Annotated in this window: 53 protein-coding genes and 1 tRNA gene (2 of these 54 only partly in view); 21 read left to right on the top strand and 33 right to left on the bottom strand. The window is 66.4% G+C overall.

What is annotated here, in order from left to right; genetic code table 11:
• Together BM115_RS05805 and BM115_RS05800 are read right to left on the bottom strand one after the other, a co-directional pair.
• A protein-coding gene (locus tag BM115_RS05805; protein ID WP_092291568.1) for a sensor histidine kinase crosses the window boundary here: on the bottom strand, positions 1–788 show its 5' portion. 1225 nt of this gene lie to the left of the window's left edge; the window shows 788 of its 2013 coding nt (coding positions 1–788); it begins with the start codon at positions 786–788; the stop codon falls past the left edge of the window.
• Between the two features lie 49 nt (positions 789–837).
• Positions 838–2124 carry a dicarboxylate/amino acid:cation symporter gene (locus BM115_RS05800; protein ID WP_092291566.1) on the bottom strand — a complete coding sequence of 429 codons (1287 nt, stop codon included), beginning with the start codon at positions 2122–2124 and terminating at the stop codon, positions 838–840.
• A 420-nt stretch (positions 2125–2544) separates the two neighbouring features.
• Between BM115_RS05800 and BM115_RS05795 the strand changes: the two genes are divergently transcribed.
• The 7 genes from BM115_RS05795 to BM115_RS05765 all read left to right on the top strand — a co-directional run bounded on the left by BM115_RS05795 (position 2545) and on the right by BM115_RS05765 (position 8192).
• Positions 2545–2865: a (2Fe-2S) ferredoxin domain-containing protein gene (locus BM115_RS05795; RefSeq protein WP_092291564.1), complete on the top strand. Its 321-nt coding sequence runs from the start codon at positions 2545–2547 to the stop codon at positions 2863–2865.
• A 98-nt stretch (positions 2866–2963) separates the two neighbouring features.
• Complete coding sequence (locus tag BM115_RS05790) at positions 2964–3608, top strand: alpha/beta hydrolase (protein WP_092291562.1); 645 nt, start codon at positions 2964–2966, stop codon at positions 3606–3608.
• Positions 3609–3651: 43 nt separating this feature from the next.
• Complete coding sequence (locus BM115_RS05785) at positions 3652–4845, top strand: D-alanyl-D-alanine carboxypeptidase family protein (RefSeq protein ID WP_092291560.1); 1194 nt, start codon at positions 3652–3654, stop codon at positions 4843–4845.
• Positions 4846–4870: 25 nt separating this feature from the next.
• Positions 4871–5176 carry a YbeD family protein gene (locus BM115_RS05780; protein ID WP_092291557.1) on the top strand — a complete coding sequence of 102 codons (306 nt, stop codon included), beginning with the start codon at positions 4871–4873 and terminating at the stop codon, positions 5174–5176.
• 4 nt (positions 5177–5180) lie between these two features.
• Entirely contained in the window at positions 5181–6374 is a 1194-nt protein-coding gene (locus tag BM115_RS05775; RefSeq protein ID WP_092291555.1) for a class I SAM-dependent rRNA methyltransferase, read from the top strand.
• Positions 6375–6672: 298 nt separating this feature from the next.
• Positions 6673–7650 (top strand): NAD(P)H-dependent flavin oxidoreductase, encoded by a 978-nt coding sequence (locus tag BM115_RS05770; protein ID WP_092291553.1) that lies wholly within the window; start codon positions 6673–6675, stop codon positions 7648–7650.
• 38 nt (positions 7651–7688) lie between these two features.
• Positions 7689–8192 carry a YbaN family protein gene (locus tag BM115_RS05765; RefSeq protein WP_369823467.1) on the top strand — a complete coding sequence of 168 codons (504 nt, stop codon included), beginning with the start codon at positions 7689–7691 and terminating at the stop codon, positions 8190–8192.
• Here the strand turns inward: BM115_RS05765 and BM115_RS05760 are convergent.
• The 7 genes from BM115_RS05760 to BM115_RS05730 all read right to left on the bottom strand — a co-directional run bounded on the left by BM115_RS05760 (position 8183) and on the right by BM115_RS05730 (position 16671).
• Complete coding sequence (locus BM115_RS05760; RefSeq protein WP_092291551.1) at positions 8183–9433, bottom strand: phenylacetate--CoA ligase family protein; 1251 nt, start codon at positions 9431–9433, stop codon at positions 8183–8185. The genes BM115_RS05765 and BM115_RS05760 overlap by 10 nt on opposite strands.
• Positions 9434–9453: 20 nt before the next feature.
• Positions 9454–10269: an ABC transporter ATP-binding protein gene (locus BM115_RS05755; RefSeq protein WP_092291549.1), complete on the bottom strand. Its 816-nt coding sequence runs from the start codon at positions 10267–10269 to the stop codon at positions 9454–9456.
• A gap of 79 nt (positions 10270–10348) precedes the next feature.
• Positions 10349–11686, bottom strand: coding sequence for an ABC transporter substrate-binding protein (locus tag BM115_RS05750; RefSeq protein ID WP_092291547.1), 1338 nt, complete (start codon positions 11684–11686; stop codon positions 10349–10351).
• Positions 11687–11745: 59 nt separating this feature from the next.
• On the bottom strand, positions 11746–12822 hold the full coding sequence (locus tag BM115_RS05745) for a branched-chain amino acid ABC transporter permease (RefSeq protein ID WP_092291545.1): 1077 nt from the start codon (positions 12820–12822) through the stop codon (positions 11746–11748).
• A 20-nt stretch (positions 12823–12842) separates the two neighbouring features.
• Positions 12843–13757 carry a branched-chain amino acid ABC transporter permease gene (locus tag BM115_RS05740; RefSeq protein ID WP_092291543.1) on the bottom strand — a complete coding sequence of 305 codons (915 nt, stop codon included), beginning with the start codon at positions 13755–13757 and terminating at the stop codon, positions 12843–12845.
• A 15-nt stretch (positions 13758–13772) separates the two neighbouring features.
• Positions 13773–14693, bottom strand: a complete 921-nt coding sequence (locus tag BM115_RS05735) for an ABC transporter ATP-binding protein (protein ID WP_092291541.1) — start codon at positions 14691–14693, stop codon at positions 13773–13775.
• Positions 14694–14706: 13 nt separating this feature from the next.
• Positions 14707–16671 (bottom strand): AMP-binding protein, encoded by a 1965-nt coding sequence (locus tag BM115_RS05730; protein WP_092291539.1) that lies wholly within the window; start codon positions 16669–16671, stop codon positions 14707–14709.
• A 231-nt stretch (positions 16672–16902) separates the two neighbouring features.
• Between BM115_RS05730 and BM115_RS05725 the strand changes: the two genes are divergently transcribed.
• Positions 16903–17571 carry a Crp/Fnr family transcriptional regulator gene (locus tag BM115_RS05725; RefSeq protein ID WP_092292105.1) on the top strand — a complete coding sequence of 223 codons (669 nt, stop codon included), beginning with the start codon at positions 16903–16905 and terminating at the stop codon, positions 17569–17571.
• A gap of 63 nt (positions 17572–17634) precedes the next feature.
• On the opposite strand, the gene BM115_RS05720 is transcribed toward BM115_RS05725, so the two are convergent.
• Positions 17635–18489: a 3-hydroxybutyryl-CoA dehydrogenase gene (locus tag BM115_RS05720; protein WP_092291537.1), complete on the bottom strand. Its 855-nt coding sequence runs from the start codon at positions 18487–18489 to the stop codon at positions 17635–17637.
• A 51-nt stretch (positions 18490–18540) separates the two neighbouring features.
• Entirely contained in the window at positions 18541–18969 is a 429-nt protein-coding gene (locus BM115_RS05715; protein ID WP_092291535.1) for an HIT family protein, read from the bottom strand.
• Positions 18970–19196: 227 nt separating this feature from the next.
• On the opposite strand from BM115_RS05715, the gene BM115_RS05710 reads away from it, so the two are divergent.
• The 5 genes from BM115_RS05710 to BM115_RS05690 all read left to right on the top strand — a co-directional run bounded on the left by BM115_RS05710 (position 19197) and on the right by BM115_RS05690 (position 22701).
• Positions 19197–19649, top strand: coding sequence for a DUF3304 domain-containing protein (locus tag BM115_RS05710; protein WP_092291533.1), 453 nt, complete (start codon positions 19197–19199; stop codon positions 19647–19649).
• A 14-nt stretch (positions 19650–19663) separates the two neighbouring features.
• A complete protein-coding gene (locus BM115_RS05705) occupies positions 19664–20125 on the top strand; it encodes a DUF3304 domain-containing protein (protein ID WP_092291531.1) in 462 nt (153 codons plus the stop codon).
• A gap of 125 nt (positions 20126–20250) precedes the next feature.
• Complete coding sequence (locus tag BM115_RS05700; protein WP_222944701.1) at positions 20251–20601, top strand: DUF3304 domain-containing protein; 351 nt, start codon at positions 20251–20253, stop codon at positions 20599–20601.
• A 14-nt stretch (positions 20602–20615) separates the two neighbouring features.
• The gene (locus BM115_RS05695) at positions 20616–21077 is read left to right on the top strand and encodes a DUF3304 domain-containing protein (RefSeq protein ID WP_092291528.1); all 462 of its coding nucleotides are present in this window, start codon (positions 20616–20618) and stop codon (positions 21075–21077) included.
• A gap of 94 nt (positions 21078–21171) precedes the next feature.
• The gene (locus BM115_RS05690) at positions 21172–22701 is read left to right on the top strand and encodes a T6SS phospholipase effector Tle1-like catalytic domain-containing protein (protein ID WP_177219856.1); all 1530 of its coding nucleotides are present in this window, start codon (positions 21172–21174) and stop codon (positions 22699–22701) included.
• A gap of 27 nt (positions 22702–22728) precedes the next feature.
• Here BM115_RS05690 and icmF read toward each other — a convergent pair whose 3' ends face one another.
• Complete coding sequence (gene icmF / locus BM115_RS05685) at positions 22729–26043, bottom strand: fused isobutyryl-CoA mutase/GTPase IcmF (protein ID WP_092291524.1); 3315 nt, start codon at positions 26041–26043, stop codon at positions 22729–22731.
• Between the two features lie 234 nt (positions 26044–26277).
• The gene (locus tag BM115_RS05680) at positions 26278–26616 is read right to left on the bottom strand and encodes a DUF2917 domain-containing protein (RefSeq protein ID WP_092291522.1); all 339 of its coding nucleotides are present in this window, start codon (positions 26614–26616) and stop codon (positions 26278–26280) included.
• Between the two features lie 176 nt (positions 26617–26792).
• Here BM115_RS05680 and BM115_RS05675 point away from each other — a divergent pair, with 176 nt between their 5' ends.
• Positions 26793–28199 (top strand): aminotransferase-like domain-containing protein, encoded by a 1407-nt coding sequence (locus BM115_RS05675; RefSeq protein ID WP_092291520.1) that lies wholly within the window; start codon positions 26793–26795, stop codon positions 28197–28199.
• On the opposite strand, the gene BM115_RS05670 is transcribed toward BM115_RS05675, so the two are convergent.
• Positions 28196–29605: an amino acid permease gene (locus BM115_RS05670; protein WP_092291518.1), complete on the bottom strand. Its 1410-nt coding sequence runs from the start codon at positions 29603–29605 to the stop codon at positions 28196–28198. The genes BM115_RS05675 and BM115_RS05670 overlap by 4 nt on opposite strands.
• Positions 29606–29755: 150 nt before the next feature.
• On the opposite strand from BM115_RS05670, the gene BM115_RS05665 reads away from it, so the two are divergent.
• Positions 29756–30172 (top strand): WapI family immunity protein, encoded by a 417-nt coding sequence (locus BM115_RS05665; RefSeq protein WP_143093860.1) that lies wholly within the window; start codon positions 29756–29758, stop codon positions 30170–30172.
• A 91-nt stretch (positions 30173–30263) separates the two neighbouring features.
• Here the strand turns inward: BM115_RS05665 and BM115_RS05660 are convergent, their stop codons facing one another.
• Together BM115_RS05660 and BM115_RS05655 are read right to left on the bottom strand one after the other, a co-directional pair.
• The gene (locus BM115_RS05660; protein WP_092291514.1) at positions 30264–31790 is read right to left on the bottom strand and encodes a CoA-acylating methylmalonate-semialdehyde dehydrogenase; all 1527 of its coding nucleotides are present in this window, start codon (positions 31788–31790) and stop codon (positions 30264–30266) included.
• A gap of 43 nt (positions 31791–31833) precedes the next feature.
• Positions 31834–33165 carry an omega-aminotransferase AptA gene (locus BM115_RS05655; RefSeq protein WP_092291512.1) on the bottom strand — a complete coding sequence of 444 codons (1332 nt, stop codon included), beginning with the start codon at positions 33163–33165 and terminating at the stop codon, positions 31834–31836.
• Positions 33166–33464: 299 nt separating this feature from the next.
• Here BM115_RS05655 and BM115_RS05650 point away from each other — a divergent pair, with 299 nt between their 5' ends.
• The gene (locus tag BM115_RS05650; protein ID WP_092291510.1) at positions 33465–34898 is read left to right on the top strand and encodes an aminotransferase-like domain-containing protein; all 1434 of its coding nucleotides are present in this window, start codon (positions 33465–33467) and stop codon (positions 34896–34898) included.
• 11 nt (positions 34899–34909) lie between these two features.
• On the opposite strand, the gene BM115_RS05645 is transcribed toward BM115_RS05650, so the two are convergent.
• Both BM115_RS05645 and BM115_RS05640 read right to left on the bottom strand, forming a co-directional pair.
• A complete protein-coding gene (locus BM115_RS05645) occupies positions 34910–35497 on the bottom strand; it encodes an acyloxyacyl hydrolase (RefSeq protein WP_255370706.1) in 588 nt (195 codons plus the stop codon).
• Between the two features lie 445 nt (positions 35498–35942).
• A complete protein-coding gene (locus BM115_RS05640) occupies positions 35943–36821 on the bottom strand; it encodes an alpha/beta fold hydrolase (RefSeq protein ID WP_092291506.1) in 879 nt (292 codons plus the stop codon).
• Positions 36822–36992: 171 nt separating this feature from the next.
• Here BM115_RS05640 and BM115_RS05635 point away from each other — a divergent pair, with 171 nt between their 5' ends.
• Positions 36993–37910, top strand: coding sequence for a LysR family transcriptional regulator (locus BM115_RS05635; protein WP_092291504.1), 918 nt, complete (start codon positions 36993–36995; stop codon positions 37908–37910).
• Positions 37911–38016: 106 nt separating this feature from the next.
• Entirely contained in the window at positions 38017–39018 is a 1002-nt protein-coding gene (gene dmeF, locus BM115_RS05630) for a CDF family Co(II)/Ni(II) efflux transporter DmeF (RefSeq protein WP_092291502.1), read from the top strand.
• A 15-nt stretch (positions 39019–39033) separates the two neighbouring features.
• Here the strand turns inward: dmeF and BM115_RS05625 are convergent, their stop codons facing one another.
• The 9 genes from BM115_RS05625 to glmU form a co-directional block, all read right to left on the bottom strand.
• Complete coding sequence (locus BM115_RS05625) at positions 39034–40017, bottom strand: quinone oxidoreductase family protein (RefSeq protein WP_092291500.1); 984 nt, start codon at positions 40015–40017, stop codon at positions 39034–39036.
• 93 nt (positions 40018–40110) lie between these two features.
• On the bottom strand, positions 40111–40554 hold the full coding sequence (locus BM115_RS05620; RefSeq protein WP_092291498.1) for a GNAT family N-acetyltransferase: 444 nt from the start codon (positions 40552–40554) through the stop codon (positions 40111–40113).
• Between the two features lie 353 nt (positions 40555–40907).
• Positions 40908–40982 (bottom strand) — tRNA-Cys (locus tag BM115_RS05615).
• A gap of 103 nt (positions 40983–41085) precedes the next feature.
• Positions 41086–41574 carry a bacterioferritin gene (gene bfr / locus BM115_RS05610; protein ID WP_092291496.1) on the bottom strand — a complete coding sequence of 163 codons (489 nt, stop codon included), beginning with the start codon at positions 41572–41574 and terminating at the stop codon, positions 41086–41088.
• 252 nt (positions 41575–41826) lie between these two features.
• Positions 41827–42282: a PA2169 family four-helix-bundle protein gene (locus BM115_RS05605; RefSeq protein WP_092291494.1), complete on the bottom strand. Its 456-nt coding sequence runs from the start codon at positions 42280–42282 to the stop codon at positions 41827–41829.
• A gap of 177 nt (positions 42283–42459) precedes the next feature.
• Complete coding sequence (gene ribA / locus BM115_RS05600; RefSeq protein ID WP_092291492.1) at positions 42460–43056, bottom strand: GTP cyclohydrolase II; 597 nt, start codon at positions 43054–43056, stop codon at positions 42460–42462.
• A gap of 236 nt (positions 43057–43292) precedes the next feature.
• Positions 43293–45515: a catalase gene (locus BM115_RS27550; RefSeq protein ID WP_092291490.1), complete on the bottom strand. Its 2223-nt coding sequence runs from the start codon at positions 45513–45515 to the stop codon at positions 43293–43295.
• A gap of 251 nt (positions 45516–45766) precedes the next feature.
• Complete coding sequence (glmS, locus tag BM115_RS05590) at positions 45767–47605, bottom strand: glutamine--fructose-6-phosphate transaminase (isomerizing) (protein WP_092291488.1); 1839 nt, start codon at positions 47603–47605, stop codon at positions 45767–45769.
• A 107-nt stretch (positions 47606–47712) separates the two neighbouring features.
• The gene (glmU, locus tag BM115_RS05585) at positions 47713–49077 is read right to left on the bottom strand and encodes a bifunctional UDP-N-acetylglucosamine diphosphorylase/glucosamine-1-phosphate N-acetyltransferase GlmU (protein WP_092291486.1); all 1365 of its coding nucleotides are present in this window, start codon (positions 49075–49077) and stop codon (positions 47713–47715) included.
• A 254-nt stretch (positions 49078–49331) separates the two neighbouring features.
• Here glmU and BM115_RS05580 point away from each other — a divergent pair, with 254 nt between their 5' ends.
• Positions 49332–50144 (top strand): DUF6279 family lipoprotein, encoded by an 813-nt coding sequence (locus BM115_RS05580; protein WP_092291484.1) that lies wholly within the window; start codon positions 49332–49334, stop codon positions 50142–50144.
• Here the strand turns inward: BM115_RS05580 and ttcA are convergent.
• From ttcA to BM115_RS05565, 3 genes are all read right to left on the bottom strand, one after another.
• Positions 50137–51081, bottom strand: a complete 945-nt coding sequence (ttcA, locus tag BM115_RS05575) for a tRNA 2-thiocytidine(32) synthetase TtcA (RefSeq protein WP_092291482.1) — start codon at positions 51079–51081, stop codon at positions 50137–50139. The genes BM115_RS05580 and ttcA overlap by 8 nt on opposite strands.
• A gap of 70 nt (positions 51082–51151) precedes the next feature.
• Positions 51152–51544, bottom strand: a complete 393-nt coding sequence (locus BM115_RS05570) for a dihydroneopterin aldolase (protein ID WP_092291480.1) — start codon at positions 51542–51544, stop codon at positions 51152–51154.
• 64 nt (positions 51545–51608) lie between these two features.
• Positions 51609–52427, bottom strand: a complete 819-nt coding sequence (locus BM115_RS05565) for an SDR family oxidoreductase (RefSeq protein ID WP_092291478.1) — start codon at positions 52425–52427, stop codon at positions 51609–51611.
• Between the two features lie 16 nt (positions 52428–52443).
• Between BM115_RS05565 and BM115_RS05560 the strand changes: the two genes are divergently transcribed.
• Together BM115_RS05560 and BM115_RS05555 are read left to right on the top strand one after the other, a co-directional pair.
• Positions 52444–53622: a class I SAM-dependent methyltransferase gene (locus BM115_RS05560; protein ID WP_092291476.1), complete on the top strand. Its 1179-nt coding sequence runs from the start codon at positions 52444–52446 to the stop codon at positions 53620–53622.
• Positions 53623–53634: 12 nt separating this feature from the next.
• On the top strand, positions 53635–53829 hold the full coding sequence (locus BM115_RS05555; protein WP_092291474.1) for a DUF2905 domain-containing protein: 195 nt from the start codon (positions 53635–53637) through the stop codon (positions 53827–53829).
• A gap of 10 nt (positions 53830–53839) precedes the next feature.
• Here BM115_RS05555 and BM115_RS05550 read toward each other — a convergent pair whose 3' ends face one another.
• The 3 genes from BM115_RS05550 to BM115_RS05540 all read right to left on the bottom strand — a co-directional run.
• On the bottom strand, positions 53840–55090 hold the full coding sequence (locus BM115_RS05550; RefSeq protein ID WP_092291472.1) for a multifunctional CCA addition/repair protein: 1251 nt from the start codon (positions 55088–55090) through the stop codon (positions 53840–53842).
• Positions 55091–55097: 7 nt separating this feature from the next.
• Positions 55098–55787: a glutathione S-transferase family protein gene (locus BM115_RS05545; protein ID WP_092291470.1), complete on the bottom strand. Its 690-nt coding sequence runs from the start codon at positions 55785–55787 to the stop codon at positions 55098–55100.
• A gap of 144 nt (positions 55788–55931) precedes the next feature.
• Positions 55932–56203: the end of a complex I NDUFA9 subunit family protein gene (locus BM115_RS05540; RefSeq protein ID WP_092291468.1), read on the bottom strand. Its footprint extends 751 nt past the window's final position; 272 of the gene's 1023 nt are visible here — the last part of the coding sequence; its start codon lies beyond the right edge, outside the window; it ends in the stop codon at positions 55932–55934.

The following is a 56203-nucleotide window of genomic DNA, read 5'->3' as shown; positions in this document are numbered from 1 at the left end:
AGCGGCGTGACCGCCTGATCGTGGTACTGGCGGGTGTTGTGCAACTCGGCCTGGAGTTCGGGCGGCAGCGTGCGCAGCGTGCGGTACTGCCAGGCCGGCACGGATGAGAGGAAGATCACGCCATGGTCGTCGGCCACCATCAGCGGCTCCGCCCGGCCCGCGCCGGCGCGCTGGAACCACTCCAGGTTCAGCTTGACCACGGTCACGCCGATGACCTTGCCGCCCGACTCGATCGGCTGGGCGATGTAGTAGCCCGGTTCGTCGCTGGTGATGCCGATGGCGTAGAAGCGGCCCACCTCGCCCCGCGCCGCGCGCTGGAAGTACGGCCGGAAGCGGTAGTCGGTGCCGACGAAGCTGCCCGGCTCGCCGTGGTTGCTGGCAGCCAGCGCCATGCCATTGGCGGCAATCACATAGGTGGCGGAGGCGCGCGCGCGCCGGTTCACATCGACAAGATAGTCATTGACCGCGGCAATCCGTGCGGGGTCCTGGGGGGCGGCCAGCAGCCCGCGCACCGAGGGATGCAGGGAAACCAGCGCGGGGAGGAATTCGTAGCGGTCGAGGGTGGACTCGAGCGTGGCGGCGTAGCGCTCGGCGCGCATGGCCGTGGATTGCTGCAGCGCGGAGATCCCGCGCTGCACCGACAGCAGCCAGGTCAGCCCGCAGAGCAGCAGCAGGCCGGCCAGCAGGGCGCCGGCAAAGCCATACCAGCGCGGGCCGGGTCCGGGCGCATGCACGGAACCCGGCGCCGCAGGGTCATGTACGGCTAGAAAATCGTCGGAATGAGGCATCGGCGCGCACGAAGGGTCTCGCGCCGATGATACCCGTTGCCGGGACAGGTCAGCGGGCCGCGTCGGCCAGTCCGACGGTGTCATCTTCGCCACGCAGCACGCGGTTCAGGCGGGCACGATCCAGTTCCTTTTCCCAGGCGGACACCACCACGGTGGCCACGCCGTTGCCGATGATGTTGGTCAGCGCGCGGCATTCGCTCATGAAGCGGTCGATGCCGAGGATCAGCACCATGCCGGCCACCGGGATGGTCGGCACCACGGCCAGCGTCGCCGCCAGCGTGATGAAGCCCGAGCCGGTCACGCCGCTGGCGCCCTTGGACGTCACCATGGCCACGGCCAGGATCGTCAGCTGCTGGAGCAGCGTCAGCTCGATGCCCGTCGCCTGGGCGATGAAGACCACCGCCATCGTCATATAGATATTGGTGCCATCCAGGTTGAACGAGTAGCCCGTGGGCACCACCAGCCCCACCACCGACTTCGAGCAGCCCAGGCGCTCCATCTTCTCCATCAGGTGCGGCAGCGCGGCCTCGGAGGAGCTGGTGCCCAGCACGATCAGCAACTCTTCCTTGATATAGGCGACGAAGCGGATGATCGAGAAGCCCGTGAACTTGGCCACGGTACCCAGCACCACCAGCACGAACACGATGGCCGTGAAGTAGAACGTGCCGATCAGCTTCAGCAGCGGCACCAGCGAGCCCAGGCCGTACTTGCCGATGGTGAACGCCATGGCGCCGAACGCGCCGATCGGGGCCACCTTGGTGATCACGTGGACGATGTGGAAGAACACCTTCGAGACCTGGTCCACCATCTCATGCACGATCTTGGCGCGGTCGCCCAGCACGGCCAGGGCCGAGCCGAAGAACAGCGAGACCAGCAGGATCTGCAGGATGTCGCCATTGGCGAACGCGCTGAAGACCGTGTCCGGGATGATGTGCATGAAGAACTCGGTCGTGCTCTGGCCGTGGGCCTTGGACACGTATTGCGAGATCGACTTGGTGTCCAGCGTGGCCGGATCGATGTTGAAGCCCACGCCCGGCTTGAGCGCGTGCGAGGCCAGCAGGCCGATCAGCAGCGCGAAGGTCGAGACGATCTCGAAATACAGCAGCGCCTTGCCGCCCACGCGGCCTACCTTCTTCATGTCGCGCATGCCGGCGATGCCGGACACCACGGTACAGAAGATGATCGGGCCGATGATCATCTTGATCAGCTTGATGAAGGCGTCGCCCAGGGGCTTCATCTCCACGCCTGTGTCGGGCCAGAAATGGCCCAGCAGGATGCCCACGGCAATCGCGAACAGCACCTGCACGTACAGGATCTTGTAGAAGGGTTTCCTCATGATGTCGTCCTCGGTGTTTTTTGACCGGTGCCGGGCGCTCGGGGCGCCCGCTATGCACGCCTGGCGGATTGCGGCGCGTCTGAAGGTAACTATTTGCAACAGACGTGCCACCGAGGCACTTGTCCGCAAGCCATTGATTTGGAATGACTTTCGATTTTCCGGACGGCCGACGGGTCCGGCTTTCCGGAATTCCGGACCGGGCCGCTCCGGGTTTCCGGAAGCCGATGCGACGTGGGGATCGCCTTGCAAGGGCATATCGCATCACATTTAGCCAAATCGGCCGATGCAGCGGGGCCCGATCGCCCGCCCCATTCCGGAAATCCGGGCAGCCCCGCATGGCGGAACGCGGAGTCTGACGACGTATAATTCCGTGCTTCCCTAACGCCATCGACGCATCCGCCCCCGCGAGCGCGCCCGAGCATGAGCAGCTACTACCAACACCACGTCTTCTTTTGCCTGAACGAGCGCGACGACGGCAAAGCCTGCTGCACCGACCACAATGCCAAGGCGATGCAGGAATACGCGAAGAAGCGTTGCAAGCAGCTTGGCATTTCCGGCGCCGAAGGCCGCGTGCGGATCAACAAGGCCGGCTGCCTGAACCGGTGTGAACTCGGGCCCGTGCTGGTGGTCTACCCCGAGGCCGTCTGGTACACCTTCGTCGACGAGCAGGACATCGACGAGATTATCGACAGCCATCTGGTGAACGGCAAGCCGGTCGAACGCCTGATGCTCGACCGCTGATCCGCCTCCGCCGTGCCCGCCGGGTCCGCCCGGTTTTTTTGTTGCCCGGTTTTTTTGTTGCCCGTCTTCGTCCCGCTTTCACTCCTGCTCCTGCCACCATGAACGCGCATACCCAGGTCACCACGATTCCCGGCCCCGTCGGCGCCATCGATATCTCGATCGACCTGCCGCAGGGCATGCCCGTGCGCGGCCTGGCGCTGGTGGCGCACCCGCACCCGCTGTTCGCCGGCACCAAGGACAACAAGGTGGCGCAGACGCTGGCGCGCACCTTCGTCGCCCTCGGCTACGCCACGGTGCGGCCGAACTTCCGCGGCGTGGGCAACTCGGCGGGCGAGCATGACCAGGGCATCGGCGAGCAGGACGACCTGCTGGCCGTGGTGGACTGGATGCGCACCCAGACCGCGTGGTCCCCGGACGCCGCCACGCTGCCGCTGGCGCTGGGCGGGTTCTCGTTCGGCAGCTTCGTGCAGACGCACGTGGCGCGGCGGCTGGCCGAGGCCGGCACGCCGGCGCAGCGCCTGGTGCTGGTGGGAACCGCCACCAGCCGCTGGGACGTGGCGCCGGTGCCGGCCGACACCATCGTCATCCATGGCGAGCAGGACGAGACCGTGCCGCTGGCCAGCGTGCTGGACTGGGTCCGGCCGCAGGAACTCCCGATCATCGTCATTCCTGGCGCCGACCATTTTTTTCATCGCAAGCTGCATCTGATCAAGCAGCTTGTCGTCAACGCGTGGGACCGGTGATCCGTCCCGTCCGCGCAACCCTCATCCGTTGGAATTCGCACCTATGAACAGAGCCACGCCGCGCTTCGCGTCCGCCCTTGCCCCCGTCGCTATTGCCGTTACTGTCGCGCTCGCCGCCCCTGCCGCCGTGCTGGCGCAGGGCGTGCCGACCCCGCAGGTCGCCGCCAAGTCCTGGATGCTGTACGACGTGACGAGCGGCCAGGCGCTGGCCTCGCAGAACGCGGACCTGCGCATCGAGCCGGCCTCGCTGACCAAGATCATGACGGCCTACCTGGCCTTCCAGGCGGTCAAGGAAAAGCGCCTGACGATGGACCAGACCGTGGTGCCGACCAACGTCGTGCTGAAGGTGAAAAGCGACGAATCGCGCATGTTCATCGAGCCGAACAAGCCGGTCAGCGTGCAGGACCTGCTGATGGGCCTGATCGTCCAGTCCGGCAACGACGCCGCGCTGGCGCTGGCCGAGGCCGTGGGCGGTTCCGAGGAAGGCTTCGTGGCGATGATGAACCGCGAGGCCCAGCGCATGGGCCTCAAGGGCACGCACTTCACGAACACGGACGGCATTCCCGACCCGGAGCACTACACCACGGCGGTGGACCTGGCCACGATGACCACGCGCCTGATCAAGGACTTCCCCGAGTACTACGGCATGTACTCGCAAAAGGAGTTCACCTATAACAAGATCAAGCAGCCGAACCGCAACCGCCTGCTGTACATCGACCCCACCGTGGACGGCGTGAAGACGGGCCACACCAAGTCGGCCGGTTACTGCCTGATCTCGTCGGCGCAGCGCCCGCTCGCCAACGTGCCGAACGGCAACCGCCGCCTGGTGTCGATCGTGATCGGCACCACCAGCGAGCAGGTGCGCACGCAGGAAAGCCTGAAGATCCTGAACTACGGCTTCCAGTTCTTCGACACCCTGCGCCTGTACGACAAGGGCCAGGTCCTGGCCACGCCCGAGATCTACAAGGGCGCCGCCGGCACGGTCAAGATCGGCGTGTCCAACGAGACCTTCGTCACGGTGCCCAAGGGCACGGGCAGCCGCCTGAAGCCGGTGCTGGAGCGCCAGGAACTGCTGCTGGCCCCGATCGCGGTCGGCCAGCAGGTCGGCACGGTCAAGCTGATGGACGGCACCACGAAGGTGGGCGAGTTCCCGGTGGTGGCGCTCGAGGACGTGCCCGAGGCCGGCTTCTTCGGCCGCCTGTGGGACACCATCCGCCTCTGGTTCAAGCGCAAGTAATCCGCACACACGCGAGAGCACGAACATGACGACCGATTCGAACGATGGTCAGCAGCCCGGCAGCATTCCGCCGCAGGCCTCGCTGATCGAGTACCCGAGCGACTTCCCCATCAAGGTCATGGGCGCGATGCAGGACGGCTTTGCCGAGGCGATCGTGACCCTGGTGCAGGACTTCGACCCGAACTTCCACGCCGGCAAGATGGAGATGCGTCCATCGCGCAACGGCAATTATCTGGGCCTGACCGTGACGGTCTGGGTGACCAGCCGCGAGCAGCTGGACGATTTATACCGCGCGCTGACGTCGCATCCGATGGTGAAGGTGGTGCTGTAAGCGCATGAACGCCATCACGCTAAAACCGGGCAAGGAAAAATCCCTGCTCCGCCGCCACCCCTGGGTGTACGCCACCGGCATCGCCTCCACCGAAGGCCGCTGCGAGACCGGCACCACGGTGGTCATCCGCGCCGCGGACGGCCGTTTCCTGGCACGCGGCGCCTACAGCCCCGAGTCGCAGATCCGCGCACGGGTGTGGACGTTCGACGAGAACGAGCCGGTCGACCACGCGCTGTTCAAGCGCCGCGTGGCCGCCGCGGTGGCCCATCGGCGCCAGTGGGTGCGCGATACCGACGCGGTACGGCTGATCTTCGGCGAGGCGGACCGCCTGCCCGGGCTGGTTGTCGACTATTACGGCAGCGGCGACAAGGGCCAGCTGGTCTGCCAGTTCAATTCGGCCGGCGTGGAGCAGTGGAAGGAGGCGCTGGTGCAGGCGCTGGTCAAGGAGACCGGCTGCCCGAATGTCTACGAGCGCTCCGACGCCGCCGTGCGCCAGCGCGAGGGCCTGCCGCTGGTGACCGGCGTGCTGGCTGGCGCCGAGCCGGACCCGGAGCTGTCCGTGACCGAACACGGCGTGCGCTACTACGTGGACGTGCGCAACGGCCACAAGACGGGCTTCTACGTCGACCAGCGCGACAACCGCAAGCTCGTCGGCGATCTGGCCGAAGGGCGCGAGGTGCTGAACTGCTTCTGCTACACGGGCGGCTTCTCGCTGGCCGCGCTGCGGGGCGGCGCCACGGCGGTGACGTCGATCGACTCGTCGGGCGAGGCGCTCAAGATCGCCGCGAACAACGTCACGCTGAACGGCTTCGACGCCGAACGGGCGACCTGGCTCGACGCCGACGTGTTCAAGACGCTGCGCGAGTTCCGCGCCGAGGGCCGCCAGTTCGACCTGATCGTGCTGGACCCGCCCAAGTTCGCCCCGTCGGCGCAGCACATCGACCGCGCCGCGCGCGCCTACAAGGAAATCAACCTTGTCGGCATGCAACTGCTGCGGCCGGGCGGCCTGCTGTTCACGTACTCGTGCTCGGGCGCCATCAGCATGGAGCTGTTCCAGAAGATCGTGGCTGGCGCGGCCACCGATGCCCGCTGCGACGCGCGCATCCTGCGCCGGCTCTCGGCGGGCACCGACCATCCGATGTCGGCGGCCTTCCCGGAAGGGGAATACCTGAAGGGCCTGCTGCTCGAGAAGGTGTGACAGGGGCCGAGGGCGCCCGGGCACCCCGGTATAAACCCTCGGTTTTGACTTCTGACGGTCATATTCACCGTCTATGCTTCGTCTCGCGGTGAGGCATTGGCAGGTGTCTCACTGCCTCTTCTTATCAGTCTTCGTGGTAATTGCCCCGCCTACCCGGCGGGGCATTTTTTTGTCCGTCTCTCCTGGCGGAATGGAAGCGGGCCTCTAGGCCGGGCGGCCGTCCGGGCGGCGCCATCCGGAGCGAAAGTCCCTATAATCGAACGATCGTTCAATTTGCGACCCGATCAGAGGAGACCCCATGCCCGCCGCCACGACCTTGCCGCCGATCCTGCAGAACCTGGCCCTGCCCGTCATCGCCTCGCCGATGTTTATCGTCAGCTATCCGGAACTGGTGCTGGCGCAGTGCAAGGCCGGCATCGTCGGCTCCTTCCCCGCGCTCAACGCACGCCCGGCGGAGCTGCTCGACGAATGGCTGACGCTGATGCAGGAGGACCTGGCCGCGTTCCAGGCCGCAAACCCGGGCAAGCGCGTCGGCCCGATCGCCGTGAACCAGATCGTCCATGCGTCCAACGCGCGGCTGGAGCACGACGTGAAGGTCTGCGTCGACCACAAGGTACCCATCTTCATCACCTCGCTGCGCGCGCCGGTCAAGGAAATGATCGATGCCGTGCACAGCTATGGCGGCATCGTGCTGCACGACGTGATCAGCCTGCGCCACGCCGAGAAGGCCATCGAGGCGGGCGTGGACGGCCTGATCCTGGTGGCGGCTGGCGCCGGCGGCCATGCCGGCATGCTCTCGCCGTTCGCGCTGGTGGGCGAGGTGCGCAAGATCTTCGACGGTCCCATCGCGCTGTCCGGCTCCATCGCCACCGGCGACGCCGTGCTGGCCGCCCAGGCCATGGGCGCCGATTTCGCCTACGTGGGCACGCGCTTCATCGCCTCGCAGGAAGCCCACGCGAGCGCGGAGTACAAGCAGTCGATCACCAGCGCGGCGGCCTCGGACATCGTCTACACGAACCTGTTCACGGGCGTGCACGGCAACTACATCCGCGAGAGCATCAGCAATTCGGGGCTCGACCCGGACAACCTGCCCGTGGCGGACAAGACCAAGATGGACTTCTCGAGCGGCAGCTCCAAGACCAAGGCGTGGAAGGACATCTGGGGCGCTGGCCAGGGCGTGGGCCAGATCGAGGACATTGCCACGGCCGGCGAGATCATCGCGCGCATGAAGGAAGAGTACGACGCCGCGCGCGCTCGGCTCGGACTGGTACGATAGGGGCGTTTTTTCGCCCTCGCTCCTTTTCGCCCCTTCCTTTGCACCCGACCGACTCCGAACGCCCCGCCGGCGACACCCGCCGGCCCCGCTCCCCAGGCAACGCCAGCGACGCGCTCACGCACCGCGAGCGCGTGATCCGGGCATTCTGGGTCACCTGCGGCGTCGTGTCGCTGGTGCTCGGCTTCATCGGCATTTTCCTGCCGCTGCTGCCCACCACCCCGTTTGTCCTGCTGGCGGCCGCCTGCTTCGCGCGCGGCTCGGAGCGCTTCCACGACTGGCTGATCTCGCACCCGCGCTTCGGCCCGCTGGTGCGGGACTGGCAGGCGCATCGCAGCATTCCGCTGCGCGCCAAGTGCCTGGCGCTGTCGATGATGTGGATTTCGATGGGGACCACCGCCTGGCTGCTGCGCGGGCGGCCGGTGTCCTCGCTGACGCTGCTGGCGGTGGGCGCCGCCGTGACCATCTGGATGGTGCGGCTGCCGACCCGGCCCCGGGGTGGGTATGGTGAGGCGGCGGAGCCGCCCCAATCCCCTCAGTCGTAACTGCGCGCGTCCTCGATCACCTTGCCATCCTGCGGCAGCGACCCTGCCGCCACGAAGCGCACCTCGCCGCGCAGGCGCATGACGTCGCGGATCGAATCGGCAATGGCGTGCGCCAGTCCGTCGTCCTCGCGCGTGGCGTCGCAGTGCAGCGTCATGGTGTCCGCGCCGACCATGCCGGTCACCACCAGCCTTGCGGCGCGGATCTCGGGATGGCGGCGCACCACATCCGCCACCTGCCCGGGATGGACGAACATCCCCTTGACCTTGGTGGTCTGGTCCGCGCGCCCCAGCCAGCCCTTGAGCCGGATATTGGTGCGCCCGCATGGGCTGGCGCGGTGCGAGGAGTCGCTGACGATGGCCGACAGGTCGCCCGTGCCGAAACGGATCAGCGGATAGTCGCCGTTGCCGAGCACCGTCACCACGACCTCGCCGGTCTCGCCCTCGGGCATCGGCTGCGTGCCGCCCGGCTCGACGATCTCCACCAGCACGCCTTCATCGACCACCCAGCCGTCGCCGCCCTCGGTTTCGTAGGCGATCAGCCCCACGTCGGCGGTGCCGTACATCTGGCGCACGGTCACGCCATGGTCCTGCAGCCATGCGCGCAGCGGCGGCGGGCAGGCTTCGCCGGTGACCAGCGCCTTCGACAGGCTCGCGCACGGCATTCCCAGCTCGGCGCCCCGCTCGATCAGCAGCTTCAGGAACGATGGCGTGCCGGCATAGGCGGACGGCTGCAGCGCCGCCATGGCCTGCACCTGCGATTCGGTCTGGCCGACGCCCGCCGGGAACACGCAGCAGCCCAACCGGTGTGCGCCCGATTCCATCATCATGCCGGCCGGCGTGAAGTGGTACGAGAAGGTGTTGTAGACCAGCTCGCCGGCGCGGAAACCGGCCGCGAACATGGCGCGCGCGATGCGCCACCAGTCATCGGCATGGCCGTCCGGCTCATGGATCGGTCCCGGCGACTGGAACACATGCCGCAGCCCGCCGATGGGCGTAGCGTTGAGGCCACCCAGCGGCGGCGCGGTGCGCTGGCGGGCGGTCAACTCCGACTTGCGCGTCACCGGCAGCGCCGCCAGCGCGGCGCGGGAGGTGAGGTCGCGCGGGTCCACATCGCACAGCACCTCGGCGAAGTAAGGCGCGTGGGCCTGCGCGTGCGCCACCTGGCGCGCGAGGGCGGCCAGCAGCGCGGCCTCGCGCTCGGCCGGCGTGCGCGTTTCCAGCGAATCGAAATAGTCAGCCATGGTGCGGGAGGGGTAGGAATTCAGGCCAGCCAGCGCTTGCGGCGCCGATAGCTCTTCACATCGCGGAACGACTTGCGCGCGGCGCCATCGGCATCGTTGGCGGCCACGCCCAGGTAGAACTCCTTGACGTCCTCGTTGGTGCGCAGCGATTCGGCCTCGCCGTCCATGACCACGCGGCCGTTCTCGAGGATGTAGCCGTAGTCGGCGTAGCGCAGCGCCACCATCGTGTTCTGCTCGGCCAGCAGGAAGCTGACCTTCTCACGCGTGTTCAGGTCGCGCACGATCTCGAAGATCTCCTCGACGATCTGCGGGGCCAGGCCCATGGACGGCTCGTCGAGCAGGATCATCGCCGGCTTGGCCATCATCGCCCGCCCGATCGCGCACATCTGCTGCTCGCCGCCCGAGGTGTAGCCGGCCTGGGACTTGCGCCGCGTCTGCAGGCGCGGAAAGTAGGTGTAGATCTTCTCCAGCTCGTGGCGCGTGTCTGCGCGCGACAGCCCGCGCGTGTAGGCGCCGGTGAGCAGGTTTTCCTCGATGGTCAGGTGGGCGAAGCAATGGCGCCCCTCCATGACCTGGATCACCCCGCGCTTGACGAGGTCGTTGGGCGTGAGCTGGTCCACGCGATTACCGCGATATTCGATGGAGCCCTTGGTCACGTCGCCGCGCTCGGCGTGGAGCAGGTTCGAGATCGCCTTGAGCGTGGTGGTCTTGCCGGCCCCGTTGGCGCCGAGCAGCGCCACGATGCGGCCTTCGGGCACCTCCAGCGAGACCCCCTTGAGCACCAGGATCACGTGGTCGTAGATGACTTCGATGTTGTTGACGGATAGCAGGGACATGGATGGACACCTCAAATGCCGCTGGTTTTGCGCTCCCCTCTCCCGCTTGCGGAAGAGGGGAGACAACCGCAGGCCGCGCTTACGACTTCGCGCAGGCCGGCGTAATGCCCTTCTCCTTCGCGTACTGCGCCGCGTTGGCCTTGAACAGCGGGTGGATCAGCGCCTTGTTGCCCTCGATCCAGTCAGACACCACCACCCACTTGGCGCCATCCCACTGCTGGATCTTCACCTTGCCGGAGCCCTCGTGGTTGTCGCAGCTCGTCTTGATCTCGGGCAGCAGGCCGGTGGCGCCCAGCTGCTGCAGGCGCGCGTTGGTCACGTTCAGGTTCTCGAAGGCCCAGCGCATCTGGTCGCCGGACATCATCTTGCCCTTGCCGAACTTGTCCTGCGCCACGCGGATCGCCTCCACGGTCACCACGGCCGCCGAAACGCCGCGGTTATAGAGCACCGAGCCGACCTTGTTGCGGTCCTGCATATTGCCCTTGCCGGCGCCGTACACCACCTTGTCGATGTCGGCGATCAGCGGCACGTTGCGGCCCGCCACGTTCCACGTCGCGCTCATGTAGCCCTTGGCGGCGTCGCCGGCCGGCACGGTGTCTTCCTCGGAACCAGCCCACCAGGAGCCGATCATCTTGTCGCGCGGGAAGCCCACCTTCTGCGCCGCCTTCAGCGCGGTCTGGTTCATCACGCCCCAGCCCCAGAAGATCACGTAGTCCGGATTCTCCTGGCGGATCTTGAGCCACTGGGCGCCCTGCTCGTTGCCGGGGTGCGCCACCGGAATCTCCACCAGGTTGAACTTGTTCAGCCGCGCCTCCGCCTGCAGGGCGACGATCGGCTCCTTGCCGTAGGCCGAGTCGTGGTACAGGTAGACGATCTTCTTGCCGTTGAGCGAGCCGCCGCTCTTGGTGGCCAGGTACTTGACGATGGCCGACACCTGCATCTGGTACGTGGTGACCAGCGGGAACGCGTACGGGAACACCGAGCCGTCCACGGCGTCCGTGCGGCCGTAGCCCATCATCACCAGCGGCACCTTGTCAGCGGCGGTCTTGTCGACCAGTGCGTAGGAGATGCCGGTGGACATCGAGTGGTACGCGGTGCCCTTGGTCGTCGCGTTCTTCGACTTGAGCCGCTCGTAGCACTCCACGCCCTTGGCGTTGTTGTACTCGGTCTCGCACTCTTCCCAGCTCAGCTTCACGCCGTTGATGCCGCCATCCTTGAGGTTGACGTAGTTCAGGTAGTCGATGAAGCCGCCGTAGAACGACTGGCCGTTGGCGCCGTAGGGCCCCACGCGGTAGCTCGGCAACGCCACGAACTGCTCGTTGGCCTGCGCCAGCGCCGGCAGCGACGGCGCCAGCAGCGCCGCCGCCACGCCAACCACCAGGGCGGCGCGCTGCACATTGCGAATCAGGGTTGTCATGACAGTCTCCTTGACCTTTCGCCTCGTAGACGGGCGTTGTTATGGGCTACGACGATGAATCAATGCGGGAACGGCCAGAGCCGCAGCTTCTCCTTGGCGATCTGCCACAGCCGCGCCAGCCCGTGCGGCTCCACGATCAGGAAGAAGATGATCAGCGCGCCGAACACCATCAGCTGGATGTGCGACACCGTGGCGTTCGTGAACGGCAGGTGCAGCAGCGCGGCCAGGCCGGGCAGCACGTTGTCGAGGAAGATCGGCAGCAGCAGGATGAACGCGGCGCCGAGGAAGGAGCCGAGGATGCTGCCTACCCCGCCGATGATGATCATGAACAGGATGCGGAACGAGAGGTCGAGCGAGAAGCCGTCCGGCTCCACCGAGCCGAGGTAGCAGAACGCATAGAGCGCGCCGGCCACGCCGCAGTAGAACGAGCTGACCGCGAAGGCGAGCAGCTTGGTGCGCATCAGCGGAATGCCGATGACCTCGGCGGCCACGTCCATGTCCCGCACGGCCATCCAGGCGCGGCCGGTGGCCGAGCGCACCAGGTTCTTGGCGACGAAGGCCAGCACCGTGACGAAGGCGAGCACGAACAGGTACTTGCGCACCGGGGTGTCGATGGTGAAGCCGAACAGGTCCAGCCGCTGCGCCGTGATCACGCCCGACGAGCTGTTGTTCGACAGCCAGGGAAACTTGGTCAGCGCCCAGACCACGAAGAACTGCGCCGCCAGCGTGGCCACGGCGAGATAGAAGCCCTTGATCCGCAGCGAGGGCAGCCCGAACGCCACGCCCACCAGTGCCGCCGACAGCCCGGCCAGGAGGAAGGTGGCCAGCACCGGGATGCCTTCGATCCGCAACTGGAAGTTGTACGCCGCGTACGCGCCCACGGCCATGAAGGCCGCCGTGCCCAGCGAGAGCTGGCCGGCGTAGCCGGTCAGGATATTCAGCCCCAGCGCCGCGAGCGAGAAGATCAGGAACGGGATCAGGATCGCGTTGAACCAGTATTCCGAGGCGGTGAACGGCACCGCGACGAAGGCCACTGCCATCAGCACGGCAAAACCGATGCGGTCCTGGCGGATCGGGAAGATCTGGCTGTCGGCGATGTAGCTGGTCTTGAACTGCCCGGCTTCACGATAGAGCATGGTGTCGGTCTCCGGACGGGTTACACGCGGTCGATGTGCTTCTCGCCGAACAGCCCTTCGGGCCGCACCAGCAGGAACAGCAACGCGAATACATAGGGGAACCAGCCTTCGATGCCGCCGAAGTTGCCGCCGAACATCGCCTGGAACACGGGCGGGATGTAGATCTCGGCCAGCTTCTCTGAGGCGCCGATGATCAGCCCGCCGACGATGGCCCCCGGCACCGAGGTGAAGCCGCCCAGGATCAGCACCGGCAGCGCCTTGAGCGCGGTCAGCGTCAGCGCGAACTGCACGCCGTTGCGCGAGCCCCAGAGCATGCCCGCCACCAGCGCCACGAAGCCGGCCACGCCCCAGACGATCGCCCAGATGTGCTGGAGCGGAATGCCGAGCGAGAGCGCCGCCTGGTGGTCATCCGCCACCGCGCGCAGCGCCCGCCCCACCTTGGTGTACTGGAAGAACAGCGCCAGCGCGGCCACCAGCACGGCGGCAATCGCGGCGGCGGCCAGGTCGAACTTCGAGATAACGATGTTGAAGCGGGTGAGGATGGCCTCGATCGGCTCGTCCACGATGCCGAGGTTGATCGGCCGCACCTCGTTACCGAACAGCAGCGGCCCGAGCCCCTCCAGGAAGAACGACAGCCCGATGGTCGCCATGAACAGCGTGATCGGCGGCTGGTTGACCAGCTTTCGCAGCACCAGCCGCTCGGTGCTGATGCCCACGATGATCATGACCACGAAGGCGCCGATGAACGCCGCCCACATCGGCATGCCCTTGTCCATCAGCCCCACCACGGCCAGCGCGGCGAAGTAGACCATCGCCCCCTGCGCGAAGTTGAACACGCCGGACGCCTTGTAGATCAGCACGAAGCCCAGCGCCACGAGCGAGTACATCAGCCCGGAGAGCAGCCCGCCGATCAGGATTTCGAAGAAGAAGGTCATGATGGGGTCCGATGCTCAGTGCGAGGTGCCGAGGTAGGCGCGAATCACGTCGGGGTTGGCCTTGACCTCCTCGGGCGTGCCGTCGCCGATCTTCTTGCCGTAGTCGAGCACGACCACGCGGTCGGAGATGTCCATGACCACGCCCATGTCGTGCTCGATCAGCACGATGGTGGTGCCGAACTGCTGGTTCACGTCGAGGATGAAGCGGCACATGTCCTGCTTCTCTTCCACGTTCATGCCGGCCATGGGCTCGTCCAGCAGCAGCATCGACGGCTCCGCCGCCAGCGCGCGCGCCAGCTCCACGCGCTTCTGCAGGCCGTACGGCAGGCGCCCCACCGGGGTCTTGCGGATGGCCTGGATCTCGAGGAAGTCGATCACCTCCTCCACCTTGTGCCGGTGCCGGATCTCCTCGGCGCGCGCCGGGCCCCACCACAGCGCGTGCGCGAACAGGCCGGTGCGGAACTGGGTGTTGCGGCCGGTCATGATGTTGTCCAGCACGGTCATGCCCTTGAACAGCGCGATGTTCTGGAACGTGCGCGCGATGCCCTGCCGCGCGGCGGCGGTCGGATGCATCTGGCGCCGCTCCTCGCCCCGGAACACGATGCGGCCCTGCTGGGGGTGATAGACGCCGTTGATCACGTTCAGCATCGAACTCTTGCCGGCGCCGTTCGGGCCGATGATCGCGCGGATCTCGTGCTCGCAGACATCGAACGAGATGTCGGTCAGCGCCTTCACGCCGCCGAACGCGAGCGAGATGTTCTGGAGGTCCAGGATCACGTCGCCGCGCGTGCGGGTGTGCAGGGTGGAGTCCGGCTCCAGCGCGTCGCCGGTGCGGAGCCCCTCGTGCTGCACGCCATCGGCGTGCCCCGGCGCGGTGATCGTGCCTGCCGGCGCCATCGTGCCCGTGGCGTCCACGCGCCATGCCATCTGCGTCATGCCATTCCCCTGTTCATGCCGCGCGCGCGCCGCCCGTGGGCGGGAAACGCTTGACGTCCACCAGCTTCAGCGTGGCCGAGACACTGCCCTCGCGACCGTCCTCGAACTTCACGCGCGTCTCGATGAACTGCTCGGGCTTGCCCGCGTACAGCGCCTCGACCAGCACCGCGTATTTCTCGGCGATAAAGCCGCGCCGCACCTTGCGCGTGCGCGTCAGTTCGTCGTCGTCCGGGTCCAGCTCCTTGTGCAGGATCAGGAAGCGCGCCACCTGCGAGCCGGCCAGCATGGCGTCCGCCGCCAGGTCGGCGTTCACCTGTTCCACGCATTCGGCGATCATCGCGATCACTTCCGGCTGGGCGGCCAGGTCCACGTAGCCGGCATAGGCCAGGTGGCGGCGCTCGGCCCAGTTGCCCACCGCATCGAAATCGATGTTGATGAAGGCGCAGACCGATTCGCGGTCCGTGCCGAAGGCCACCGCCTCCTTGATGTACGGGAAGAACTTGAGCTTGTTCTCGATGTACTTCGGCGCGAACATCGACCCGTCGGCCAGCTTGCCGACGTCCTTGGCGCGGTCGATGATCTTGAGGTGGCCGTCGGCGTCGATCACGCCGGCGTCGCCGGTCATGAAATAGCCCTCGTCGTTGATGGCCTCCCGCGTGGCGTCGTCACGCTTGTAGTAGGACTTCAGCAGCCCCACGCCGCGCACCAGTACCTCGCCGTTGTCGGCGATGCGGATCTCCATGCCCGGCGCGGCCGGGCCGACCGAGTCGAACTTGACCTGCCCGTCCGGCTGCAGGCACACGTAGGCGCAGGTCTCGGTCTGGCCGTAGAACTGCTTCAGGTTCACGCCGATGGAGCGATAGAAGCGGAACAGGTCCGGGCCGATCGCCTCGCCAGCGGTGTAGCCCACGCGGATGCGGCTCATGCCGAGCACGTTGCGCAGCGGGCCGTAGATCACCCATTCGCCCAGCGCGTAGCGCAGCCGGTCCGCCAGTGGCACCGGGCGCTTGTCGAGGATGTCCGCGCCGCAGCGGCGCGCCACGCCCATCGCCCAGTCGTACAGGCGGCGCTTGACCCAGCCAGCGTCCTCCATGCGGATCATCACCTGCGTCAGCAGCCCTTCATAGATACGCGGCGGCGCGAAGTAGTAGGTGGGGCCGATCTCGCGCAGGTCCGTCATCACGGTCTCGCGGGACTCCGGGCAGTTCACCGTGAAGCCCGCGACCAGCGCCTGCGCGTACGAGAACAGGTTGTCGCCCACCCAGGCCATCGGCAGGTAGGAGAGCACGTCGTCGGCGGGGCCGAGCTTGTCGAACTGGCAGCCGTTGCGCGCCGCGCCGATCAGGCCGCCGTGGGAATGGCAAACCCCCTTTGGCTTGCCGGTGGTGCCGGAGGTGTAGAGGATGATCGCGGTGTCGTCGGGCTGGCCGGCCTGCACCTGCTCATCGAAGAATCCGGGGTGCGCGGCATCGTACTCGCGGCCGATCTCCTGGAGGCGTTCGTAGGAGAGCAGCGAGGGATGGTCGTAGTCGCGCAGGCCGCGCGGGTCTTCGTAGATCAGATGGCGCACGGCGCGGCCGCGCGCGGCGAGCTGGGCCTCCACCTCGAGCAGCTTGTCCACCTGCTCCTGGTCCTCGACCACGGCGAACTCGATCTCGGCGTCTTCCAGTACATAGACCATCTCGTTGGCGATGGCGTCCTGGTAGAGCGGCACCGGCACGCCGCCGAGCGCCTGCGCGGCGGTCATCGCCCAATAGAGACGCGGGCGGTTGTCACCCACCACGGCCAGGTTCATGCCCCGCCGGAACCCAAGCGCGGCCAGCCCGCAGGCGAGCGCGCGGACCTCGCGCGCGGCTTGCGACCAGCTATATGTCTGCCAGATGCCGAGATCCTTCTCGCGATGGGCCGGATGGTCCGGCCGCTGCGTGGCGTGCGCCAGCAGGCATCGCGGGAAGGTCGTTGCCGACGATTCCTGCATCGCTGTCTCCTCTCCCCCAGGGGGCGTAGGGGCCACGCCGGGTATCAAGCCGCCGGACCGGTCGCTATACTGGGCGCCAAGCGGCGCTTCTCGCACCGCATCATGCCGCCAGGCCTTGTGACATCAGGCCGGGCCGGTTCCGTAGTGATCGTAAGATAGCCGATGCCATCCCCCCGGGTTGTCACGCCGATGACAATTCCGGGTTAATCCCTACGGGAGCACCGAGTGGCGATTTCCCATGATTTCATCGACCGTTGCGCCTGGGCCGTGGACCTCAGCCCGGCCCAGCGCGAGCGTGTCAAACGCGTGACTACCGTGCGCGAGTACAGCCAGGGCGACTATGTCTGCCACAAGGGCGACCTGGCCGAACACTGGCTGGGGGTGGTGGAAGGCATCATCAAGATCACCACGGTGTCGCCCTCGGGCAAGTCGGTGACCTTCACCGGCGTGCCGACCGGCGGCTGGTTCGGCGAAGGCGCGGTGCTGAAGTCGGAAATCCGCAAATACGACGTGATGGCGCTGCGCCGCTCGCGCATCGCGTTCATCCCGCGCGAGACTTTTCAGTGGCTGCTGGATACCAGCCTGCCGTTCACGCGCTTCCTGCTGATGCAGTTCAACGAGCGGCTCGGGCAGTTCATTGCGGCGGTGGAGTACGAACGGCTGCTGGACATCGATTCGCGCGTGGCGCGCGCGGTGTCGTCGCTGTTCAACGAACACCTGTATCCGGGGCTGGGGAATACGCTGGAGATCTCGCAGGAGGAGATCGGCCTGCTCGCCGGCATCTCGCGGCAGCGCGCCAACCAGGCGCTGAAGGTGCTGGAACAGCAGGGGCTGGTGCGGGTGGACTACGGGGTGATCGAGGTGCTCGACCTGGAGGGATTGCGGCAGTACGGGGAGTGAGGCGGTTTTCTCCCCTCTCCTGCAAGCGGGAGAGGGGAGAAAACCAAGGGTAGTGCTATCGACTTACTTGCTGTACACGTAAACCCCACGCCCGGTCTTGCGGCCGAGGTAGCCGGCGGCGACCATCTCGCGCATCAGCATCGCCGGACGGTACTTCGGATCGGCGAACTCGGTGTAGAGCACTTCCATCACCGCCAGCATCGTATCCAGGCCAATCATGTCCGCCAGCGCCAGCGGCCCGATCGGATGATTGCAGCCCAGCTTCATCCCCTCGTCGATTTCTTCCGGCGACGCCAGGCCCTCGCCCAGCACGCAGAACGCCTCGTTGATCATCGGGCAGAGAATGCGGTTCACCACGAAGGCCGGGCTGTTCTTCACCGTGATCGGATACTTGCCCAGCCGCTTGGCCAGCGCTTCGACGTCCGCATGCGTGGCATCGCTGGTCTGCAGGCCGCGAATCAGTTCCACCAGCGCCATCATCGGCACCGGGTTGAAGAAGTGCATGCCGATGAAGTGGTCCGGGCGCGAGATCGCCGCAGCCAGCTTGGTGATCGAGATCGACGAGGTGTTCGACGCCACGATCACGTGCGCGCCGACGATGCTGTCGATCTGCTTGAGGATCTTGAGCTTCAGCTCATGGTTCTCGGTGGCAGCCTCGATGACGATATCGGCCTTCTTGAGGTCGTCGTAGGCGGTGCTGCCGTGGATGCGCGCCAGTGCCGCCGCCTTGTCGGCCTCGGTCGCCTTCTCCTTCTTGATCAGCCGGTCCATGCTGCCGGCCACCGTGGCGATGCCCTTCTGCACGGCGGCGTCGCTGATATCGACCATCACCACGTCCAGGCCAGCTACTGCGCAGGCCTGGGCGATGCCGTTGCCCATCGTGCCGGCACCGACGATGCCTACTGTCTTGATTGCCATGTCGAACTTCCTTGTGTCGTTACGTGTATCCGGGAATGAAATCGGGACCGATCAGGCCGGCAGCTTCGCCAGCGCCGCGATTACGCGCTCGGCGTGCTCCTTGAGCACGGCCATGTCCTGCTGCTCGCGCGCATGGCCGCGAATCGGCTGGTCCGCGTAGCGCGGCACGATGTGGAAATGGATGTGCGGCACGGTCTGTCCCGCCGCCACGCCGTTGAACTGGGTGATGACCATGCCGTCCGGCTGGAAGGCCTCGCGCACGGCACGCGCCACGCGCTGCGTGGACTTGATCGCCGCCGCCGCGCCGGCCTCGGACAGGCCGAACAGGTCCACTGCCTGCTCCTTCGGCACGACCAGCGCGTGGCCGTCGGTCTGCGGCATGATGTCCATGAACGCGATGGTGTCCGCGTCCTCGTAGATCTTGAAGCAAGGGAGTTCGCCACGCAGGATGCGGGCGAAGATGTTCTGGTTGTCGTACATGGGATCAGGGCCCTCCTTCTGCGTGGCTTGGACCCGCGCAAGGATGACGCGCGGCAACCTTCGAGTGTAGCGCAGCGCGCGCCTACACAACGTCTCCATCAATGGGAATCGTAGTTCGATGAAATCAACGTCCTTGCTGATCTTCCGCAGCAAGTGAACGTTCACGCATTTTCAGTGCCCCGGTCAGCGTTTAAGGTGCAATGCCATGGCAACCGAGGGATTCATCGATGGCACACGCGATCGGCCGTACTGCAGGGTGGAAGGGAACGCTTCGTCTGGCGCTGCTGGCGGGGCTGTGCCTGCCGCTGACAGGGTGCACCGAAGACCGGATGACGTTGAATCTGGTGGGCTACAACCACACCGACAGGAGCATCCACCGCTATGGCGTCAATGAGTATGGCGGCGGCCACCTGCAGGCACACCGCGGCGGCGGGGGTTTCACGTGCTGCATCAGCATTCCACGCGCCTACAAGCCCGGTATGACTGTAACGGTCTGGGGGAGTGATTGGGATGGGAAGAACGCCATAAGGCGCGTTGTGGAGGTGCCCCGGTATGGCCCCGACGAGGGCGGCCGATTTGCTGTCCATTTCCTGCGCAGCGGGGAGGTCAAGGTGTTCGTCACCATGATGGGCCTCGGGCATCCGGACTATCCGCTCAAGGGTGAGGATGCCGAACTGTGACAAAGACTTCGTCCATGCCTGCCAATACGCGTCATCGCCGCGAAACGAAATGGTTCCCGTCAGTCTGGCGTCTTTGCCTATTGGCCGGGCTGTGCCTGCCACTGACCGGATGCACCGAAGACCAGATGACGTTGAATCTGGTGGGCTACAACCACACCGACAGGAGCATCTACCGCTTTGGGGTCAACGAGTATGGCGGTGCGTACTTGGGAGCACATCGTGGCGGCGGAAAATTCACCTGTTGTACAAGCATTCCACGCGCTTACAAGCCGGGTATGACGGTAAAGGTCTGGTGGAGCGATTGGGGTGGAGAAAACGCCATGGAGCGCGACGTGGAAGTGCCACGGTATGGCCCCGACGAGGGCGGCCGGTTCGCTGTCCATTTCCTGCGCGGCGGCGAGGTCAAGGTGTTCGTCACCATGATGGGCCTCGGGCATCCGGACTATCCGCTCAAGGGTGAGGATGCCGAACTGTGACAAAGACTTCGTCCATGCCTGCGAATGTCCGGTATCGCCGCGAAACGAAATGGTTCCCCTCAGTCTGGCGTCTTTGCCTATTGGCCGGGCTGTGCCTGCCACTGACCGGGTGCACCGAAGACCGGATGACGTTGAATCTGGTGGGCCACAACCATACCAACAGGAGCATCTACAGTTTTGGCGTCAACGAATATGGCGGTGGCTACCTGGGAGCACACCGCGGCGGCGGGGGACATACCTGTTGCATCAGCATTCCACGCGCCTACCGACCTGGGATGACGGTCACTGTCTGGTGGAGTGACTGGGGTGGGGAAAACGCCATGGAGCGCATTGTGGAAGTGCCACGGTATGGACCAGATGAAGGCGGTGCATTTGCCGTGCATTTTCTGCGCAGCGGGGAGGTCAAGGTGTTCGTCACCATGATGGGCTACTGGCATCCCAACTATCCGCTCAAGGGTGAGGATGCCGAACTGTGACAAAGACTTCGTCCATGCCTGCCAATACGCGTCATCGCCGCGAAACGAAATGGTTCCCGTCAGTCTGGCGTCTTTGCCTATTGGCCGGGCTGTGCCTGCCACTGACCGGATGCACCGAAGACCAGATGACGTTGAATCTGGTGGGCTACAACCACACCGACAGGAGCATCTACCGCTTTGGGGTCAACGAGTATGGCGGTGCGTACTTGGGAGCACATCGTGGCGGCGGAAAATTCACCTGTTGTACAAGCATTCCACGCGCTTACAAGCCGGGTATGACGGTAAAGGTCTGGTGGAGCGATTGGGGTGGAGAAAACGCCATGGAGCGCGACGTGGAAGTGCCACAGTATGGCCCCGACGAGGGCGGCCGGTTCGCTGTCCATTTCCTGCGCGGCGGCGAGGTTAAGGTGTTCGTCACCATGATGGACCTCAGTCATCCCGACTATCCGCTTAAAGGCGACGAAGCCAAATTGTGAAGTACATCCGAGCCTGAGCAATATGCCATACAACCTTACGATACCTGCACCGATGCCTGCGAATGGACAGCGCGAACTTTCGCCACGAGAAACGATGCAGCGAGCGCGGGTAATGGCCTGTGTTTTCAAGCGGGACCCGGCGCAGTGCCAGGGCCAGGTGTTTGTCAGTCTGTTCTTCGATGGCACGGGCAACAACAAGGATTGGAACGAGCCTGGGCTTGGCTGCACACAAGCGGAGGCGAATAAGCACAGCAATGTCGCGCGCCTGTATGACGCGTGCATAGACAAGCGGGAAGAGGGCATCTTCGCCCATTACATTCCGGGCGTTGGCACGCCATTCAAGGAAATTGGCGACTATGGCGGTCCGCTAGGGCTGGGGGCCGGATTTCGCGGTGCCAATCGCATTCACTGGGCGATTCTCAGCGTATTGAATTCGGTGCACGTCTATCTGACACAGGTCGACATGCTCCCAGATCACGTGATGAGAGCCGTCGTATCAGGCATGAGCTATGACCCGAATGATCCCATGCGCAAGCTCGCGTTCAAGACCTGGGAGAACAAACTGGCGAAAGTGGTGGCAGACCGCGAGCGCAAGGTCACGCGGATCAATGTCGCGGTGTTCGGATTCTCTCGCGGCGCCGCCGCAGCCCGCGCATTCGCCCATTGGCTGTTCGAATTTCTTGCGCAGAAAGATGGCGTCTACCGGCTGGCTGGCATACCGATTCGCATCCACTTCATGGGCCTGTTCGATACGGTCGCTGCAGTCGGCATCCCCGACGGCATTCCGGGCGCCGACGGCCATGGTTCCTGGGGCGCCCATATGGCCATCCACCCCGCCATCGAACAATGCGTGCATTTCATCGCCCTGCACGAACAGCGCGGCAGCTTTCCGCTGGAAATGGCGCGTGGCAAGCAGGTGGCTTACCCCGGTATGCATTCAGACGTGGGAGGCGGCTACCGGCCCGGTGATCAAGGCAAGGCCATGCCGGACTGGGGATTGTCACCGCAGTTATCGCAGATACCGCTGATCGACATGCACCACGCGGCGCTCGTCGGCGGTGTGCCGCTGTTGTCATCCGATGAAATCCAGGAGGACCCCGGCCTCGCCCGGGCCTTCCATTGCTCCCCGGACCTGATCGCCACCGTCAATGACTTCTATGCGACCTGTGGCATCGCGCCAAGTGCCACCGGCAAGCCGGCAACGCAAGCCTTCCTCGAGGCGCATACCCATCAGTACCTGCAATGGCGCAGCGGCCTGCACTTGCCGGGCCAGGCGCTGGAGCGACGCCGCTTCTACCAGCGGGCGAGAAAGGACCCCGACCAGATCGACCTGCGTGAAGGGGCCGAGGACTTTGCCACCCACCACCGAAGCTTGCGCGTGGCGATGCGTCCGCCTATTCCCGCAGGAGGCCGCGTAGGCCCGAGCATCGCCAACGCGCCGCGCGTGGATGCCGCCACGGCTCGCCTGCTGGCAGCACTGGAAGCGCCGGGCGCCCTGCCACCAAGCGTGCACAAGCTCATGGACGACTACATCCACGACTCGCGGTGCGCGTTCCGACCCACCGGAAAGATGGAGTCCACGGCGCGGACAAACGGCTACTTCCGCTACCGCACCTTCTTCTAGCGTTGCGTCGGCTGCCTGCATCCACTCCTACATGTTGCGCCGATACTGCCCGCCGACCTCGAACAGCGTGTGCGTGATCTGCCCTAACGAGCACACGCGCACGGCGTCCATCAGCACTGCGAACACGTTCTGGTTGGCGATCACGACCTGGCGCAGCCGCTCCAGCATCGCCGGGGCGTCCGCCGTGTGGCCCTGCTGGAATTCCGCCAGGCGGTTCAGCTGGCTCTGCTTCTCCTCCTCGCTCGAACGCGCCAGCTCCAGCTTCTGCGGCGTCGGGTCCCCTTCCGGATTGCGGAACGTGTTCACGCCGATGATCGGCAGCGTGCCGTCGTGCTTCAGCTGCTCGTAGTACATCGACTCCTCCTGGATCTTGCCGCGCTGGTAGCCGGTTTCCATCGCCCCGAGCACGCCGCCGCGCTCGGCGATGCGCTCGAACTCCTGCAGCACGGCCTCTTCCACGAGGTCGGTCAACTCCTCGATCAGGAAGCTGCCCTGATTCGGGTTCTCGCACTTCGCCACGCCCCATTCGCGGTTGATGATGAGCTGGATCGCCAGCGCGCGGCGCACTGACTCGCCGGTCGGCGTGGTGATCGCCTCGTCATAGGCGTTGGTATGCAGCGAGTTGCAGTTGTCGTAGATGGCGATCAGCGCCTGCAGCGTGGTGCGGATGTCGTTGAAGTCGATTTCCTGCGCGTGCAGCGAGCGTCCCGACGTCTGGATGTGGTACTTGAGCTTCTGGCTGCGGTCGTTGGCGCCGTACTTGTCGCGCATCGTCACGGCCCAGATGCGGCGCGCCACGCGGCCGAGCACGCTGTACTCGGGGTCCATGCCGTTCGAGAAGAAGAACGACAGGTTCGGCGCGAAGTCGTCGATATGCATGCCGCGCGCGAGGTAGGCCTCCACGTAGGTGAAGCCGTTCGAGAGCGTGAACGCGAGCTGGGAGATCGGGTTCGCGCCGGCCTCGGCGATGTGATAGCCCGAGATCGACACCGAGTAGAAATTGCGCACCTGATGGTGGACGAAGTACTCCTGGATGTCCCCCATCACCTTCAGCGAGAACTCGGTGGAGAAGATGCACGTGTTCTGGCCCTGATCCTCCTTGAGGATGTCCGCCTGCACCGTGCCGCGCACGTTCTGGAGCACCCAGGCGCGGATCTTCGATTCCTCGTCGGCGGTCGGCTCGCGGCCGTTGTCGACGCGGAACTTGTCCAGCTTCTGGTCGATGGCGGTGTTCATGAACATCGCCAGGATGGTCGGCGCGGGTCCGTTGATGGTCATCGACACGGACGTGCTCGGACTGGTCAGGTCGAAGCCGTCGTAGAGCACCTTCATGTCGTCGAGCGTGGCGATGCTGACGCCCGAGTTGCCGACCTTGCCGTAGATGTCCGGGCGCAGGTGCGGGTCTTCGCCGTAGAGCGTGACCGAGTCGAACGCGGTGGAAAGGCGCTTGGCGTCCATCCCTTCCGACACCAGCTTGAAACGGCGATTTGTGCGGAATGCATCACCCTCGCCAGCGAACATGCGGGTGGGGTCCTCGCCCTCGCGCTTGAACGCGAACACGCCGGCCGTGTACGGGAAGCTGCCCGGCACGTTCTCGCGCATCAGCCATTTCAGGATCTCGCCGTCGTCCTCGAAGCGCGGCAGCACCACCTTGCGGATCTTGGTGCCGGAGAGCGTGGTGGTCACCAGCCCCGTGCGGATCTCCTTGTCGCGGATCTTCACCACGTATTCGTCGCCGCTGTATGCCTGCTGCATCTGCGGCCACATCGCCAGCAGCTTGCGCTCCACGGCGCCGAGCGCGGCGTCACGGTCGGCGGCCAGCGTGTCCAGCGCGGCGGTATCGCCGCTGGCGTCGGACTGCTTTAGCATCGCCCCGGCGGCGCGCAGTTGCTGGCGCTCGCGCGCCAGCCGGCTCTGCTCGGCCACGCGGCGATGGTAGGCGCGCACGGTGTCGGCCAGCTCGGCCAGATAGCGGCTGCGCGCCGGCGGCACGATCACGTTCTGGCCAGTCGAGATCCGCCCGCTGGTGGCCGGCAGCACGCCGGGCTTCAGCGCCAGGCCACGCTCGGCCAGGGCGGCGGCCAGCCCCTGATAGAGCATCGTCACGCCATCGTCATTGAAGCGCGACGCCTGCGTGCCATAGACCGGCATCTCGTCGGGCTTGCTGTGCCACTGCTCGCGGTTGCGCTGCACCTGCTTGGCCACGTCGCGCCAGGCGTCCTGCGCGCCCTTGCGGTCGAACTTGTTGATGGCGACGAAGTCGGCGAAGTCGAGCATGTCGATCTTCTCGAGCTGGCTCGCCGCGCCGAACTCGGGCGTCATCACATAGAGCGACAGGTCCACGTGCGGCACGATGGCCGCATCGCCCTGCCCGATCCCGGACGTCTCCACGATCACCAGATCGAAGCGCGCCGCCTTGCAGGCGGCAATCACGTCCGGCAGCGCCTGGGAAATCTCCGAGCCGGCCTCGCGCGTGGCCAGCGAGCGCATGAAAACGTGCGGATGGTTGATCGCGTTCATGCGGATGCGGTCGCCCAGCAGCGCGCCGCCGGACTTGCGCCGCGACGGGTCGATCGAGATCACCGCGACCGACAGCGCGTCCTGCTGGTCCAGCCGGAAACGGCGGATCAGCTCGTCCGTCAGCGACGACTTGCCGGCACCGCCCGTCCCCGTAATGCCGAGTACCGGCGTTGTGGCGGTCTTCGCCTGGGCATGGAGGGTCTCGACCAGCACCGGGTCGGCGCGGCCGTTCTCGAGCGCGGTCATCAGCTGGGCCAGCGCGCGGCGGTCGCCGCCGGCCACGGCATCGAGCGAGGTGGGCGCGTAGCGGGTCAGGTCGATGTCGCAGCGCTGCACCATGTCGGCGATCATGCCGGCCAGGCCCATGCGCTGGCCGTCCTCGGGACTGTAGATGCGCGCCACGCCGTAGGCCTGCAGTTCGCGGATCTCGTCCGGCACGATCACGCCGCCGCCGCCGCCGAACACCTGGATGTGCTCGCCGCCGTGCTCGCGCAGCAGATCGATCATGTATTTGAAGTATTCGACGTGCCCGCCCTGATAGCTGGAGATGGCGATGCCCTGGGCGTCTTCCTGCAGCGCGGCGGTCACCACCTCGTGCACGGAGCGGTTGTGCCCCAGGTGGATCACCTCGCAGCCGTGGGACTGGAGGATGCGCCGCATGATGTTGATCGAGGCGTCGTGGCCATCGAACAATGACGCGGCGGTCACAAACCGCACCTTGTTGGTCGGCGAAGCGGGCGTGGTGGGCGAAATGGGGCCCTTGCCCGTGGCTGCGCGCGGCTTGGGCGCCGCGGTCCTGCTCACATCGGAAAGATCAGTCATTGTCTCCACCGCTCGGATATGTGGCTGGCGTGCCACGCGCCGGCGGTTCTGACGACCGCACTGACGGGGCCGGACGATTATATGACGTTTACGTTAACGTAAGGCAAGGCGGGCAGGAAGGCTGCGCGCCAAGGGTCATGGCGGCATCCTCGCATGGCGGGAGGGATTGGACCAGCGGGGTTGGCCCGGATGGATCGCGGCAGGCACTTGCCCGCCGCGCGGCGTTGCGGAGGCTCATGCGTGGATCTGCGGGCAGTCGCCGAAGGCGTCCGTCTTGCGGGCGCGCCAGCGGCGCAGCAGTTGCCGGGCGATGGCGGCGGCACGTTGGAGCGAGAGCGGCGCGGGGGTCTCGGCCAGTTGGAAGCGGGCCAGCAGCGACTCGCCCGACAGCCAGACCTGCGCGCCCTCGGGTAGCGCGAAGATGTCGCCCGGCCGCAGCCAGATATCGGCGGCCTGCCCTTCGATGGTCAGCCACAGCCGGCCTTCGAGCACGGCAACGCTCTGGCCATGCCGGACACGCCAGCTCACGGGCTTGCCCGGTTCATCGAGTTCAAAGGTCCTGAGTTCACGCATGGGGGTCTCCTCGTTCTGCCCGACGGAGCGGCGTCGAAGGACAACGCGGACGCCTCCGCCACGCTTCCATTATTCATGGCGAGGATTACAATCCCATGCACAGTTCCGAACAGTTTTCGATGAACTGTTCAGTAGTTTTTGCTGACAGTTCGCCGCCACCCCCCGCCGCCCCCGCCATGAAGCTCGTCCTCGACCCCTCCACCGGTGTACCGCTGACCGAGCAGATCGTGCTCGCCGTCAAAGCCTGGATCAGTTCGCGCGAGGCACTGCCCGGCGCCCGCCTGCCATCGATCCGCCAGCTGGCCGCCGAGCACAACATCAGCCGCTTCCCGGTCATCGAGGCCTACGACCGACTGGTCTCGCAGGGCCTGCTCGATTCACGGCAGGGCTCGGGCTTCTATGTGGCGGACAGCACGCTGGCCGGCCGCAGCGGCCGGGGCTGGTCCGACCCGAGCCTGGCCGAAGACCTGTCGGTCCATATCATCGACCAGTTCCACCACCCCAGCGGCGCGCTGAAGCTGGCTGGCGGCTTCGTGCCCGAGGAATGGCGCGATGTGGAGGGGCTGACGCAGGCCATCCGCCATATCACCCGGCATGACATCGACAGTGTGATCCACTACGCCACGCCGCTCGGCCACCCGGAGCTGCGCAAGCAAGTGCTCACGCGCGTGCGGCAGGTGGGCGTGCAGGCCGAGCTGTCGCAGGTGCTGATCACCACTGGGGCCAGCCAGGCGCTCGACCTCGTCGTGCGGCACCTGCTCAAGCCTGGCGACACCGTGTTCGTCGAAGACCCCGGCTACTACAACCTGTTCGGCCTGCTGCGGCTGCACGGCGTGCAGCTGGTGGGCGTGCCGCACACCCCGAACGGCCCCGACCCGGAAGCCTGCGAGCGCCTGCTGCGCGACCACAAGCCCAAGCTGTTCTTCACCAACAGCATTCTCCAGAACCCCACTGGCTCCACGCTGACGCCCCCGGTGGCGTTCCGCCTGCTCGAACTGGCGCGCAAGCACAACTTCCGCTTCGTCGAGGACGACATCTTCTCGGACTTCCAGCTCACGTTCACCGACCGGCTGGCCACGCTCGATCAGCTCGAGCACGTCATCTATATAGGCGGATTCTCAAAGACCGTGTCGGCGGCGCTGCGCGTGGGCTACCTCGTGGCCGACAAGGCGCTGGTCAAGGACCTGATCGACGTGAAGGTGTTGACCAGCGTGGCCGGCTCGCATTTCGCCGAAGCCGTGACGGCGACAATGCTGGAACGCGGCGCCTATCGCAAATATGTGGAGCGGCTGCGCGTGCGCACCCGCGAGGTCACCGCCGATGCGGTGAAGATCCTCGGCGAGAGCAACTGGGACGTGTTCTGCGAGCCTGCGGGCGGCAACTTCCTGTGGGCCCGGCCGCGCGGCATGGCCGACTCGCGCGACCTCGTCACGCTCGGCGAGCAGTACGGGATCGCGCTGGCGCCGGGGCACTTCTTCCGCCCGGCCGGCGAGACCACGCCCTGGGTGCGCATCAACTCGGCCTATGCTGGGGAAGCGCGCTCGCGCGCGTTCCTGGCCGATGCCGGATCGCGAGACAGCTAGCCCTCCGCGTCGCCGCCGTGGTTGTGCAGCACGGCGTTGCGGCGCGAGTAGGCGAAGTAGACCACCAGCCCGAGCGCGAGCCAGCACAGGAAGGCGACCCACGTCAGCCATTGCAGGTGCGCCATCAGGAACAGGCAGAAACCCACCGCCAGCAGCGGCACCACGGGCACGCCGGGGCAGTGGAAGCCGCGCGGCAGGTCCGGCCGGGTGCGGCGCAGCACCAGGATGGCAATCGAGATCAGCGTGAAGGCTGCCAGCGTGCCGATATTGATCAGCTCGGCCAGCACGTTCAGCGGCACAAAGCCGGCGATGGCGGCGAAGATCAGCCCGACCGTCCAGGTGGCGACGAACGGCGTGGCGTGCACGGGATGGACGGCCGAGAGCGCCTCGGGCAGCAGCCCATCGCGCGACATCGCAAAGATGATCCGCGTCTGCCCGTAGGTCATGACGAGGATCACCGTGGTCATGCCGAGGATGGCGCCGAGATCGACAAACCCCGCCACCCAGTTCTGCCCGGCGTACTGGAGCGCCAGCGACACCGGGTGATCGACCCCCGCGAACTTCGCGTACGGCACGATGCCGGTCATGATGGCGGCCACCACCACATAGAGAATGGTGCAGACCGCCAGCGAGCCGATGATGCCGATCGGCAGGTCCCGGCGCGGGTTGCGCACCTCCTCCGCCGCCGAAGTCACCGCGTCGAAGCCGATGAAGGCGAAGAACACCAGCGCGGCGGCGTTGAAGATGCCGGTCATGCCGAACGGCGCGAACGGCTCCCAGTTGACCGGCCGCACATGCCACACGCCCACGACGATAAACAGGAGCACCACGCTGACCTTGATCGCCACCATCACGTTGTTGAGCCGCGCCGACTCGCGCACGCCGTAAGACACCACCCAGGTAATCGCCAGCACGATCAGCACGGCCGGCAGGTTCAGCATGGTCTCCACACCGGGCACCGCCCCCGGCGCCGCCGTGAGCGCCACGGGTAGCCGAATCCCGAATCCGGCCACCAGCGACTGGAAGTACCCCGACCACCCCACCGACACCGCCGACGTGGCCAGCCCATATTCGAGCAGCAGATCCCACCCGATCATCCACGCCACGATCTCCCCCAGCGTGGCGTAGCTATAGGTATAGATCGACCCCGACACTGGGATGGCCGACGCAAACTCGGCATAGCAAAGCGCCGCAAACCCGCACGCCATCGCCGCGATCACGAACGACACCGTCAACGCCGGCCCCGCCGTGAGCGCCCCGGTCCCCGTCAACACGAAGATCCCGGTGCCGATGATGGCGCCAATCCCCATCATCACCAGATCCACAGGCCCGAGCACCTTGCGCAACCCGTCGTGCGCGCTGACCTCGAGCATGGCATCGATGTTCTTGGTGCGAAACAGACTCATGGCGAGGGCTCCGACGGGGGTGGGTCAGATCATTGTTGTGCTTGGGGACGGTTTGGGGAAGGGGAATATCGGCTGGGTCTCTCGCACGCATTGACTCCCTCTGATGACATTTTCAACATTTCAGTGCGTTGCGCTATGTACTATTGGCCCATGCTGACCCTTGACACAGACGACTTCAAGCTTCAAATCAGGCCGGTTTCCGCGCGGCGTGAGGAACCGGGAGGACCCTATCTCGAATGGATCGATGTCCAGATCGACTTGACTGCCCCGGGCATTCGCGCCGAGGGGGCATGGAGTGTCATGCCTGGGGAATTGCGGCAGTTTCAACAACAGCTGGAGACCATGCAAACCCAACTCCAGGTGGGACAAACAGCCGAGTTGGCAGGTGTTGAAGCTGGCTTTTCGCTGATATTGCGAACGCTTGATCAAGGGCAGATCATTGGCGACTGGCGGTTTCAGCCAGCACCACCCGTTGGCGCATGGATTACAGGGCAATGTGGGCTGGATCAGTCCTTCCTAGGCGAACTTCTGCGGGGCGTCGATGCTCTGCTGTCATTTGCTGGTTAAGCGAACGTCAAAAGAGACTAGCCCCCAAGAATAAAAAACGGCAGGGTCAAAACCCTGCCGTTTCGCACTTCTACGACCTTTCCCTACACCCTCACTTCGCCACCGGCATCGTGAATTCGGCGCCCTTGCCGATACTGTCGGGCCAGCGCTGCATGATGCTCTTGTAGCGCGTGTAGAACCGCACGCCTTCCTCGCCGTAGGCGTGGTGGTCGCCGAACAGGGAGCGCTTCCAGCCGCCGAACGAGTGCCAGGCCATGGGGACTGGAATCGGCACGTTGATGCCCACCATGCCGACCTGGATCTGGCGCGAGAATGCCCGGGCGATGCCACCGTCGCTGGTGTAGCACGACACGCCGTTGCCGAATTCGTGGCGGTTGATCAGGTCCACGGCTTCGGCGAAGTCGTGCACGCGCACCACGGACAGCACCGGGCCGAAGATCTCTTCCTTGTAGATCGTCATGTCCGGCTTCACGTGGTCGAACAGCGTGCCGCCGACGAAGAAGCCGCCGTCGTGGCCGTCCACCTTGTGGCCGCGCCCGTCCGTGACCAGCGTGGCGCCTTCGGCCTCGCCCTTGGCGATGTAGCCCTCGACCTTGGCCTTGTGCACGCCAGTCACCAGCGGGCCCATTTCGGCGTCGGCGTCCATGCCGTTGCGGATCTTCAGCGCGCGGGCGCGTTCGGCCAGGCGCGGCACGAGCTTGTCGGCCACGTCGCCCACCGCCACCGCGACCGAGATCGCCATGCAGCGCTCGCCGGCGGAGCCGTAGGCGGCACCGATCAGCGCGTCCACGGCCTGGTCCAGGTCCGCGTCCGGCATCACCACGAGGTGGTTCTTGGCGCCGCCCAGCGCCTGCACGCGCTTGCCGTGCTTGGTGCCTTCCGTGTAGATGTACTCGGCGATCGGCGTGGAGCCGACGAACGACAGCGCCTGCACGTCCGGGTGGGCCAGCAGCGCGTCCACGGCGGTCTTGTCGCCCTGCACCACGTTGAACACGCCATCGGGCAGGCCGGCCTGCTTGAGCAGGTCGGCGATCAGCAGGCTTGGCGAGGGGTCGCGCTCGGACGGCTTGAGCACGAAGGTGTTGCCGCAGGCCAGCGCCACCGGGAACATCCACATCGGCACCATCACCGGGAAGTTGAACGGCGTGATGCCGGCCACCACGCCCAGCGGCTGGCGCAGGTTCCAGTTGTCGATGCCGCCGCCGATGTTGTCGGTGAAGTCGGTCTTGAGCAGGTTGGGGATGCCGCAGGCGAACTCCACCACCTCGATACCGCGCGTGACCTCGCCCTTGGCGTCCGAAAACACCTTGCCGTGCTCGCGCGTGATCAGCGCGGCCAGGTCGTCATGATGCTTGTCCAGCAGTTCCTTGAACTTGAACAGGATGCGCGCGCGGCGCAGCGGGGCCAGTTCGGACCATGCCGGAAACGCTGCCTTGGCGGCGGCCACGGCGGCACCGACGTCTTCGGCGCTGCCCAGCGCCACGCGCGCAGCCACCTCGCCGGTGGCGGGGTTGAATACCTCGGCGAAACGGCCGGTACCCTCGGCGGCGGCGCGGCGGACGCTACCGCCGATGTAGTGATGGATTTCGGCGATCTGCCGGTTTTCAGCGATGTTCACTGCGTCTTCCTCTCAGTCTGTCTTGGCGAGCCCCTGTACGGGCTTATTGCACGTCGTTCAGCACTTGCCTGACGGTATCGAACAACTGGTCGATCTCTGCCTCGGAAATGATCAGCGGCGGCGAGAACGCCAGGATGTCGCCGGTGTAGCGCACCAGCACGCCGCGCTCGAGGCATTTCAGGAAGGCCTCGTAGGCGCGCGCGCCCGGTTGGCCGGGGCGCGACTCCAGCTCCACGCCGGCTACCAGCCCCAGGTTGCGGATGTCCTTCACATGCGGCGCACCGCGCAGGCCATGCACGGCCGACTCGAACTTCGGCGCCAGTTCGGCGGCACGGCCGAACAGGTTGTCACGCTGGTACAGGTCCAGCGTGGCGATAGCCGCCGCGCACGCCAGCGGATGGCCGGAATAGGTATAGCCGTGCAGCAGCTCGATGCCGTTCGGCGCGCCGGCGTTGACCACGGTGTCGTGCACGTCGCGGCGCACAGCCACGGCGCCCATCGGCACAGCGGCGTTGTTGATGGCCTTCGCCATCGTGATCAGGTCCGGCGTCACGTTGAAGCGCTCGGCGGCGGTGGCGGTGCCAAGGCGGCCGAACGCCGTGATGACCTCATCGAAAATCAGCAAAATGCCATGCTTGCTCGTGATCTCGCGCAGCTTCTCGAGATAGCCGACCGGCGGCACCAACACGCCTGCCGAACCCGCCAGCGGCTCGACGATCACGGCGGCCACGTTCGAGGCATCGTGCAGCGCGATGATGCGCTCGAGTTCATCGGCCAGGTGGGCGCCCCACTGCGGCTGGCCCTTCGAGTACGCAGCCTCGGCGATGTTCAGCGTGGCCGGCAGGTGGTCCGTGCCCGGCATCAGGTTGGCCGACCAGGTCTTGCGATTCGGGCCGATGCCACCCACGGCCATACCGCCGAAGCCCACGCCGTGGTACCCGCGCTCGCGGCCGATGATGCGCGTGCGCTGGCCTTCGCCCCGCGCGCGGTGGTAGGCCAGGGCGATCTTCAGCGCCGTATCGACCGACTCCGAACCCGAGTTCGTGAAGAAAATGCGATCCAGCGTCTTCGGCATGATCGCGGCCAGCTTGGTGGCAGCCTCGAACGAGAGCGGATGGCCCATCTGGAACGGCGGCGCGTAGTCCAGCGTGGCGGCCTGCCGGGCGATGGCATCGACGATTTCCTTGCGGCCATGGCCGGCGGCCACGCACCAGAGGCCGGCACAGCCGTCCAGGACCTTGCGGCCGTCGTGGGTGGTGTAGTACATGCCGCTGGCCGAGGCCAGCAGGCGCGGGGCGGCCTTGTACTGGCGATTGGCGGTGAACGGCATCCACAGGGCATCCATATCGGGGATCACGGTCTTGGCGGCGTCCATACTTTCTCCTCAGCAATCAGGGGTAGGGGGCGCGGAGCGAAGCGCCCCGGCACGGATTCCGGCAACTCTACCGGCGCGGTCGGGCCGCACGAATATACGGTCGGGAGATCGCTGCCTTACCGTACAGTGTAGACAGCCTCGACTGTACAGGTAGCGGGTTGGGGCGCAAAGCCACGCGGCGGCCCGGATCGACGGTGATACGGCGCTTCACCGCTGCACCGCACCAATGGGAAAGGTGCCCGGTCGCGCGGCGCGGTAGCCAGTACACTGTACAGGTTTCGCGCCCTGCCGAGTGCCTGATGCTTAACCTGAACCTCGTCCGCAGCCGCCGTGGCGGCGACACCCTGACCGAACAGATCGTGGCCGGCATCGCCGCGCTGGTGGACCGCCGCGCGCTGCGTGCCGGCACCCCCCTGCCCTCGGTGCGCCGCTTTGCGCAGCAGCACAACGTCAGCACGTTCACGGTGGCGGAAGCCTACGGCCGGCTGACCGCGCTGGGCTACCTCGCGGCGCGCCCCGGCTCCGGCTACACGGTGGCGCACCGCCACGCGCCGGCCGGCCATGCCCGCGCGCCCCACTGGGAGGCGCCGGGGCTCAACGCCGCCTGGCTGCTTTCCGATGTGTTCGCCGACCATTCCGTGCCGATCAAGGCCGGCGCGGGCTGGCTGCCGGGCGACTGGCTCAACGAGGAAGGGCTGCACCAGGCCATGCGCAGCGCCGCGCGCGTGCCGGCCGCGCAGGTCTCGGGCTACGGCCATCCCTATGGCTTCGCGCCGCTGCGCGAGCACATCGCCGCGCATATGAGCCAGTACGGCATGCCGGTGCAGGCGCAGCAGGTGGTGCTGACCCAGGGCGCCACGCAGGCGCTGGACCTCGTGGTGCGCACGCTGCTGCGCCCTGGGGACACGGTCCTCGTGGAAGCGCCCTGCTATTGCAATCTATTGCAGATCCTGCGGCTGGCCGGGTTGCGCGTAGTGGGCGTGCCGCGCACGGCGGCCGGGCTCGATACCGACGCGCTCGAAGACGCCATCCGCCAGCACACCCCGCGCGCGCTGTTCGTCAACACGGTGTTGCAGAACCCCACCGGCGCCAGCCTGACGAGCATGAACGCCTTCCGCGTGCTGCAACTGGCCGAACAGCACCGGCTGCTGGTGGTGGAGGACGATATCTACCGCGAACTGGCTCCGGCCGGCTCGCCGATGCTGGCGGCGATGGACGGCCTCTCGCAGGTGGTCTACGTGAACGGATTTTCGAAGACCATCACGCCGTCGCTGCGCGTGGGCTACCTCGCGGCGAGCCCGGATCTGGCGAAGGCTTTCGCGCGGACCAAGATGGCGGTGGGACTGACCTCGTCCGAGGTCACGGAGCGACTGGTGTATTCCGTACTGACCAGCGGCCACTATGGCCGCCACGTGGCGGCTTTGGCCGAACGGCTACGCGCGCAACAGGATCGCGTGACGGAAAAGATGGAAGCGCACGGGCTGGAGGTGCTGCTGCGGCCCGAAGGGGGGATGTTCGCCTGGGCGCGGCTGCGGGGCGACGACGCGCCGCCCGCAAGCCGCCTCGCCACGCTGGCGCTGGACCACGGCATCTGGCTGGCACCGGGCTCGTACTTCGAGCCCGATGAGACCGATTCCCCGTGGATCCGCTTCAACGTGGCGACGAGCGACGCCCCGGCATTGTGGACATTCTTCGAGGCCTGCCGCGCCGGCCAACTGCCGCGCGCGGCCTAGCCTGAGACGCCTCAGAAGCGGTAACGCACGTACCCGGTGTAGAAGTTGCTGCCCGGGTTCGGCCCCTTGATGCTGGCGTTGGAGATGTGCTGGAAGCGGAAGCCCGCTTCCGTGTTGGCATTCTTGCCGAAGCCCACGCCGATACCGACCATGTCGGAGAACTGGAACGCCGTGCCCGAACGGTGTTCGTCGGACGTGCCGGTGTGGGACTGCACGCGCAGCCCCACCGACGCCTCGGCGAACGGCACGAAATAGCCACCGCGCTTTTCCACGCGCAGGATCGGCGATACGCCAAACTCGAACAGGTTCTGCTGGTTGGTGCCGCTACGTGCATCCCATCCGGCGACGTTGAATTCGCCCTGCAGGCGGAACAGCCAGCCTTGCGGATTGCCGTACTGGATCGGGGTGTTGAAGTTCAGCCCGAGTTCGTATTTGTTGATGTTATGGCCAGGATCACGGCCATAGGCCACGTGCACGGCGGGATGGCTCCAGCCAACCAGTTCCTCGGCGCTGGCGGCCGACGTGGCGCCCGCGGCCAGCGCGGCAACGGCAAGAGTCCGGGTGATAAACAGGGTACGAGCGGAGAGGGCGGAATGCATGCGGCGTTCTTGTTGTTCTGTCTTCATGAGGAGGACTACGAAGAGAGATGGCTCGACAACACAACTCGGCGCGATTGACGGGCCCTGCCCGCTTCCGAGAAGGAACGCGGGCGATCAGGCCCAGAGTCGCTCGACCAACCAGCTCGCGGCAACGCAAATTCCGAGCCAGACGGCGAGGCAACCTGCAATAAATCGGTACGTCATTGTGGAAAGGGACTTCTGAGGGGGTCTTGGAATGGAAATGTGCGCGGATTATACATCCATCCGTGAATGTATGTTTGCCCCGAACTCTGCCGAGTCAAACACTGCGCAGTCAGACCATGCCAAAAGTCCTCAGTTCGTCATAATGCCAGTGAGCGGCGAACCGTGCACTGTGCCGAGCGCGGCGGATCGTACAACACACTGTTCCCCCGACGCACACAATCTGTGCCGATAACGACGCCCGTCAGCCGCGCAGGAACGGCAGCACTTCCGCAAGTAGCTGTTCCGGCACTTCCTCCGCAATATAGTGACCGCTCGGCAAGGCATGACCCGTCACCCGGCGGGCCACCTTGCGCCACTCCTCCAGCGGCTGGAAGCACTTGCCGACCGCACCGTCGGCGCCCCACAGGGCCAGCATTTCGCACTCCACCTGGCGTCCGGCCTCGGCGTCGGCGCGATCATGCTCCAGGTCGATGCCGGCGCTGGCGCGATAGTCCTCGCACAGGCCGTGGGCGGCGCCGGGCAGCTTCAGGCAGCGCAGGTACTCGGCCAGCGCGGCCTCGGTGAACGGGGCGAGGCCGGCGCTGCGCGAGCCCATGGTCTGGCGCAGGTAGAGGTCGGGGTCGGCCTCGATCAGCGTTTCGGGGAACGGGGTGGGCCGGATCAGGAAGAACCAGTGCCAGTAGGCGCGCGCGAAGGCTTCCGAGGTCTGGGCATACATCGCCAGCGTCGGGGCGATGTCCAGCGTGACGAGCTTTTCCACGGCCTGCGGGTGGTCGAGCGCCAGCCGGTGCGCCACGCGTGCCCCGCGATCATGCGCCAGCACGCGGAACCGCTCGAAGCCGAGCGCCCGCATCACCGCCATCTGGTCGGCCGCCATGGTCCGCTTGCTGTAGTTCGCGTGATCCGGCAGGCCGACGGGCTTGTCGCTGTCGCCATAGCCACGCAGGTCCGTGGCCACCACCGTGAAATGCCGGGCCAGCTCGCCAGCCACCTTGTGCCAGATCACATGCGTTTGCGGATGGCCATGCAGCAGCAGCAGCGGCGGGCCCTCCCCGCCGACCACGGCGTGAATCGCCACGCCCTGGCTGTCGATCCGGTGTGTTCTGAATCCTTCAAACATCGGCTGTCTCCTTGGTCCTTGATGCGTCGATGCGTCAATGTGGCAAGCCGTGCCATGGTAGTCGCCGCGCATGGGATGCGCATCGGCGGGCAGTGTAATCGCGGAATCCATCGCTATAATTGCGCGAACCGAACTTCATTCGTGCGCTCGATTCACGAATTGCCGCCACCCATGGACACCTTCTCGGATCTCGCCTTCTTCGTCCTGCTGGTCAAGCGCGGCAGCCTCGCCGGCGCGGCGCAGCAGCTTGGCGTCACGCCCTCGGCCGCCAGCAAGCGGCTGGCGGCGCTGGAGGCGCGGCTGGGCGTGCGACTGCTCAACCGCACCACGCGCCGGCTGTCGGTCACGCCCGAGGGCGAGTCCTACCTGGCCCAGGGCGGGCGCATCCTGGCCGAGCTGGAGGAACTCGAACAGGGCCTCGGCGGCAGCCGGGTGGCGCCGCGCGGGCTGCTACGGGTGAACGCGACGCTCGGATTCGGCAGGCGCCACATCGCCCCGCTGGTCAGCGACTTCCTGCAGGTCTATCCCGATGTCGAAGTCCAACTGCAACTGACCGACCGGGCGATGAACCTTGCCGAGGAAGGCTACGACGTCGGCATCCTCCTCGGCGACCTGCCCGATGCGCGGCTCAACGCCCGCCTGCTCGCGCCGAACCGCCGGCTGCTGTGCGCGTCGCCGGCCTACCTCGCGCGGCACGGCGAGCCGGCCTCGCCGCGCGCATTGCAACAGCATCGTTGCATTGTGATCCGCGAGAGCGAATCGGCCTACGGCACGTGGCATCTCCAGTCGGCCGGCCGGCAGGAGACCGTGAAGGTGCGCGGCCATGCCGCGACCAACGATGGCGAGGCGGCGGCGAACTGGGCGCTCCAGGGGCATGGCATCGTGCTGCGTTCGGAGTGGGAGGTGGCGCCGCTGCTGCGCTCGGGCCGGCTGCGGCAGGTGCTGGCCGACTGGGCCTCGCCGCCGGCGGACATCTACGCCGTGTATCTCACGCGCGACAAACTTTCGGCCCGCGTGCGTGCCTTTGTCGACTTTCTGGCCGAACGGCTCGGCGCGTACGAGCAGACCGCGCCCTATCACGGCTGGTAGCCGGCGCGGCTACCCCTGCCGGCGGCAGGGTGGCGGGTGACCGGGCGCGCCATGACTGGTACGCTTGGGCAGCGCCCCCCCAAACCACTCCAGACTCCCTCCCGACATGCACACGCACGATCTGTCCGCGTGGACCCATTCCCACGTCTTCAATGCCGGCAATCCGGCAGCCGAGCGCAGCACGCGCCTGGTCATGTGGATCACGCTCGCCACCATGGTGGTGGAGATTGCCGCCGGCCTCTGGTTCAACTCGATGGCCCTGCTGGCGGACGGCTGGCACATGAGTTCCCACGCGCTGGCGATCGGCCTCTCGGCCTTCGCCTACGCCGCCGCGCGCCGGCTGGCCAACGATGCCCGCTTCACCTTCGGCACGTGGAAGATCGAGGTGCTGGCGGCCTTCGCCAGTTCCATCGTCCTGCTGGGCGTGGCCGCGCTGATGATCGCCGGCTCGGTCGAACGGCTATTCACCCCGCAGGCCATCCACTACCAGGAGGCGATGGCCGTCACCACCATCGGCCTGCTCGTGAACCTGGGCTGCGCGTTCATCCTCGGCGGCGCGCACCATCACGGGCACGATCATGGCCATGCGCATGCGCACGATCACCACGGACATGCCGATCACCATCATCACGACATCAACCTGCGTTCGGCCTATATCCACGTGATTGCCGATGCGGCCACCTCGGTGCTGGCCATCGTGGCGCTGGCCGGCGGCTGGTGGCTGGGCTGGAGCTGGCTCGATCCGGTGATGGGGCTGGTGGGCGCGGCGCTGGTCGGTCGCTGGGCGATCGGGCTGATGCGGCAGAGCGGCACGGTGCTGCTGGACCGCGAGATGGACCACCCTGTTGTGGACGAAGTGCGAGAGGTGCTGGCCGAGTTCCAGCACGGAGAAGACGGCACGCGCGTGACCGACCTGCACGTCTGGCGCGTGGGCCGCGAGCAGTTCGCCTGCATCGCCAGCCTGGTCACGCACGACGCCACGCTCACGCCGCAGCGCGTGCGGCAGGCGCTATCGATCCATGAGGAGCTGGCCCACGTGAGCGTGGAGATCAGCCTGTGCGATGACGGGGCACCGCGCCGGGCGGCCCGTCATCGTCATCCGCACTAGTCGAAACCCGTCGAATTACGGCAGCAGCAGGATGGCGCCGGTGGTCTCGCGGCGCTCGGCGGCCTCGTGCGCGCGGGCGACCTCGGCCAGGGGGAAGCGGGCGCCGATCTCCACCTTCACCTGGCCGGCGGCGATGGCATCGAACAGGTCCTTCGCATTGGCGCGGAAGCGGGCCGGGTCCGCGTTGTGCGGGAACACCGAGGGCCGGGTCAGGAACAGGCAGCCCTTCTTGTTCAGGATTTCCGGCTCGATGGCCGGCGCCGGGCCGGACGCCCCGCCGTACAGCACCACCAGTCCGAAGGTCTGGGCGCAATCGAGCGAGCCCATGAAGGTGTCCTTGCCCACGGCGTCGTAGACCACGGTCACGCCCTGGCCGCCGGTGGCGTCGCGCACCTGCTTGACCCAATCCGCCTGCTTGTAGTCGATGGCGATGTCGCAACCCGCCGCGCGGGCGCGCTCGCACTTGGCCGGGCCGCCGGCCGTGCCGATCACGCGCGCGCCGAGCGCCTTCGCCCAGCCGGCCAGGATCTGGCCCACGGCACCGGCGGCGGCGTGGACCAGGACCGTGTCACCGGGCTTCACGGCGTGCGTGTGGCGCACCAGATATTGGGCGGTCATGCCCTTGAAGATCACGGCGGCAGCCTGCTCGTCGCTGAGGTTGTGGGGCAGCTTGACCAGCTTGTCCGCCGGCACGTTGCGCGCTTCGGCGTAGGCGCCGAGGCCGGCGTTCATGTACGCCACGCGATCGCCCACGGCGATGTCCGTCACGCCCGCGCCCACCGCCTCCACCACGCCGGCCGCCTCGTGGCCCAGCCCCGTGCCCACCGGCAGCGGATAGGTGCCGCGGCGCTGGTACACATCGATGAAGTTGAAGCCGATGGCGGTATGCCGCACGCGCGCCTCGCCGGCCGCCGGCGCCGGCAGCTCGACCGGCGTGAGCTGCATCACTTCGGGCGCGCCGAATTCCTGGAGGCGGATGGCACGGACAGTGGTCGTCATGGGGTCTCCCTGGTCAGGCTTGCAGAATTGGAGCCCCGATTATTGTCGCTTTTGTAAAACCTTGCCGAAGGCGGGCCAATCAAGGAAAAACCATCAGGTCAGCACCGCGCACATGCACAACGCGCTGGTGTTGCGCAGGCGCTGGAATTCCTCACTCTCGAGGACTTCTGGGGGCAGCTTGGAGGCGTGGATCAGCGAGAAACCGTAGCGGGCGAAGTAGCTCGGGCAACTCGAGGTCAGGAGCACCGCGCGGCGCGTGCCGTTGGCGCGGGCACGCATCATCACCGCGTTGACGAGGTGGCTGGCCACGCCCTGGTCGCGCCATTCGCGCAGCACGGCCACCGAGCGGACGATGGCCGTATCGCCGAAGCGCTCGGCGCAGGCGCAGCCGACCAGCTCTGACTCCATCAGGGCCACGTGGAACTCGCCCACCAGACGCGGCAGTTCGTCCACCGGCAGGTTGCAGCGCTCGAGCACTGCCGCGATGGCAGGCATATCCGACGGCTGCGCCGCACGCACTCGCAGATCTTTAATCATCGGGAGCCTCTGTTTCTCTCATCGTCTGGGGACGGAAACGCCATGGAAGCCCTGCATGGTGAACCCTGCCTCACGTGCTGACACTTGGTGCACGCGCGGCGAAACATTATCGCAATCGGGGCGCTATATCCACAGGGAAACTCCGCGTTGCGGCGTACTCAACGCTTGCGGCGTATCTGCCTGCGGAACGAGCATGAAATGCGCCAGCGGCTCGGCGTTATCCGCCAAATGCCCGGCAGAAAATGATAGTCCTTCCAGATGACAGATTGGTCAGATCCGGCGAAGGCAATGAACGAGGGAGAACAGGAGGGAAAGCAGGAGGGAAAGCAGGAGGGAAAACGGCAGGAAGGAGATGGAGGCGGGGATACGGAATCGAACCGTCGTAAACGGCTTTGCAGGCCGTCGCATCACCACTCTGCCACCCCGCCCCGGAGTCTGGACGCCCTGGCGGGCGCCTTGCATTCAGTGTGCGGGGCGCAGTGTAGCCGAAGATCTGGAACTCTGCAGAGCGCCTGCCTGCCTGCCTGCCGTCTAGGCGTCGGACTCGCCCAGCTCGCCCATCGCGGATTGCAGGTAGTTCTGCACGCCGACCTTGCGCACGAGTTCCAGCTGCGTCTCGATCCACTCGATGTGGTCCTCGGTGTCCGAGAGGATATCGGTCACCACATCGCGCGACACATAGTCGCTAATCGACTCGAAGTACTTGATGGCATCCTTGCAGCTCGTCTGGGACAGCAACTCCACCTTCAGGTCGCCGCCGAGCATCTCCTCGACGTTCTCCCCGATGAGCAATTTGTCCAGATCCTGGAGGTTGGGCAGGCCGTCGAGCATCAGGATGCGCTCGATCAACTTGTCCGCGTGCTTCATCTCCTCGATGGACTCCTCGTACTCATGCTTGCCCAGCGCGCTCAACCCCCAGTGCCGGTACATGCGCGCGTGCAGGAAATACTGGTTGATCGCGGTCAGCTCGTGACGCAGCTGGCCGTTCAGTAACTGGATAGCTTTCTTGTCGCCTTTCATGACATTGACCCCAAAACGCCTGCACACCACGGTGGACGATTTTCATGTTAATAGCCGAGGCTAGAAGATCAAGCATACATAGGGAAAATCGCGTTAATAAATCCCCTGCCAGACGGGGCTTTACGACACGATGCGGATGATTTTGCGGATGATTGCGATTCCGATTCAGCTACCTTTCGGCACGCGCGAACATAATCCCCAATGTAAAAGGCGCCTCCCTAGGGAAGCGCCTTCGTGCCGATCCGGAAGCGGTTATTCGCCGCTCGCGCGATAGCGGTTACGCAGATCGCGGATCAGGTCGTGGTTACGCAGCACCCCCTGGTACTGGCGCTCGATCAGCGCGCGGATGTCGAAGCTCAGGTCGGTTTCCTGGAGCGCATCGCCATACTTCTTCTTGGCGACGTCTTCGCCCTTCTCGGTTTCCTCGAGGATGGCGAGGTCCGTGCGGTCGGCCACCGCGCTGCGCAGGCTCACCCAGCCGCGATGCAGCGCACCGGCCACGCTGCCGTGGTCCTCGGGCTTGCCGCCGAGGGCCATCACCTGGCTCTGCAACTCGCGCACCGCCGCGCCGCACTCGGTGGCACGGCTTGAGAACAGCGTCTTCAGTTCCGGATTCTTGGCGTCCTCGGCCGCCTTGCGGAAGCCCTCCTCGCCATCGCGCGAGACTTCGATCAAATCGTTCAGTACGGAAACGTTGTTGTCAGCCATTGTTGGACTCCTCTCACATCGGAGGCGCGCCGTGAGGCCACGGCGGCACATCGCGTGGAACATCCCGCGCCATGCCGAGCATGGCGCGGACCTTATATCCACGATAGGAGAGTGGACCCGGACAAGCTGTCGGGAGGCTGCGCAAGCGGTTGTCGGCCTTCGCCTACACCCGCTGAATCAGTCCAGCAGGTGACCCATGCGGGACCGCTTGGTGGCGAGGTATTTCTCGTTTTCGGCGTTGGCGGGCACGATGTGACGCATCTGCTCCGTCACGGCCAGGCCGGCGTCTTCGAGCGCCCGGATCTTGATCGGGTTGTTGCTCATCAGGCGGACCGACTTCACACCCCACTGGCGCAGCATGTCCGCCGCGAACGCGTAGGTGCGGCCGTCGATGGCCTGGCCGAGCGCGAGGTTGGCGTCGACCGTGTCCAGCCCGCCGTCCTGCAGCGCATAGGCGCGGATCTTGTTCGAGAGGCCGATGCCCCGGCCTTCGTGGCCGCGCAGGTAGAGCAGGATGCCGCGGCCTTCCTCGGCAATCTTCTGCATGGCGAGGTCGAGCTGCTCGCCGCAGTCGCAGCGGCACGAGCCGAAGACGTCGCCGGTCAGGCATTCGGAATGCAGGCGGACGAGAACGTTCTCGCCCGAGATGTCTCCCATGGAGAGCGCCAGGTGTTCGGTGCGGCTGTCCACGCCCTGGAAGGCATGGGCGGTGAATTCGCCGTAGCGGGTCGGCAGCCGTGCGGAGCCGATCAGCTCACTTTCTAGGTCTTTCATATTCCTGTGATCGCGGGGGGGCGCCGTGGGGCCCGGGCGCGCATGATGCGGGCCGGGACAGGCGCACTGCGCGCCACCCTGAGGGGGCTGTGGCGCGCGGCATGCCGGCAAGGATACCGCGAAACGCCTCTCGCTATAGGTATCGCTGCAGGTACCCCTATGCCGAGCGGGCACTCTCGGGCGACGGCGGGGTCGCCTGACGAGTGCCCCTTAGGACGCTTTCTCGCCGCCTGCGCTCAGGCGGGAATGCGCATCGCGTCCGGCCGTTGCCACCAGCGATGCTGGCCCACGGCATCGAGGAATTCCCGATGCCGCGCCGGGTCCTCGGTCTTGGCGATCACCACGCCCGGCCCCGCGAAGCCGCCGGCCAGCCCCGCGCAGCGCGCGGCCTCGGCCACCATCACGGCGCCCGAGCCGCCCGCGCCCACGGCCTTGCAGTGCTTGTAGGCCTCCTTGATGAACAGCAGCGCGTCCGGATCCGGCTCGGCGGGGGGCTTGGCCACGTCGGGCACGTACACCGCATCGAACAGCACCGAACCGACCGACGACAGCGCATGGTCCACCGGCAGCGCCGCGCCCTTCGCCGTAGTCACGCTCGCCGCGCGCGGGCCGATGATCTTGAGATTGGCGCGCGCCGCCTCGGCCAGCTTCCTGAGCGAGGCGATGGCAGCGTCGTCCACGCCATCGTTGACCAGCACGGCGATGTTGCGGCCCGTGATGTCGCCCTTTGGCTGGGCGTCCAGGCTCAGCGCGGGCGAGGCCGGTACGCCGTAGTCGTTGATCTGCACGTTCGGCCCGACCGGCTCGACGGGAATCCCGAGCTTCTGCGCCACGCGCTCCGCCAGTTCCACGGCGATATGGTGGATCTGCCCCACCACGCGCGCCCGGATGGCGGGGTCGAAGACCTTTGAGAGTTCGAACGCGTACGCATCGACGATCTGCCTTTTTTCGACGTCGGACTGGCTGCGCCAGAAGAGATTGGCCTGCGAGAAATGATCGGCGAAGGTCTGTGCGCGCATGCGCACCTTCACCGCGCCGTCCTCGGCGGCGGCAGCGAAATGCCGGTAGGCGTCGGCATCGCCGGCCAGGAACGGGCAGCCGCCGCTGACCGAGTTCGGCTGGTAGCTCTCCTTACCCTGCACCACGGTCTGCCGGCCGAAGCCGTCGCGCTGGTTGTTATGCACGGGGCAGAGCGGGCGATTGATCGGAATTTCATGAAAATTCGGCCCGCCGAGCCGCGTGAGCTGGGTATCGGTGTACGAGAACAGCCGCGCCTGCAGCAAGGGATCGTTGGTGAAATCCATGCCCGGCAGGATGTGGCCCGGGTGGAACGCCACCTGCTCGGTTTCGGCGAAGAAGTTGTCCGGGTTGCGGTTCAGCACCATCCGCCCCACGCGCCGCACCGGCGCCAGTTCCTCCGGAATGAGCTTGGTCGGGTCCTGGAGATCGAAGCCGAACTTGAGCATGTCGGTCTCCGGCACCAGCTGCACGCCGAACTCGTATTCGGGAAACTGGCCCGCCTCGATCGAATCGTAGAGGTCGCGCCGGTGGAAATCGGGGTCCTTGCCGTTGATCTTGACCGCCTCGTCCCAGACCAGCGAATGCGCGCCGCCCACCGGCTTCCAGTGGAATTTGACCAGCGTGCCCTGCCCCTCTGCATCGACAAAGCGGAACGTATGCACGCCAAACCCCTCCATCGTGCGGAAACTGCGCGGGATGGCGCGGCCGGACATGGTCCACAGCACCATGTGCATCGACTCGGGCTGGAGGGACACGAAATCCCAGAACGTGTCATGCGCCGACGCGGCCTGCGGGATCTCGTTGTGCGGTTCCGGCTTCACGGAATGGACGAAATCCGGGAACTTGATGCCGTCCTGGATAAAGAACACCGGGATGTTATTGCCGACCAGGTCGAAGTTGCCCTGCCGCGTATAGAACTTGGTGGCGAAGCCGCGCACATCGCGCGCCAGATCGGCGGAGCCGCGCGAGCCGGCCACGGTCGAAAATCGCACGAACACTGGGGTCTTCTGGCCAACCTCGGTGAACAACGCGGCGGTGGTCACGTCAGCCAGCGACTCGGTCAGCTCGAAATAGCCATGGGCCGCCGCGCCGCGCGCGTGGACCACGCGCTCGGGAATGCGCTCGTGGTCGAAGTGCGTGATCTTCTCGCGCAGGTGGAAGTCCTCGAGCAGCGTGGGGCCGCGCAGGCCGAGCTTGAGCGAGTCGTCGTCCTGCGGAATCTGGAGGCCCTGGTTCGTGGTCAGCGTGCGGTCACGGTTCGAGACGAGATTGCCGACCGAGTCCGAACCCAGCTGCTTTGGCCGCTCGGCCAGCCGGTCCGCCACGGCGCGCTCGTAGCTGCCGTCGTTGTTGTTGCCGATGCCTTGTGGCTTGGGCGGCGTGGTGTCGCCTTTCTTGCCGGGTGGCTGGGCGGCGGATGGTGCGGTCTTTTTCGTCATGTGGGGTCCCTCGGTGGCGTTCGGTGGCTGGGTATCGCGGATTGGAGCCGATTGGAGCCTATGGCTTCCGCAGATACCGTGCCACCGGGGGCTCGGCGCGCACCGGCTCCCCGCCAGGCCGCGCCACGTCTGGCAAGCCGGGATTGGGGGCGACAAAAAAAAAGCCACGGTGCGTGCACACCGTGGCTTCCTTTTACATCCGGCTTGTAAAACCGCTTGCCGTGTCTTGCTCTCCGGGCGGCGGCCCCGCCTTATTCCACCGTCACCGACTTAGCCAGATTCCGAGGCTTGTCCACGTCCGTCCCGCGTGCGCAGGCCGTGTGGTAGGCCAGCAGTTGCAGCGGCACCGTGTGCAGGATCGGCGACAGCGCGCCGTAGTGCTCGGGCAGGCGGATCACCTGGATGCCATCGGACGACTGGATATGCGTGTCGGCATCGGCAAACACGTAGAGCCGGCCGCCGCGCGCGCGCACTTCCTGGATGTTGGACTTCAGCTTCTCCAGCAGCGCGTCGTTCGGCGCCACGGTCACCACCGGCATCGCCTCGGTGACCAGCGCCAGCGGGCCGTGCTTCAGCTCGCCGGCCGGGTAGGCTTCCGCGTGGATATATGAGATTTCCTTGAGTTTCAGCGCGCCTTCGAGGGCGATCGGGTAGTGCAGGCCCCGGCCCAGGAACAGCGCGTTCTCGCGGCGCGCGAAGTCTTCCGACCAGGCGATGATCTGCGGCTCCAGCGCCAGCACGCCATGCAGCGCCACGGGCAGGTGGCGCAGGTTGGTCAGCGCGGCGGCCTCTTCTTCCTCGGTCAGCCGGCCGCGTACCTTGGCCAGCGCCAGCGTCAGCATGTACAGCGCGGCGAGCTGGGTCGTAAACGCCTTGGTCGAGGCCACGCCGATCTCGGTGCCGGCACGCGTCAGGAAGCGCATTTCGGTCTCGCGCACCATCGCGCTGGTCGCCACGTTGCAGATGGCCAGCGTGTGGGTGTGGCCGAGGTCGCGGGCATGGCGCAGGGCGGCCATCGTGTCGGCGGTCTCGCCCGACTGGGAGATCACCACCACCAGCGCGCGCGGGTTCGGCACGGTGTCGCGGTAGCGGTATTCGCTGGCCACTTCCACCTGGGTCGGGATCTTCGCCACGGACTCGAGCCAGTACTTGGCCGTGCAGCCCGAGTAGTAGCTGGTGCCGCAGGCCAGGATCAGGATGTTGTCGATGTCGGGAAATACCGCGGCCGCCTTCTCGCCGAACAGTCCGGGCGCGATGGCGACGATGCCTTCCAGCGTGTCGCCCAGCGCGCGCGGCTGCTCGAAGATTTCCTTCTGCATGAAGTGGCGGTACGGGCCCAGCTCGACGGCTGCCGCGTGGGCTTCCACCACGCGCTCCTCGCGCACGACTTCCACGTCGTTCACGTCGCGGATGGTGGCGCCGGCACGGGTCAGCTCCACCACATCGCCCTCTTCCAGATAGACGATGCGGTTGGCGGTGCCGGCCACGGCCAGCGCGTCGGAGGCCAGGAACGATTCGTTCTCGCCCAGCGCCACCACCAGCGGCGAGCCGGCGCGCGCGCCCACCACCACGTCCGGGTTGTCCTTGGCCACCACGGCAATCGCGTAGGCGCCGTGCAGGCGCTTGGTCACCACGCGCACCGAGCCGAACAGGTTGCCGCGCGTGGCGCTGCTCGGGTAGGTGTAGGCCTGGTGGATCAGGTGGGCGACCACCTCGGTGTCGGTCTGCGACTCGAAGCCGTAGCCCACGGCGCGCAGTTCGTCGCGCAGCGGCTCGTAGTTCTCGATGATGCCGTTGTGCACCAGCGCGATGGTCTCGTCCGAGAAATGCGGGTGGGCGTTGACCGTATCGGGCTTGCCGTGCGTGGCCCAGCGCGTGTGGGCGATGCCCAGCGTGCCGGCCAGGCCGGACGACTGCGTCTGCGTGTCCAGATCGGCCACGCGCGACACGGTGCGCGCGCGCTCGAGCATCTCGTCGCGCACGATGGCCACGCCGCACGAGTCATAGCCGCGGTACTCCAGGCGACGCAGGCCTTCGATCAGGACCGGAACGATATTGCGCGTGGAAACCGCGCCGACGATGCCACACATCTTGTGAACCCCCCGTTTGGGTTGCCTCGCGCCGCGCGCCGCAACCCGCTGAATGATGATGGCCGGCCCTCCCCGGGCCCGGCCTGACTGACGTTGACTGACTTAGCTTACTGCTTCGGCTGCTTCACCGGGCGCTGCCATGCGTCCAGCGTCATCTGCTTGGCCCGCGAGAGCGTGAGCTTGCCGGCTGGCGCGTCCTTGGTCAGCGTGGTGCCCGCGCCGATTGTGGCGCCACGGCCCACCGTCACCGGCGCCACCAGCTGCGTGTCCGAGCCGATGAACGCGTCGTCCTCGATCACCGTGCGGCTCTTGTTCACGCCATCGTAGTTGCAGGTAATGGTACCCGCGCCGATGTTGACGCGCTGGCCCACCGTGGTATCGCCCACATAGGCCAGATGGTTGGCCTTGCTGTGATCCCCGACCTGGCTGTTCTTCACCTCGACGAAGTTGCCGATATGCACATCCTCGCCCAGCTCGGTGCCGGGGCGCAGCCGCGCGTACGGCCCGATCCGGCCCGCCGGCCCGATCTTTGCTTCCTCGATGTGACAGAACGGTTGCACGCGTGCGCCGGCGCCGATGGTGGCATTCCGGATCACGCAATGCGCGCCGATGTGCACGCCATCGTCCAGATGCACGCGGCCTTCGAACACGCAGCCGACGTCGATGGTCACGTCGCGTCCGCACGTAAGCTGGCCGCGCACATCGATGCGCGCGGGGTCCAGCAGCGTCACGCCGGCCTCGAGCAGGCGCTGTGCGAGGTTGCGCTGGTGAATGCGCTCCACCTCGGCCAGCTGGACCTTGCTGTTGACGCCCAGCGTCTCCCACAGGGCCGCCGGCTGGGCGGAGACGATCTCCACGCCCTCGGTGGCGGCGCGCTCGATGGTGTCCGTGAGGTAGTACTCACCTTGCGCGTTGTTGTTGCCCAGCGTGGCAAGCCAGCGGCGCAGGTGGCCGGTCGGGCAGACGATGATGCCGGTGTTGATCTCGCGAATGGCGCGGATCTCGTCGCTGGCATCCTTCTGTTCGACGATGCGCACGATGTTGCCGGCGGCGTCACGTACGATGCGGCCGTATCCGGTAGGATCGGGCATCTCGACGGTGAGCACGCCCATGCGCTCGGCGCCGGCCGCATGGACCAGGGCCTCGAGCGTGGCGGCGGTGGTCAGCGGCACGTCGCCATAGAGCACCAGCGTGGGCTGGTTGTCATCGAGCATCGGCAGCGCCTGCATCACGGCGTGGCCGGTGCCAAGTTGCTGGGTCTGGTCGGCAAACGCCACGTCCGGCGCAGCCACGGCCTCGCGCACGTGCTCCGCACCGTGGCCAACCACCACGACGAGGCGCGACGGCGAAAGCGTGCGCGCGGTGTCGAGCACATGGGCGAGCATCGGCCGCCCGGCAACCGGGTGCAGGACCTTGGGCAGGGCGGAATTCATCCGTTTTCCCATCCCTGCGGCAAGAATGACGATATTCACAAGGAGGTCCCTAAGTGAGTGTGTCTGATAATAAGCGCGAAAACCCGTACCAAGCGATCTCTTCAATCCCTCCAAACCCTTGTCAGGACTGGGCTGGCGGGCGATCTGCGAGGCGGGAAAACATGCGCGGCGATTTTAGCATGGCGCCTTGCGCCCGACCGCCGGTGGTTTCCGTTTTTCACATTTGGCGACGGCGCATTTTTGCAGGATTTGCAGCATTTACCGTCGTCCTGGCGCTGGGTGGCTGTAACGCCATGAAACTCGGCTATCAGCAGGGCGATCGGCTCGCCTACTGGTGGGTAGATCGCTATGTGGATGTCACGGACGACCAGGAGCCGCCCACCCGCGAGGCCATCGCCCGGTTCTTCTCCTGGCACCGCCGCGCCCAGCTTCCCGAGATCGCCAACGTGCTGACGCGGGTCAAGAGCGAGGTGGCCGGCCCGGTGGACGCGTCGATGGTGCGCCACGCGCGCGAGGACACCCAGCGGCTGGGCCGCCAGGCCTTCGAGAACGCCATACCCGACCTGGCCGACCTGATGCTGACGCTGACGCCGGAGCAGATCCAGCGCATGGAATCGAAATTCAACGAAAGCAACGCCAAATATCGCAAGGAATTCCTGAAATCGGACCCGCAGGCTCGCTCGAACGCCCGTTTCGACAAGGTCATGGACTACGCCAAGCTGGTCTACGGCAAGTTCTCGGACGATCAGGCGCAGAAGATCCGCGCCGCGATGGGGCCGTACATGCAGGGCGCCGACGCCCGCTATGCGGAGCGCGTGAAGCGGCAGCAGGAATGGCTGGGGATTGCCCGGGAGGTCTCGACGACCCATCCGCCCAAATCGCAAGTGGAGGACATGCTGCGCAAGTACGCCGACCACTGGCAGCGCCCGGCGGCCGAGCGCGCGCAGATCCGGCAGGCTAACGAGGCCGGGGTGGACCTGACCGTGACCATCGCCAACCTGACCACGCCGGAACAAAAGGCCCACGCGGTGGACCGCTTCCAGAAATGGATCGACGATACCCGCTCGCTGATGCGCGAGGCAGGCCCGTCGCAGGCGTCTAAATAAGAGGGGTGGGCTGGTTGTCGGCTTGATCGGCCTTCTCGGCCAGCTTGTCGAAGCGGACGAACTCCATCCGGTTCGGCTCGGCGCTGCCGGTGAAGGTCAGCGCCTGCTGGGTGAAGGTGGTCTCGCCGAACAGCGAGGCCTCGTCCACCTTGGCCAGGCCGGTGGCCAGCCCGGTGAACGGGAACAGGTCGGTATCGGCCAGGTGGGACGGCACCACGTTGCGCAGCGACGCGAAGATGTTGTCGATGCGGCCCGGGTTCTCGCGCTCCCAGCCCTGCAGCATCTCGCTGACCTTCTTGCGCTGGAGGTTCTCCTGCGAGCCGCACAGGTTGCAGGGGATGATCGGGTAGGCCATCGCCCGCGCGTAGGACGCGATGTCCTTCTCCGCGCAATACGCCAGCGGCCGGATCACGATGTGCTGGCCGTCATCGGTCGACAGCTTGGGCGGCATCGCCTTCATCTTCCCGCCGAAGAACATGTTCAGGAAGAAGGTCTGGACGATGTCGTCCCGATGGTGGCCCAGCGCGATCTTGTTGGCGCCCAGCTCCTTGGCCGTGCGGTAGATCACGCCCCGGCGCAGCCGCGAGCACAGCGAGCAGGTGGTCTTGCCCTCCGGCACCTTCTCCTTGACGATCGAATACGTATCCGCCTCGACGATCACATATTCCACGCCGGTGGACTTCAAATACTCGGGCAGGATGTGTTCCGGGAAACCTGGCTGCTTCTGGTCCAGGTTCATCGCGATCAGCTTGAAGTGGATGGGCGCGCGCTTCTGGAGCGCCATCAGGACCGACAGCATGGTGTACGAGTCCTTCCCGCCACTCATGCAGACCAGCACGGTGTCGCCGTCCTCGATCATGCCGAAGTCGCCGATGGCTTTGCCGGCCAGCGACTGAAGGCGGGTTTCGAGGCGATAGAAGTTAGCGGAGTGACTCATAAGACATACCTGATGCGGGGCGCGGGCCTTGGGAAGCCCGTCGGATGGCCCTGTCGGACGGGCCCGTATTCTACTTGACGTGGAACACCTCGACGCCGACCGAATCGCAGTCCGGGTAGACATCGGGCTTTTCCGTGGAAACGCGCACCGCGCGCACTTTCGGATGCTTCAGCATGGCACGTGCCACGTCATCGCACAGGGTTTCCTGAAGGTGGATGTGGCCCTGGGCCATGCGCGCGGCCACGGTACTGCGCATGAAGTCGTAGTCCACCACTTCCTCGAGCTTGTCGGCCTGCGGCGTGCTCTGGTCCAGCGGCACGAACAGGTCGATATTGACCAGCACGCGCTGCTCGCCCTTCTTCTCGAATTCGTGCACGCCGATATTGATCTGCACTTCATAGTTGCGCAGGAACATGCGGCGGCAGCCTTGCAGGCTGGGGTGGGAAAGCGCGGCGAAGGTCATGGTGGGGCGTCGGGCAGGTGCTGCGGTAAATCGGAAAATGCTTAAAAACGACCGGGGATTGGGATCACTCGGTCAGGAACATCACGTCGCGGGCCAGCGGCATCAGGTGCTGGCCGCCATCGACATACAGGGTGGTACCGGTCACGGCGTGGGCGCCAGCGAGGTAGGCCACGGCCTGGGCGATGTCGTCCGGCGTGGACGACTTGCCCAGCGGCGTCATGCCGTGCGCGCGGACGAAACCGGGGTCGGACTGGTCGCCGGACACCAGCGTGATGCCGGGCGCCACGCCCACCACCCGCAGCCGGGGCGCCAGCGCCTGGGCCAGCTGCACCGTGGCGGTCTGCAGCGCGGCCTTGGACAGCGTGTACGACAGGAAGTCCGGATTCAGGTTGTTGAGCTTCTGGTCGAGCAGGTTGATCACCACGCCGCGCTGGGCGGTCTGGTTGCCATCGGCGCCAAGCGCCTTGTGCATCTCACGCGCCAGCAGCAGCGGCGCGGCCACGTTGGTGCGCATATGGGTGTCGAGCGAGGCGTAGGAGAAGCTCGTCGCCACGTCGTACTGGAACAGCGAGGCGTTGTTGACCAGGCAGGTCGGTACGCCCAGCGCGTCGGCGCAGGCCGCGACCAGCTTGCTGGTAGCGGCTTCGTCGGACAGGTCGGCCTGCAGCACGGCGGCGCGGCGGCCCAGGCCGCGGATCTGCGTGGCGAGCGTCTCGGCTTCGTCGCGCGAGCGATTGCAGTGGATCGCCACGTCCCAGCCTCGCGTGGCAAGTTCCAGCGCGATGGCACGGCCCAGGCGGCGCGCGCCGCCGGTCACGAGGGCGACGCCGCGCGCGGCGGCAGGGTGGGCGCCGGAGGCGCCAGCAGTCAGGGAATCTGGCATTGCTACAATTCGCGGTATGCAGAAAGTCGCTAGTCTACCCCTTCCCCCCGCCGACGCGCTGGACGCCTCCGCGGCCCTGACCACCTGTATTGGCGACGCCATCGAGGCCGCCGGCGGCTGGATCGGCTTCGATCGCTACATGGCGCTGGCGCTCTACGCCCCCCGGCTCGGCTACTACAGTGGCGGCGCCGCCAAGTTCGGCCGCGATGCCCGGGACGGCAGCGACTTCATCACCGCCCCGGAGCTGACCCCCTTCTTCGCCCGCACGCTGGCACGCCAGTTCGCGCCGCTGATCGCCATGGACCTGCCACGCGTGCTCGAATTCGGCGCCGGTACGGGCCGGCTCGCGGCGGACCTGCTGCTCGGCCTTGAAACCGAAGGTGCGCTGCCCGAGACCTACCAGATCGTCGAATTGTCGGGCGAGCTGCGCGTGCGCCAGCAGGAAACGCTGGCCGCCCGCGCGCCGCATCTGGCTGGCCGCGTGCAGTGGCTGGACGAACTTCCTGCGCAATTCGAAGGGGTTATCGTCGGCAACGAGGTGCTCGACGCCATGCCGGTGCGCCTGTTCGCGCGCCTGGGCGGCCGCTGGCACGAGCGCGGCGTGGCGCTGGCCGACGGCAAGTTCACGTTCGAGGACCGTCCGCTGGCGGACAACGCCATCCCCGACGCCCTGCGCGCGCTGCCAGGCGACCACGACATGGTCACCGAAACCCATGCCGAGGCCGAAGGCTTCACGCGGGCGGTGGGCGCGATGCTGACGCGCGGCGCCGCCTTCTTCATCGACTACGGCTTCCCGGCGGCCGAGTACTACCATCCGCAGCGCGCCGAGGGCACGCTGATGTGCCACTACCGCCACCACGCGCACCCCGATCCGTTCCTGTACCCGGGGCTGCAGGACATCACCGCGCACGTCAATTTCAGCGGCATCGCCGAGGCGGCGGTGGACGCAGGGCTGTCCGTGGCCGGCTTCGCCTCGCAGGCGCGCTTCCTGATGAATGCCGGGATCACCGAGCTGCTGATGGAACTGGACCCGACCGACGCCCGCGCCTTCCTGCCCCACGCCAACGCGGTGCAGAAGCTGCTGTCCGAGGCCGAGATGGGCGAGCTGTTCAAGGTGATCGTGCTGACGCGCGGTCTGGACGACGCGCTGCCGCTGGCAGGCTTCGCACGCGGCGACCGCGTTCACGCACTCTGAGGAACAGCCGCCATGCTGCGCTGGACATTCACCATCTTCCTCTGCGTGATCGTGCTGTCGGCCTCGCTGCCGTGGCTGCAGAAGATCGGCCTGGGCAGGCTGCCCGGCGACGTGCGCTTCCGGCTGTTCAAGCGCGAGTACGTGCTGCCGTTCGCCTCGACCATCCTGCTGTCGCTGATCGCGCTGGCGATTGGGAAGCTGCTGTAGGCGTAGCCCTTCAGTCGGGCTCCGCGCCCAGCCCCAGCTTCTCCGCCACCGCCGCGATGCGGGCCTTGTGCACGCGTTCCTTGATCAGGTCCGGCCGGTCCGCGCAGGCCTTGGCGATGGCGCCGGCATCGACCGAGGCCGCCGCTGCCCGTGCCGCCATCAGGCGTTCGGTCTGCGGATAATCCCGATCCTCGAAACCTAGCCGACCACGCGCGTCGGCCTCGCAGGCCGTCAGGGCCTCCGCGAAGCGGTCCGGCTTGCGCAGCGCGTCGCAGCGCTCCACCAGCCGGGTCAGCGCGGCGGCGCCGAATTCCATCGATCGATGGATGTTGCCGTGCTCGCGCGCCACCAGCACCGCCAGGTCGCGGCAGTCGTTCGGCACGCGCAGCCGCTCGCAGACGGCCTCGAGCAGCTTCACGCTGCGCTGCTCATGGCCGATGTGGCGCGGCAGCACGTCCGCCGGCGTGGTGCCCTTGCCGAGGTCGTGGACCAGCGCCGCGAAGCGGATCGGCAGCGACGCGCCCGTCGCGGCCGCATGATCGACCACCATCATCACGTGCACGCCCGTGTCCACCTCGGGGTGATACTCGGCGCGCTGCGGCACGCCCCAGAGCCGGTCCAGCTCCGGCAGCAGCCGCGCCAGCGCGCCGCATTCGCGCAGCACGTCGAACATCCGGGACGGCTTCGCCTCCATCAGCCCGCGCGCCAGTTCCTGCCACACGCGCTCCGGCACCAGCGCATCGACCTCGCCCGCCTCGACCATCGCGCGCATCAGCGCCACGGTCTCGGGCGCCACGGAGAAATCATGGAAGCGCGCGGCAAACCGCGCCGCGCGCAGAATGCGCACCGGGTCTTCGGCAAAGGCATCGGAGACATGCCGGAACAGCCGCGCGGCCAAATCGCGCTGGCCGCCATACGGGTCGATGACCGGGCCGACCAGTTGGCCGGCATCGTCCACGGCCTGCGCCATCGCGTTGATGGTCAGGTCGCGCCGGACCAGGTCGTCTTCCAGCGTGACATCGGGCGCGCAGTAGAACGCGAAGCCCTTGTAGCCGGCAGCCGTCTTGCGCTCGGTACGCGCGAGCGCGTACTCCGCCTTGGTGCGCGGATGCAGGAAGACCGGGAAGTCCTTGCCCACGGGCTTGTAGCCGGCCGCCTCCATCTCGGCCGGCGTGGCGCCCACCACCACGTAGTCGCGGTCCTGGCTTGGCTTGCCCAGCAACTGGTCGCGGATGGCGCCGCCCACGGCATAGACCTGCATGAAATTCCTAGTGATGGATGATGATGGCGTCCGGATGGTCCGGCACGGTGCGGTACGGCTCGTCGTCGGCCAGGAAATCGCGTTCCTCGCGCGCGGCGGCGATCCATTCTTGCATGGCCGGCAGGGCGAGGATGAAATCGGCGTATTGCTTGGCCGCGTCGGGCAGGTGGATGCCGTAGGTGGCGAAGCGCGAGACCACGGGCGCGTAGAACGCGTCCGCCACCGTGAAGGTGCCGAACAGGAACGGGCCTTCGGCGCCAAAGCGCGTGCGCAGGTCGGTCCAGATCGCGGCGATGCGCTCCACCTCGCGCTGCACGGCCACGTTCCAGCCGCAGCCGGGCAGCACGGCGGTCACGTTCATCGGCAGCTGGTTGCGCACGTTGGCGAAGCCCGAATGCATCTCGGCGCAGACCGAACGGGCCAGCGCGCGCGCAGCGGGGTCGGCCGGCCAGAGGGCCTTCTCGGGGAAGCGTTCAGCCAGGTATTCCGAGATCGACAGGGAATCCCAGACCGTGATGTCGCCATCCACCAGCGTCGGCACCTTGCCGGCCGGCGAGTACTGGGCGATCTGCGCGGCGAAGCCGGGCGTGCCCAGCCGCACGGGAATCTCCTCGAACGCGATGCCAGCCTGGCGCAGCAGCAGCCAGGGGCGCAGCGACCAGGACGAGTAGTTCTTGTTGCCGATGACGAGTTTCATCGCGAATCCTTGGGGGGGGCGGGGGAGGGAAAATGGCCTGAACCGATGATTCTAGCCATTGGGCCGCGCCACCTCCAAATGAATTGCGCTCGCAAGGCTGTGAGCGCAAGTCACATCGGCGTCGGAGGGGGCGGCCTGGCGGTGTCAGCGATGCACGCTCTCCCGCATGGCCTGGAGTGCCGCCTCGCGGTTGCGGCCACCCAGCACATCGGTCATCACGGACTCCAGGCTGGACGGCTCCAGGCCGAGTTCGGCTGACATCGGCGCGTGCAGCACGTTGTCCAGCCGCATCGAGTCCAGGTTATCGCGCGACATGACCGGCCCGCCGGGCATGTGTTCGAGCACGGCCGCCTGCACGCGCGCGAGCGCATCAGGCAGCGCGATCACCGGGCGCGGATGGCCCGACGCCCGCCCCG

Origin of the sequence: Cupriavidus sp. OV096 (assembly GCF_900115455.1) — a bacterium.
GTDB lineage: Bacteria > Pseudomonadota > Gammaproteobacteria > Burkholderiales > Burkholderiaceae > Cupriavidus.
This window is presented reverse-complemented; position numbering and strand designations above follow the sequence as displayed.

Bases quoted from the DNA above. Each gene is read 5' to 3' on its own strand.
- BM115_RS05800 (WP_092291566.1), bottom strand. From the start codon at position 2,124: ATGAGGAAACCCTTCTACAAGATCCTGTACGTGCAGGTGCTGTTCGCG.
- BM115_RS05795 (WP_092291564.1), top strand. From the start codon at position 2,545: ATGAGCAGCTACTACCAACACCACGTCTTCTTTTGCCTGAACGAGCGC.
- BM115_RS05790 (WP_092291562.1), top strand. From the start codon at position 2,964: ATGAACGCGCATACCCAGGTCACCACGATTCCCGGCCCCGTCGGCGCC.
- BM115_RS05785 (WP_092291560.1), top strand. From the start codon at position 3,652: ATGAACAGAGCCACGCCGCGCTTCGCGTCCGCCCTTGCCCCCGTCGCT.
- BM115_RS05780 (WP_092291557.1), top strand. From the start codon at position 4,871: ATGACGACCGATTCGAACGATGGTCAGCAGCCCGGCAGCATTCCGCCG.
- BM115_RS05775 (WP_092291555.1), top strand. From the start codon at position 5,181: ATGAACGCCATCACGCTAAAACCGGGCAAGGAAAAATCCCTGCTCCGC.
- BM115_RS05770 (WP_092291553.1), top strand. From the start codon at position 6,673: ATGCCCGCCGCCACGACCTTGCCGCCGATCCTGCAGAACCTGGCCCTG.
- BM115_RS05760 (WP_092291551.1), bottom strand. From the start codon at position 9,433: ATGGCTGACTATTTCGATTCGCTGGAAACGCGCACGCCGGCCGAGCGC.
- BM115_RS05755 (WP_092291549.1), bottom strand. From the start codon at position 10,269: ATGTCCCTGCTATCCGTCAACAACATCGAAGTCATCTACGACCACGTG.
- BM115_RS05750 (WP_092291547.1), bottom strand. From the start codon at position 11,686: ATGACAACCCTGATTCGCAATGTGCAGCGCGCCGCCCTGGTGGTTGGC.
- BM115_RS05745 (WP_092291545.1), bottom strand. From the start codon at position 12,822: ATGCTCTATCGTGAAGCCGGGCAGTTCAAGACCAGCTACATCGCCGAC.
- BM115_RS05740 (WP_092291543.1), bottom strand. From the start codon at position 13,757: ATGACCTTCTTCTTCGAAATCCTGATCGGCGGGCTGCTCTCCGGGCTG.
- BM115_RS05735 (WP_092291541.1), bottom strand. From the start codon at position 14,693: ATGACGCAGATGGCATGGCGCGTGGACGCCACGGGCACGATGGCGCCG.
- BM115_RS05730 (WP_092291539.1), bottom strand. From the start codon at position 16,671: ATGCAGGAATCGTCGGCAACGACCTTCCCGCGATGCCTGCTGGCGCAC.
- BM115_RS05720 (WP_092291537.1), bottom strand. From the start codon at position 18,489: ATGGCAATCAAGACAGTAGGCATCGTCGGTGCCGGCACGATGGGCAAC.
- BM115_RS05715 (WP_092291535.1), bottom strand. From the start codon at position 18,969: ATGTACGACAACCAGAACATCTTCGCCCGCATCCTGCGTGGCGAACTC.
- BM115_RS05710 (WP_092291533.1), top strand. From the start codon at position 19,197: ATGGCACACGCGATCGGCCGTACTGCAGGGTGGAAGGGAACGCTTCGT.
- BM115_RS05705 (WP_092291531.1), top strand. From the start codon at position 19,664: ATGCCTGCCAATACGCGTCATCGCCGCGAAACGAAATGGTTCCCGTCA.
- BM115_RS05700 (WP_222944701.1), top strand. From the start codon at position 20,251: ATGACGTTGAATCTGGTGGGCCACAACCATACCAACAGGAGCATCTAC.
- BM115_RS05695 (WP_092291528.1), top strand. From the start codon at position 20,616: ATGCCTGCCAATACGCGTCATCGCCGCGAAACGAAATGGTTCCCGTCA.
- BM115_RS05690 (WP_177219856.1), top strand. From the start codon at position 21,172: ATGCAGCGAGCGCGGGTAATGGCCTGTGTTTTCAAGCGGGACCCGGCG.
- icmF (WP_092291524.1), bottom strand. From the start codon at position 26,043: ATGACTGATCTTTCCGATGTGAGCAGGACCGCGGCGCCCAAGCCGCGC.
- BM115_RS05680 (WP_092291522.1), bottom strand. From the start codon at position 26,616: ATGCGTGAACTCAGGACCTTTGAACTCGATGAACCGGGCAAGCCCGTG.
- BM115_RS05675 (WP_092291520.1), top strand. From the start codon at position 26,793: ATGAAGCTCGTCCTCGACCCCTCCACCGGTGTACCGCTGACCGAGCAG.
- BM115_RS05670 (WP_092291518.1), bottom strand. From the start codon at position 29,605: ATGAGTCTGTTTCGCACCAAGAACATCGATGCCATGCTCGAGGTCAGC.
- BM115_RS05665 (WP_143093860.1), top strand. From the start codon at position 29,756: ATGCTGACCCTTGACACAGACGACTTCAAGCTTCAAATCAGGCCGGTT.
- BM115_RS05655 (WP_092291512.1), bottom strand. From the start codon at position 33,165: ATGGACGCCGCCAAGACCGTGATCCCCGATATGGATGCCCTGTGGATG.
- BM115_RS05650 (WP_092291510.1), top strand. From the start codon at position 33,465: ATGCTTAACCTGAACCTCGTCCGCAGCCGCCGTGGCGGCGACACCCTG.
- BM115_RS05645 (WP_255370706.1), bottom strand. From the start codon at position 35,497: ATGCATTCCGCCCTCTCCGCTCGTACCCTGTTTATCACCCGGACTCTT.
- BM115_RS05640 (WP_092291506.1), bottom strand. From the start codon at position 36,821: ATGTTTGAAGGATTCAGAACACACCGGATCGACAGCCAGGGCGTGGCG.
- BM115_RS05635 (WP_092291504.1), top strand. From the start codon at position 36,993: ATGGACACCTTCTCGGATCTCGCCTTCTTCGTCCTGCTGGTCAAGCGC.
- dmeF (WP_092291502.1), top strand. From the start codon at position 38,017: ATGCACACGCACGATCTGTCCGCGTGGACCCATTCCCACGTCTTCAAT.
- BM115_RS05625 (WP_092291500.1), bottom strand. From the start codon at position 40,017: ATGACGACCACTGTCCGTGCCATCCGCCTCCAGGAATTCGGCGCGCCC.
- BM115_RS05620 (WP_092291498.1), bottom strand. From the start codon at position 40,554: ATGATTAAAGATCTGCGAGTGCGTGCGGCGCAGCCGTCGGATATGCCT.
- bfr (WP_092291496.1), bottom strand. From the start codon at position 41,574: ATGAAAGGCGACAAGAAAGCTATCCAGTTACTGAACGGCCAGCTGCGT.
- BM115_RS05605 (WP_092291494.1), bottom strand. From the start codon at position 42,282: ATGGCTGACAACAACGTTTCCGTACTGAACGATTTGATCGAAGTCTCG.
- ribA (WP_092291492.1), bottom strand. From the start codon at position 43,056: ATGAAAGACCTAGAAAGTGAGCTGATCGGCTCCGCACGGCTGCCGACC.
- BM115_RS27550 (WP_092291490.1), bottom strand. From the start codon at position 45,515: ATGACGAAAAAGACCGCACCATCCGCCGCCCAGCCACCCGGCAAGAAA.
- glmS (WP_092291488.1), bottom strand. From the start codon at position 47,605: ATGTGTGGCATCGTCGGCGCGGTTTCCACGCGCAATATCGTTCCGGTC.
- BM115_RS05580 (WP_092291484.1), top strand. From the start codon at position 49,332: ATGAAACTCGGCTATCAGCAGGGCGATCGGCTCGCCTACTGGTGGGTA.
- ttcA (WP_092291482.1), bottom strand. From the start codon at position 51,081: ATGAGTCACTCCGCTAACTTCTATCGCCTCGAAACCCGCCTTCAGTCG.
- BM115_RS05570 (WP_092291480.1), bottom strand. From the start codon at position 51,544: ATGACCTTCGCCGCGCTTTCCCACCCCAGCCTGCAAGGCTGCCGCCGC.
- BM115_RS05565 (WP_092291478.1), bottom strand. From the start codon at position 52,427: ATGCCAGATTCCCTGACTGCTGGCGCCTCCGGCGCCCACCCTGCCGCC.
- BM115_RS05560 (WP_092291476.1), top strand. From the start codon at position 52,444: ATGCAGAAAGTCGCTAGTCTACCCCTTCCCCCCGCCGACGCGCTGGAC.
- BM115_RS05555 (WP_092291474.1), top strand. From the start codon at position 53,635: ATGCTGCGCTGGACATTCACCATCTTCCTCTGCGTGATCGTGCTGTCG.
- BM115_RS05550 (WP_092291472.1), bottom strand. From the start codon at position 55,090: ATGCAGGTCTATGCCGTGGGCGGCGCCATCCGCGACCAGTTGCTGGGC.
- BM115_RS05545 (WP_092291470.1), bottom strand. From the start codon at position 55,787: ATGAAACTCGTCATCGGCAACAAGAACTACTCGTCCTGGTCGCTGCGC.